Below are 57,671 nucleotides of genomic sequence, written 5' to 3'. Positions count from 1 at the left end.
GGGCGTCGCGTTCTCCCAGACGAGCAGCATCGAGCGCTTCTGCGAATAACCCTTGTGGCGGATGTCGGCGGGCATCGCGGCGATATCGCCGGCGTTCATCGTGATGCGCGCGCGCGGCTCGCCGGTGTCCTTGTCGGCGACGTCCCAGATGATCTGATCCGACAGTTGCAGAAACCACTCGACGCGGTCGTTGCCGTGAAAGACCGGCAGCACGAATTCCTCGGTCGTCGGGCAAAAGAGGCTTTGCTTGCAGACGGATGTGACCGAAGGATTCCACGTCACGTCCGAACGCGACAGGTACTTGAAGAGACTGAACGCGTGCAACTGCCCTTCGAATCCCGGCTCGGCGTGAATCTCCGGCTCCTCCTGCGATACATCCGCGAACTGTCGATTCACCGGGAAGTCGTCGCGCAGCGGGGAATCGCCTTCGATGCCGGGCATGCGCTTCGTCGCGATGCGCGTGCGGTCGATCGCCGCGATGTTGTCGCCATGCTTCGCGCCGAACGCCGAGCCGGTTTCCTCGGGCGCGGCGAATGGGTCGAAACCTTCGTTGACCCAGTCCTTCAGGATCGCCTTGAAGGTCGCCATGATGATCGGCGTTTCGAACTGCTGCGTGTAATCGACGCCCGCCTCGCGGAAGCTCGCGTTGTACGCACCGGCGTACATGTCCACCTTGCCGTAGTGATTGCGCGTGCCGATCACTTCGTCGAAGTTGACCCAGCCGTAGAAGAAACCCCACGCGACATCGCGCATCATCGCGCGCAGGAAGTCGTCGGCGTGCATCTGATGCGAGCGCGTCTGTCCTTGCGCCGGCCATTTCAAGGTGACGAAGTAGGCGTCGCGGCTGAATTCGAAGTCGCCGAGCCGGAACGTGCGATAGCCGGTGGTCGCATCGGGGTCGGTCGCTACGACGCTTTGCAGAAACGTGGCTTGATTCATGATGTCTTGCTCCGAAGGTTGAGAGTGGGTGGCGTTCATTGAATGCAGATATCGGCCCATTTCTCGACGGATTCCGCGCCGAGAATGGTCTGCACGAGCAGCACGCCGGTCTTTCTCGCCTCGAAGCGATACGCCGCGCCCGCGGGCAACAGCGCCTGATGACCGCGCCGCAGACGCACGAAACCCATCTTCTGGCCCGAGGGTTCGCCTTCGAGCTTCACCGTGCCTTCGATGCTCTCGCCAACGAGCGCGCCATCGGACGGCTTGATGAAATGCACGTCGATTTCGCCGTCGAGCGCAACCGCGAATTCATCGTGCGATGCCGTGAACCACGGCGACACGCCTTCGGCCCGCAGCGTTTCGATCACGTATTTGAGGTTCTTGCCGACGACCACTTTTTCATACGGCGCCGCATGGCTCGCGACTTCGAACACGTTCGACATCACGTAATGCGCGGCCTTTCCCTTGATGATTTCGATGGAGCCTTTGCGATAGTTTTCGAGGCTGCCGAGTTGCGTCTGTTGCATGTCTGTCTCCATGTCTGCGTTCACGTTCGCGGTGTCGCGCTGGAATCAAGATTAGGGCTGCGAGCGTCGCGAGGCAACGAATCGAGGTTCGCGTTTGCCGAACGTCGCGTGCTCGATCGCAACCCTAGGGAAACTACTTACTTCTGCGCTGGTTTGTCCGCCAGCCACGGATAGCGCTGCGTGTCCGCGCCTTCGTAGTCGGGGTCGAGGTAGATGAAACAGCGCTGGATTTTGGAGTCGCGAATTTCGAAGACATCGATCCAGCGGCCCGCGTGCGTGACGCCCGCGCGCCACTCGGCGCCGCTCTTCGTCGTGCCGTAGCTCGTGCCTTCGACGACCACCGTATCGCCTTGCTGGATCACGTTCAGATACGCGAGATCGTGCTTGAATTTCTCGACGATCGAGCCGAGATCCGCGAAGAGTTTCTCGAAGGCCGCGCGGCCCGTCGCGATGCCCCACTTCGGGAAATAGACTTCGGCGTTGTCGTCGAACAGATCGAAGAATGGTGCGCCGCGATCCAGCCTGCGCAGGTATTCGAGCGCGATGGTCTTGCGCTGTTCGTCGGTCATGATGAGGGTGTTCATGCTTTCGTCTCCTGTGGTTGAGTTCAATGCAGCGTGCGCAAATACGCGATGATCTTTTGCCGCCTCGCTTCATCGCCTTCGAAATAGGTCATCGCGTTGCCGGGCGCGACGGATTGCGTGTCGGTGAGCCACGCATCGAGCAGCTTGTCGTCCCAGACCTTGCCCGGCGCGGCCGCCTTCATGCCCGCCGAATACTTGAAGCCCGAATCCGATGCGAGCGGCCGGCCGACGATCCCGAAGAGATTCGGCCCCTGCCCGTTCGGCTCGCCCTTGCCGAACGTGTGGCACACGGCGCAGTTGTTCGTCGTGAGTTTCTTGCCGAGTGCGACGGGATCCTGTTGCGCCTGCGCCGCAGTGCTGACGAGCACGAGCATCGTCAATAGATTAGCGATCCGAATCATGATTGACCTCCGTTGGCCGATTGCGCGGCACGATAAGCAAACGCGATGATCGGTCCGAGCGTGCCGCCGCCCGCCCAGTAAGCGCGCGCCGAAGCCGACGCGACGCAATTTCCGACGCCGTACAGGCCCTTGATCGGCGCGCCGCGCGTATCGAGCACCTGTGCGTGCGAATTGGTTTTCGGACCGCCCTTGGTATCGAGATTGCCCGCGACGATGAGCGCCGCGTAATACGGCCCTTTCGCGCTGAGCGGATACATCGTCTCGTTCTTCTGATCCGGCTTCTTCGATATCGGCCCGTTGAACAGTTTTTCGACGATGCGCTCGCCGCGATGAAAGTCGCCATCGACGCCCGTCTTCGCGAAGCCGTTGAAGCGTTTGATCGTCGCGTCGAGGTTGCGCAGGAAGTCGTCGGAGAGATCGGCGTTGCCGAGCGCGCTCCGGTACTTCGCCATGCGTTCGCGAATCGCGCTCGCCAGTTCCGCGAGGGTGTTGCCGCGCAGAACGTGCCGGTCGTTCGAACCCTTCGGCACGATGAGACTGCCGTAGTCATCACTCGCGCAATGGTCCTGCGCCTGCTGATCCCAGATCGAAATCAGCGTGAGGTTCGGATACTCGCCCTTCGCGCCGTCCCATTCGGAGAACGTCGCGCAGACTTCGTTGTAGGCGAGCTTCTCGTTGACGACGCGCTTGCCGTACTTGTTCACGTAGAGCATCGAATCGCCCGTGGGCGTGAAGATGCCGGACAGCGAGCCGTCTTTCGCGATCGCCTTGTCGAGCGAGATCGGCGCCATCCACGAATAGTTCATGTTGCGCAACTGCACGTCGAGCGCGCTGGAGATCCGCACGAAGTCGCCTTCGTTGGTCGGCGCGGCGCAGCCGCCGTACACCGCACCGTGGAGGAAGTTCTTGCGCAACTCGGGATCGTGCGTGAAGCCGCCCGTCGCGAAGATCACCGCTTTTTTCGCGCGGACGCGGAACAACGTGTCTTCTTCCGTCAGCGCTTCGACGCCGATCACCGCGCCCGACTCGTCGACGAGCACTTTCTGCACGCGGTACCCCGTCTTGATGTCGATGCCGTCGCGCCGTGCCGCCGCGCTCATCGTGCGAATCGCGACGCGCCCGCCATCGGACATGCTCGGCAGGCCGTCTTTCGGGAACAGCACGCGGCCACGCGGCGCCTTGTCTTCCGGCAGCTCGGCCCAGTAATCCGGCACGGCCGCTTCATGCCGATACGGCAGCGCGCCCTTGCTCGCCAGTAGTTCCGCCGCGGGCGATGCGCTGTCGTAGATGGCCTCGCACATCTCGTACTCCCAGTCGGAGAGGCCGAGCTTCGGCAGCGACGGATCGTATTGCTCGGGCCGCGACAGACGCGCGACGTAGCGCATGTAATCGGGCTTCGGATCGGCGATGCCCGCGCGGCGCATCGGCTCGTTGTTCGGCACCCAGTACCAGAACGCGGCCTTCGCGGCCGTCCCGCCGACGCTGCCCGCCTTCTCCAGAATCGCGACGCGGTTGCCAAGCCAGCGCGAAAAGAGCGCGGCAGGCAAGCCGCCGCCACCGCCGCCGCATACGACGACGTCGTACTCCGCGTCGAATCTGAGTTCGCTCGCGGCGCGCGCGGTCAGCGATACCGCGCCGAATGCCGCCGCTGCCGTGCCCGCGCCCGCGGCCTTGATGAAATTGCGCCGCGAGGCGGCTGCAGGTTTGTTCGTCTCACTCATGTCCGTCTCCATCGTTTGAATGTGCTCACCAGTAGTGCCACGCCTGCACGAGAATTCCGTTGGTGAGCGTCGTGTTGCGCCCCGAAACCGAGTGCTGGTACTGGATGGAAAGCTGGTCGTACATCTTCTGGTGCAGAAACGGCAGGCTGTTCGGCTTGAACTGGAACAGCACGCCGATACCGACAGTCGTTTCGCGGCTCGCGCTGTTCGAGACCGGTATCGATGCGGTCTGATTGAACGTGCCGCCGCTCGTCTGGTAATCGAGACCGACGAACGGAATCGCGAAGGGGTTATCGGGCGGCGAGATGCTGTAGCCGACGCGCAGGTTCAGATGAAACGTGTTGCCCGGGCTCAGGTCGTCGTGACCCGAGCGCAGCGTGCGTCCGCGCAGAATGCCGCCGAGCAGCAAGTCCACGTTCAGGTGTCCGTACCAGTCGTCGTAGAAGACGGACGGCCAGAACGACCATGTATTCGTCGATACCGCGTCCTGCCCGATCGGCACCTGCATGTAGGCCTGAAAGCCGAGCGTCGTCGCGGGCGCGGGGTTGTACCATACGAGTCCGCCGATGAGCGGGTCCCCGATGCCGCTTGCCGAGAACTGCGAGCCCTGCGTGCGGATCGCGGGCAGCGTGATGCTCGCGTTGAAGCCGACGTGCGGCAGCGACGGAATTTTCCAGTAGTGAATGAACGTCGAGAGGCCGACGAAGGTGTTCGTGCCCGGACCCGCGATCTGATTGCCGTGCGAATCGAACGCGCGGCTGTCGTGATTCCATTCGATGTTCTGGCCGAAGGAATCGTACGTGCCTTCGAAGTCGCTGCTGAACTGCCAGGTTTGCGGGCGATCCGTTGCGAACGGGATGCCCGATGCGTGCGCCGTCATCGAGCAAACCGCGCCAAGCAGCGCGAGCGCGCATGTTCTCCGTCTTCGAGTCGTCTGTCGTATGTGCTGCGCCTGCATCGTCGTCTCCGGTCGTTCGTGTTGTGTGAGCGAACGTTACGAAGACGCGGCGCGCCGGTCTTTCAAGTTTTGCGGATTACAGATTCCGGGGGCATCGCGAGCGCATGCGGGTTTACACCCGGGCGCAAAGCGCGCACGCTGCGTTCGCGAACGCCGACCCATCGCGCGTGCATGCGCAAGCCCCGCGCATCTATACTCGCGTGAACAGCGGCGACCCTCGCAAGCCGCGATGAAAACGGAGACACGATCATGAGCGCCCCTGCCGCGGCCGCCCGCATCGATCGCTTCAGCACGATCGCGGGCGTGCCGGGACTCGAATACTGCATCTCGGGCCCGCGCCCTTATTCGCTGGCGTTGAGCAATTCGTCGGACATGATCTGCCTGCTGCTCGGCACGATCGTCTCCGATACGCGCTACGACGACGGCCCCGCCGCGCGGTTCACCTTTCGCGCGGAAACGGCGGCATATCATCCACGCGGCGAGAGCATGCGGATCGATGCGCACGACGTGCGGCACGGTTTCATCGCGTTTCGTTATGCAGATGCCTTCGTGAACCGCATCGCCGAGCGCAGCGCGGAGCCGTTGCGGCGTGCGGGCAGCCGCAGCAACCTCGGCGCGGATTCGATCCGGCATCTCGTGCGTTATGCGCGTCAGAAAGCGCACGGCGAGCGGGCCAAGGTCGATCCGTGGGAGATGCAATGCGTCGCCACGCTCGCGTGGATCGAAACGACGCGCCATCTCGAACGCGCGGCGCGCGAGCGCAAATCGGCACTGACGGACGCCGGATTCGCGACGCTCGAAACGTATGTCGCGGACAACATCGACCAGAGTCTTTCCTGCGCCGATATCGCAGCCGTTCTCGATCTGCCCGTGCGCGCCGTGTTCGACGGCGTGAAGGCGCGCACCGGTCATTCGCTCTATCGCTACGTGCTGGAAAAGCGCATCGACGCGGCCGCGCGGATGCTGCGCTCGGGTAGCGCGCCGCTCGTCGAGGTCGCGGCGGCGTGCGGGTTTTCATCGCAGCAGCATATGACAGCGCTCTTTTCCGGACGGCTCGGCACGACGCCGTTGCGCTACAGAAAAGACGCGGCATAACGCGGCGAAACAGGAGGAAGCATGGACCTCTTCATGTCGATGGAGGCCTTCGTTCGCGCAGCCGAAGCGCAGAGTTTCGCGAGCGCGGCACGGCAACTCGGCGTGGCGAAATCGGTCGTCACGTCGCGCGTCAAGCAGCTCGAAGAGCATTTCGGCGTCGCGCTGTTTCATCGTTCGACGCGTGCGGTGCGTTTGTCGGAAGTCGGCGAATCGTACTATCGCGATTGCCTGCTGCTCGTCTCCAAGGTACGCGAACTATCGGGACGCGCGAGCGAACAAACGCAATCGCTCTCGGGCACGCTCAACGTGCATGTGCTGCCGGGCTTCGCGCTCGGGCATTTTTCGCAGGCGCTGATCGCGTTTCGCGAGGCGCATCCGCGCATCGAGTTCGTCGTGACGGTGAACGATCGCGTGATCGATCCCGTGCAGGAAGGCTTCGATCTCGCGCTGCAGATCTATCCGCCTGCATCGAACCTGCTCGTCGAACGCAAGCTCTTTCCGGTGCGCGGCGTGTTGTGCGCGACGCCCGCGTATCTCAAGGAAGAGCCTGTGATCGAGACGCCGCTCGATCTTTTGCGTCACGATTTCGCACGATACGCGCATTATCCGTGGGGCGACAACTGGCCGCTCATGAAGGGCAACGAGTGTTATGAGATCGCCCTGAATGCCGTGTTGAAGACCAACAGCGTGCATCTGCTGCTCGAATTCGCGCGCGCGGGCGCGGGCGTCGTCTATCTGCCGACGATGGTCGCCGCGAGCGACCTGCTCGAACGCCGCCTCGTGCGCGTGCTGCCCGATTACGCCGCGCCGCCGTTGTGGCTCTCCGCGGTGTATCCGACTTCGCATCGATCGACGACCAAGGTCAAAGCCTTCGTCGATTTCCTGCGCGAGCGCTATCTGAGCGAGCCGCAATGGGACAAGGCGCTCGGTATTGCGCCGCCCGACGACGAAGAGCGCAATGTCGATGAAGAACTCGGCGATCCCTGAAACGCGCTAGAGCACGTAGAGCCATGCGAGCAAGGTGACGATGGAAAGAAGCGTGGTCATCGAAATGGCCGCACCCACGACGGTCTTCTCGATGTCGTATTCGGACGCGAGCACGTACGCGCTCTTGGCCGTCGGCACGGCGGCGCAGACGACCGCCGCGATGGTTGCGGTGCGACTGAGTCCCGTCGCCAGGCACAGCGCGTACACGACGAGCGGCACGACCGCGAGCTTCAGCGCCGTGAGCAGCGCATACAGGCTCACGCGTCCGCGCAATTCGCTGAAGGTCAGATCGAGTCCGATCGCGAAGAGCGCGCACGGGGTCAGCGCTTCGCCGAGTATCGTGAGAAAGGACGCGACCGGTCCGGGCAGCGTCAATCCGGCGACGGACCACAACAGTCCGCAGATCGTCGCGAGAATCACGGGATTGGTCCCGATCTGACGCAACAGCGCCACCGCGCTGATCTTGCGCGATGCATCGTACCGGCTGATTTCCAGCAGCACGACGAGCACAGGAAACATGATCGCGCCGACGAACACCGTCGCGACCGCCGCCGCGAGCACGCCGGGTTTGCCGTAGAGCGTTTTCAAAATCGGCAGCGCGACGAAACCGGTGTTGGTCATCGCGACGGCGGCGGCGAGCATGGCGCTCGTGCCGAGGCTTGCGCCGCGCGCGAATCGCAAGGCCAGCAACATCAGCACGAAGCAGAGCATCGAGCCGCCGCCGAACGCGGCGAGAAAGCCCCATTCGAGCAGCGCGCGCAGCGATTCATCGGCGATGGTGAGAAAGACCAGCGCGGGCATCGCGACGTAATACGCGAACTGCATCAGCGACGGCGCCAGCGCGTGCGGCATGTAGCCCGAGACGCGCGCCGCCCATCCCGCCACGATGATGGCGAAGATCGGAAGAATCATGCCGGCGAGATGCATGGGGCACTCCGATATCGATGAAATGCACGGGCGAACGTGCATCATTATCGGAGAAAAGTGCCGCGCGACGCGTGGTTCTGCGCAGTCGCGCGACGTTGGCGTTCAATGCGAAGCCAGCAGCGCGCGCGCTTCATCGCTCGACAGCACGCCACGTCCTGTGCGATTCGCGGCGCTCGCGGCGTAGACATCCTGGCGCGCATGCGTGATGCCGAGCGGCGCGAAGCCGTGGGCCGGATTGAAGGCGAGCTGGTCGATGCGCGCCTCGTCCTCGCGCGAAGGCGGCGCAGCGATTTCGAGCTCGCCGATCATCACGACATCCGACTTCCACGCGACGGAGGCGTCGTTGACGGGCGTGGTTGCTTCATCGGCGAAGCATTGCAGGCCGAGTTGCCATTTCACCGGACCCTGCTCCAGGCGGTTGAAAACGTCGGCGCGCAGATAGTTGTCGCCGTGGCGTTCCGCGTTCGTTCCGGCGGGCGTCGAAGGATGCGGATGAAGCGAGTACTTGATCGCCGCGCGGCCCAGTTGCACGACCGATCCCCAGTAGTGCTCCGTCGCGACGCTGTCGACGTGATGCGCCTTCGTCTCCTTGAAGAGAATCGCGATGATGCGCGCGGCTTCGACAGGTCCGAGCTTGGCCATCATCATTTCGCGCAAGCCCTGCGCGATGCCGCTCACCGGTCCCTCGGAAAGCAGCGCGACGATGATATCCGCGACGGCCATGAACTGCACCGCGTTGCGCGCGTGTGAACGGCCGCCTTCGTTCGTCATCAGCAGATCAGTCTCGACGCCCTCTTGCGTGAAGAACTTGACCGCGATGCCGCGCACATCGGAAGCGGTGTCGGACTGCGGGCACGGCTGGCCGTTGGAGATGCGGCAGGCGACGCGATACGTCATCGGCGCTGACGAGGCGAACGGTCCGAAACGAAGTGCACCGGGAATATCATCTGCAATCCGAAGCGTTCCGAAAGCACCGAGCAACTGCTTCTGATGCTGCGCGCGATCGACCTGCCCGTTCAGGCCCGTGTGGCTGCTAGTCGCAAGTTTGCTCTGCTGCTCGCCGATCGCCCTGACGAGCATCGCGAGCGTGGTCGCGTCATCGAGTTTGTCGGTCCAGCCGGTTCCATCGCTGGATGATTGAGTGGAGCTCATGTTTAACCTCCGGATTGAAGTCCTGATTCGTTACGTCACTCGCGGCCGGGCGTCGCGCTCGCGGCGATGCTGCCGTCGGCGCGTCCGGCGAAGTAGCGATAGATCGCGTCGATATGATTCTCGATCAGCGCGTTGCCGCGGTAGGCAGGCATGCCCATCGGCGGATTGCCATCGAGGATCGCCGCGATGAAGCGCTCGCGGCTCTGCGTGCGCGCAAAGCCGACGATCGATGGCGCGGCGAGTCCCTCGTAATCCTTGCCGTGACAGCGCGCGCAGTCGGCAATGCGGAGCGCGCGCCAGGCGTCGGCGGTCTGCGTCTGCGTTTGCGTTTGCGCCCCGGCATCTGCGGCGAGCGAGACGCCGAGGATGCACGTCACGATCGATGCCCGCGTGTTCAACGCTTTCGCTCGGATAGCTTGCCGACGAATTTCCACCCCTGCTCGCGCATCCACACATATGTGAAACCCGTGGGACCGTCGATGAAAACGGTCATCGGCCGCTCGTCCTTTTGCGCTTCCGTCGATGCCGGTGTGATGCGCGCTTCCGTAGGTCTGAGCCGCGCGTCGCGATCGTCGAGCCGCCAGCCGTCGTCATCGGCGTAAGTCAGGCGCGATGTCGTGCCCGACGGCGTCTGAACGGTGAGCGTGAGTGGTCCGGCATCGCCGTTGTCCGCGCCGGTCGCGGCCAGGCTCGCCTCGCATGCGGCGCCGAGCGCCAGAATGGTGAACGCCAGGAACGTCGCGTGCCTGGTTTGACGGGATCTCATTTCGGGTACCTCCTTGCTGGCCGCGTGATCGCGGCTGTCCAGATGTGCTCATGCAGAAGAAGACGAACGTCGCCTCGACGAATGCGAGGTGAAGAGATCCGCGAGCGCCGGCGTTATGGTTGTCGCTGTTGAATCAGGAGCGTCGCGCATGTCGCGCGTTCTGGCCTGTTCGCCGCAGAGAGTTTGTCGTGTGGCGATGAGCGCCACGCGTGGCCGAAGAGGCCGTCTTGTTGATGAGCGTACTATCGACCGAACGATCGTCTGGGAAAACCACGCATTCGGAGGGATGTCGCCCCGCCATAAGGGGGCTGCGCGATGGAGAACCGCTGGCAGGAAGGAGGCGTGAAGTCGTCGTTCGAAGGCGTCCCCGCCGCCTTCGGTACATCGTGGCCGGCAGGGGCGCTCACTGGCCGCTATAGATATTGCAGCTCAGTCCCGGCGTGCAGAGCTGGCTCGTGCTCGTCCACGCATCGCGCGAGGCGCCGCTGGCCTTGGTCGTCGACATCGCTCCGCCGTAGCTGGAATCGTTCGTTGCTGAGCCCGCGCCTTGCGCGCTCTGCTGCGCGGCGCCGCCCTGCGCCGGCGACATCTGCATGTCTTGCGCCTGTGCCAGCGCGCTCATCGCGAAGACGCCGGCGGCCGTTGCTGCCAATAGAAAAGTTACTTTCATCGCCATCACCTCACTGATCGAATTGCGGAATGGAGGACACACCGAAAGCGCGTAGCGTGTAATACGCACTCCCACCGTATACCGCCGACCGGAAAAGTAAATTCCCATTCGACGCGGCCCAGTGCCCGCGCGCGTCACGCACATGTTGCGAACGCTCTTGCTTAAGCAGGCTGCGATATCGCGGATGTCCCGAGCGCGTTTCCGAAGCCGGCGGGCGGTTTTGCTATATTGGATTTCCCGCCCGTGAGTTTCCTGAAATGCGTGTCGGCCGACCCGTCAAACCTCTGCCTCATCCGAACTGCGATTACTGCGGCGCGCCCGCGACCCTGACGCGCGCAGGCGACGAAGCGTATCCGTATCGCGACGACCACGGCCCGCTGTGGATGTGCGCGGACTGTCAGGCGTGGATCGGCGTCTTTCCGCGCAGCACGCGCAAAGTTCCGCTCGGCCGTCTCGCCGATGCCCGCCTGCGCGATCTGAAAGTGAAGCTGCACGCGGCGCTCGAACCGCTCGTGCAGGCGAAGGTCCGGCGCGACGGCTGCAATGTGTTCGAGGCGCGCTCCAAGGGGATGAAGTGGCTTGCGCAGGCGATCGGCGTCGAGCCGGACAAGTGCAGCATCCACACGCTCGACGCCGACCATTGCGAGCGCGCGATCGCGGTCGTCGAACATTTCGAACAGGAACGCGGTCAGCACCCTTCAGATTCGGCGATCGATGAACGTTAACCTGAAAAGGTCAACCATCGATCCTCGCATGTCACGCACTCTTCCTTTCCAGCGCTCGCCCCAGGCGACGCGCGCGCGGTTCAGCAAGGCGCAGCTGCTTCCCATCCCGCGCGCGGTGGCGGACGAGCTCGCGCTCTCGGCGCATATGTCGCTGGCGGCGTTGCGCGCCGGCTCGCCGGATGCCGCGCCCGCGCAGCACATCACCGAAGCGATGTATCTCGCCAAATTCCTCGCGGAAGCGGGCCACGGCGACTTTTCGCACGAAGAGTTGCTGCGCGCGGATCAGACGATGGCCGCGGTGTTCGACGCTGGCCGCGCGTCCGGTTCCTTCGCGCTGCCGGCGGAGGACTTCGAACGCCTCGCCGCGATCGTGTCGCTCTACGATCATCAATTACGGCGCGCGTCGCTCGGCGCGCTTTCGGTCGCGAGCGAGCGGCTCGAACGCTTCAAGGCCGGCGAGCCTTATCAGCCGATGCATACGCGCAAGTCGGCACCGCTCTGACGCGACCGCCCGCTGTCAGAAGGCAGTACGCAAGCCGATCATCACGCTGCGTCCGCCTTCCGGCGCGATATCGCGCACGACCGAACTCGCGTAGCGCACTTCCTGATTCGTCAGGTTCTGGCCGCGCACGTACGCAAGCCAGTTCGTCGCGCCGAAACGGAATTTGTAGGTCAGGATGACGCCCAGCGTGGTGTAGCTGCCGGTCGGCAAGTCGTTTGCCGGCACGCGATTCTGCGCCCACGCGTGAACCAGTTCGGTTCTCGCGCCGTAGGGTCCGTATGCATAATCGAGCGCCAGCGTCGCGCGCAGCGGCGAAATGCGCGGCAGCGGCTCGCCGGTATCGACATTGCGCGCATGCGTATAGTCCGCGACGATTTCGACATCCAGCCGTTGCGCGCCCTTGTCGAAAACGCGCCACGTGCCGTCCAGTTCGATGCCGTAAAACTCCGCGCGCACGCCCCGATAGACTGCTTCATTGAGCGCGTCGTCGGTGCCGGGTGCGACGGGCTGGTCATCGTCGTCGACGAGACGGCCTGTATTGAACTCGGTCAGATAGTTGCGGAAGCGGCTGTAGAACACGCCCGCGCTCGCCTTGTTCGGGCCGCTCGCGAAACGCAGCGACAGATCGGTCGAGATCGCCTGTTCTTTCTGCGCGTCGGGATTGCCGATCAGATATTGACCGGTCGCGTCGTGCGGGCCGTTCGAGTAAAGCTCGTAATAAGTCGGCGCGCGCTCCGTGTACGCGACATTGCCGACCACGCTCCACGCCGGATTCAACTTGAACAACGCGCCAGCGGAAACGCTGCCGGCGTTGAAGTCGCGCTTGGGCGAAGCGGCGAACTTTTCGTTTCCGCCGGAGGTCGGGTCGATATTCACGTGTTCGTAACGCGCGCCGAGACTCAGCTTCAGCGCATCGGTGACGGACCATTCTTCGAGACCGAAAAGCGCGGCGCTGGTCGTCTGCGACGTGGGGACGAGCGCTTCGTCGCCCAGTGCGGAGAACGTGTTCTGGCTCACCTGCACGCCGATGGCGCCGTCGAGCGGGCCGATCTTCCTGTGCCGCGCCTCGATGCGCGCTTCGTAGCCGTGATTGCGGAAGGTCGTGCCGGTTTCGCCGTTATCGATTTCCTTGTGTTCGTAATCGGTGTAGCCGAAGTTGAACTTCAACTGACTGAAAGGCCCTTGCAGATTGCGTATCTCCGACGCCGCCGCGATGTGATCCTGATGCATGCGCAGACGGACGTCGTCCTCGGCGACCGAACCGTAGTTCGCCTCGTAGCCGTTGTAGCTGATGCCGGCGTAACCGTCCGCCCATGTGTAGGACGAGCCGACGGCGCCGCCGTGCCATCGACCGTCGCTGTTCGGGATGCTGCCGTAGGGCTGCGCAACGTCGGGACCGTCCAGCGCGCGTTGCCGGTCGGAGTGCGCGAAGCCGGGAATGCGTTCCTTGCTGGTTTCGCGATCGAACGCATCGACGTGAAACGCGAAGCGGCCGTTTCCGCCTTCGACTTGCGCCGCGCCCGCGCGGGCATCGTTGGCACCGCCGTAGCTGGCGTCGACCTGTCCCGATACGCCTTCGATCGGCTCGCGGGGGATGCGGTTGTCGATGGTGTTCACCACGCCGCCGATCGCATTGCCGCCGTAGAGCAAGGCCGCCGGGCCGCGCACGATTTCCACGCGTTCGACCGACAAGGTGTCTTGCGGCACGGCGTGATCGTACGACAGCGACGACGCGTCGTAAGCCGCGACGCCGTTTTGCAGCAAGCGGATGCGATCGCCATCCATGCCGCGGATGATAGGCCTTCCGACCATCGGGCCGTAGGTCGTCGTGGAGACGCCGGGCAGGCCGTTGAGGGTTTCGCCGATGGAGTCGGCGCGGCGTAGCGTGAGGGCGTTGCCGTCGATCGAACTCGATGGTGAGACCAGCGCGTTCGAGCCAAGTGGGTTTGCGGTGACGAAGATGGGTTGAATAGGGGTGTCTTCAATCGCGGGTGATTGGGCTTGGGCGAGGGTTGCGAATAGAAGCGTTGTCCAAGTGAACAACCTGGCGTTGCGGCTGGCGGAGAATGCAATGGAAGTGGTCACGTTTCTTTTGACGTAATGTTATAACGTTTCTTGTCTTCTTCGGTGATCAGAGAAGTGGCATCGCGATAATCGCGACTACGCGATGATATAACATATCATTCCACATTGAAGACAATTCGCTTACGCGTCGAGGATAAGCGTGTTCGACGCGCACGCTGCGTTCACGAGCGTCGCGTTACACGGATTTCGTATCGTTTGATACGAACGGCCTAATGAGCGCTCACTTGAACCGTTCGAAAAGGTAGTCTGATTGGCCGGTTACCGAGACCGGATGTAAAAACGTCAGTTTTTCGTGAAACAAGTCTATAAAGTTCGTCTAAGCGGTTGTTTTTAATATGTTTTATAGGACTAACTTTTTTTGGTCATTGTTTCACGGCGGCTAGTAGCGCTTCACGCGTCGAATTCTGGAGTTTGTGGGTCGGCGCGTGATCGGGGCAGACATTGATCGAGCGGACAATCCGCGACGCAGCATCGGTCACCGTTCAGGGTGATCAGGGCACCAGCTGTTCGCGCTGCGGTCGCTATCGAGGGAGCAAGCTGCCTGCGTCGGGGAAGTTTTTGATCGAGCCTTCAACCAAACCAAGTACGTGGTCATCGATCTGCGCGCGGCTTGGCCCTTCAATTCGCGTGTCATCGTGGGCCTTCTGCCTGAGTCCACTTCGAGTGCATGACGTCCTGATGTCGATGGCTTAGCGCGTTCCTTCGCGCCGCTAAGCGGGTCTCTACCGTTCCGACTTGCTGGACAATCGATGTTCAGGGCCTGCGAGGAAACAGCGCCTTATGGCTTTCATGGCTCAATGGTTTCGGAACCGGCAAGCTCGCCGGTGTACGTCCGTCGCTCGATATAGGAGCGCGAAGGGGCGAACGTATGTTGGATGACCTCGCCTTTGCGCCCGACGTAGTACAGGGCCGCGCGACGCTTGCTTGTTCGGCAAGGGGGCCATGACTATGCCGGCCTTTGGTGTGGGGTGTTCGGCTGTATGATGCGGACCGACGGTGTCCGAATTCGGACACCGCATCTAGGTCGCCCGGACCGTAAGTGGAAAGGTCATTTGGCTATTGGTCGGATGCTAGGCGTCACGCTGTCTGTGGCGTGTGTCCGAATTCGGACACCATCGCTGCTGGCCTGATAACCCGCCGGATGCATCTCGACTTGACTGTCCGAATTCGGACACCCGTGAGGCAAGCTGCTGACTTCGCGGTTGGAGGCGCCGTGGAGTCGAATTCGCCTGATGCTCCCAAAATCCTCCTTCCGAATTCGGGTAAGCATCCACGTCTGTGAATCAAGCTACATTCGGCAGGCCCACTGCATGGCTGTCTTTTACTGTCCGAATTCGGACACCGAGCCCTGCCGAGACAGCACCTCGATTCGCGGTTGCGCTGTCCACGAACCGCTCGCCAGTGTCCGAATTCGGACACCTCCAACGCAGACTATGTATGGATGTCCGTCCATTAGACGTAAAAAAACCCGCCGAAGCGGGTCTTATTGCGATCACTCAGACTGAATCGAGAACATCTTTCCTATATGCTCTCTGAGTTGATTCTCCTGCTCCTCCGTCATCACGCCGGCCTTGAACTTGAAAGTAAGGCCTTTGACGTCTTTCGTAATGCTCCCGGCTTGCACCTTACCGGCAAAAATCTTGAGTATGCTTCGGCCGCCCGCGTCAGTTGCGGATTCGCCTCGACTCGCCTGCGCACTCAAGCTCGCAGCAACTTTCGTCTGGACCAGATCGCCCGACAGAACTTGCGGCCAGAGTTCCTGAAGCGCCTTGAGCCCCTGTTCCCCACTCTTCTTGAGCGCGTTCGCGATATCCTGCGCCGACGAAGCTCCAAGTACTGAGGGGTTCAAATCCAGATCTCGTTTTACGAAGTCCGGCAGCGCGTCATAAGCAAGAAAGCGATAGAGATCGCTGCGCGAGATTCCCATTGCCTCCGCAAGTCTGGTCCGGTTCGGAAACTCGGACTCCGCACGACGAATGGCAATAGCGATTTCATAATCGGACAGATCGTCGCGCGTGACGTTTTCCATCAGCGCCAATGCCGCCATATCCTGGTCCGTGCACTCGATCACGACGGCACGCACGGTCGCCTTGTTGATGAGCTTGTGAGCACGCCACCGCCGCTCGCCAGCCACGAGCTGATACGACTCACCGACACGCCGCACCGTCACCGCCTGCAGCAAGCCGACCTCACCGATCGAACGCGCCAACTCCGACAGCTTGGCCTCGCTGAATTGACGACGCGGCTGCCACGGATTCGGCACGATGGAGTCGACGGGAATTTCCGTATCGACGCCCCTCGCCTCGAGTTCCTGAATGCGGAGTTGCGCTGCCGCCAATGCGCTCGTAATGCCCGGCATCGTCTGCGGACCGCGGTTCGTTCGATCCTTCTTGTTCTCTCCCTTGAAATCCGCAGGCTTTGGCAAGTTAGCCGTTTTGGCCATCAGCTGTTCTCTGATGTTATTGCTCATGCCGACTCCTTCCAGGATTTGACGAACATATCATCCAGCCATTTGGCATATTGCATCATGGGTTGCCGCACCCGCTGAAGCGACTTCGCAGTCGAGTGGGTACTGACGACATCCAGAGCCGTCGAGAATGAAAGTGCGCCGCCGCTCATCACCGAACTGGCCGGGATCTCAAACGGATCGAGCCAACGGCCGTACGCGCTCTGCGCCCATTGCCGGACGACCGGAGCCGAGGACGTCTTGCCATAATCCACCTTCGACAGCAGGATTGAAATAAAGTCGTAGACCTTGTCCTCTTCATACGGAAGAAAGTCTTCCGCGACATCCGAGAACAACCGCCAGAACGCCAGCGAACTAATGAAATCCAGATTCTCCGGAATCATCGGCATGACGAGCGCGTCGGCAGCGAGCAGCGCGTTCAAGTTCATGTACGAAAGCGAAGGGGATGTGTCGATCAATATATAGTCGTACTGCGATCGAAGCGGCTCGAGGCCTTCCCTCAACACGGCCCAAAAGCGGTAGCCCTGAATCGTCTTCTGACGAGCGGGCAAGAGAAATTCCGCACCATATAGAAAGGTGTGACCAGGGATAATGTCGAGGCCGTCCCAGTACGTCGACTGCACGCTTGCGCTCAGTCCGCCTTCCACGTTCTGATCGTAGATATAGGGCAGCACGGTGTCATCGCCGGAAATTTCCTTCTCGGCGTACAGGCCGCATAGTTCCGATGCAGAAGCCTGAGGATCGAGATCGATCAGCAACACCTTGCGGCCAAGAAGCGTCAGTGCCTGCGCGAGGCAAACGGTCGTCGTCGTCTTCGCCGATCCGCCCTTCAGTTGCGCGGTCGTCAGCACCTTGCCCCTGAACGTGCCACGGCCATCGTCGAGGGGGGTCTGGTAAATGTCGGACGCCATCTTCACCCACATTCTGACTTCAGGCAGAGTAAACGTCCGGCTGCGGCCGCTGCCGTTGAGCGTACCGGCTGGGAGTCCGCCTTCTCCTTTGGTCACTAGATATTGAATCTGCTGACGAGTCAGGTTGCACATATCAGCGAGTTCGCTGATCGTGTAAAAGGGTGCGAGCTTGCGCGGGCGAGGAGCGAGGATCTGCTCCCGAAGATTGTCCGAAAAGGGCTCAAGGTTATCCGCAAATTCCGCCACTTCGCGAAGCGTAACCTTCCGGTCTTCCATAGGTAGGGTGCCTACGTTTGCCATTCTGCGCTTTCTCCAAGTATTGACGCCGAAGCGCAGAATACACGAATACGCGTAAACAAGCTCCTATTGCGCGAAGATTTAACCATTCGGCAGCTCTTAGCGCGGCATTTCGTTGATTTTGAATCGATTTCCTTCTGCTTCGAAGTGCAGATGTATTGATTCGAACGACTTTGTTTGCCGAGTAAATCTAGGTGGCCGCGTCGCGCGCCATATCCTCTGCACAAAAACCACCCCAAGGGCGGTTTTTGTGCAGACGTGCCCTCTAAACTTTCCTCCATACATTCAATAGCTTAGATACAGCTCAAGGATTTCAGGAGGTAAACGCCCAGTATCGTTCGTTTGGTTTTTTGTAAACCTAGACCCGCACACCTACAAACAGCACTGCAATTTTCCTTTTGAATCAACGTCCGAGCCTGTGGATAGGGACGGTTTTTGTGACGCACGGGACGGTTTTTGTGCTGACCGGTGCGCAAGTTGGGCGCGCGGAGACGGAAATTGTGTCGAGCGGGGTGGAAATTGTGATCGACGTACAAACTCGGGGCGGTTTTTGTGCGGCTAAGATCGACGAAAAAGCGGGGTGGTTTTTGTGTTGACACCCCTGACTCGCCTGTTAGAGTGCCGGGGACCGAAGTGAATCGATGTATGGAAAACCAAGACCTCTCTGTAACCCCGCAGCAGCTCGCGCTGGACATCTACGAAGATATGTCCGGCCAAGGCTCGGCCATCTGCGAGTCGACGAGGGACATCGGTTTCCTGCGCAACAACATCTTCACGCGTGTCGGCGGCCTCGGCATCGCCGCGCGGCGCGTACTCGATGCAGCCTACTTCATCGTCGCGACCAAGTCCCCCGAAGAGCTCATCGACGACAAGGTCTACACCTTCACCGCCGACATCAACTACTTCAAATGGCTGATGCGGTACGACAGCCGCAACCATAGTCACCTCATCGCGCAGATGAGAGCCGCGGCCCGCGCGCGTGTCGAAATCATGACGGCGCCGTCCATCGAAGAACTCACTGAAAAAGACTCGTGGGGCACGATCAGTCTGCTGGGCGATTGCTATATCGAGCGCAATGTCGTTTGCATCCTGCTGGCGGGCCGCGTCATCAAGTATCTGATCAGTCCGTACAAGGCGCATTGGCTGAGTCTGCGCGCGTCGACGGCTTTTTCGCTTTCCCTCGCCCGCGCGATCTACGACCGCCTCATTCCATGCGAAGGTCACGGCGTGACGGAATGGTTCGCATACGAAGACGTGCTGGAGTGGCCGGGGAAGGTCGGCGAATCGCGCAAGGAAGTGAAGGAGTTCAAGAAGCGCTTTCTCGAGCCTGCCATCGACCAGCTCAACGAAGTCTCGGATTTCGATGTGAGCTGGGAGCCGAATGCCGACCGCGTCCCGGCCGAGAAGCTGAAAATCCGCTTTCGCTTCACCAAGAAGCAGGGCGCGGATGCCGCGCGCGCCGGCATTCAGGATTCGATGTACCTCCTGCTGCACAACGAATTCGCCTTCGATACGCCCGATTTCGAGCGTCTCGCGAAGCGCCGCGACGTCTGGACCGATGAGCGGCTCGAACAGGCCATCGAATACACGCGTTTCAAGCTCAACGAAGGCAAGGTGACGGTCAGTCCGCGCGGGTATCTCTTCAAGGCGCTGGAAGGCGGCTACCGGATCGGCGACGCGGACCGGAAAATGGCGTCCATCAAGACGAAGCAACTGGAGGACGACAAGAAAGAGCGTCGTTCACGAGACACGGCGCAGGCGCATCTCGAAGCCAGCATCCAGGCCCAGAACGATACCGCCAAGGCCAAGATGAGCGAAGAGATCAAGGCGGGTCGCGAGTACTTCGAGTCGGTCGATACGCCGGCGCGCAAGGAACTGTGTCAGTCGTTCGTCAGCCAGTTGATTCCGCAGCGGCTCATCGAAAAGCAGGGGTTGTCACGCGAGAGCCTGAGCGCCGACAACATTCTCACGGTCAATCGCGTGGTTGCCGATGCCTTCTGTGCTCATGTCTACGTCAAGATGAAGAAGGCGCGCGCAGGCAGCACGCTCTGATCGTCCGGACGTCACAAATTCATTCGGGATCCTGCTTATACAGAGGCTTCTGGCAACCCGCGAGCAACGCGCCCGCCGCGAGCACGAGCGCCGAATAGACGAGCCCGCGGGTCAGCCCCACGCTGTCCGAAACCCGGCCGATCACCACCGGTCCGACGATCTGTCCGAGCGCGAACACGATCGTGAAGGCGTTGATTCCTCGCGGCCATTGACTGGCCGGCAGGTTGTGCCGAACGAACGCCGTGGTCGATGCCACCGCGGACAAAAACGTCGCACCAAACAGCGTACCGGAAACGAACGCCGCCAGCGGATGCGCGAGCAGCGCGGGGATGACCGTCGCGGCCGCGAGCAGCGCGTTGAGGATCGCGAGCGCCTGTCCGCCGCGCATGCGATCGAGGAGCCCCGACCACATCCGCGCCGATACGACCGTCGCCACGCCCAGGAGAATATAAAAGCCGCTCACCACGCCGGCGCTCATGCCCGCGTTGCGAAGCAGGGCGACGATAAAGGTCATGTAGCCGATATAGCCGATCCCGAAGCAGCCATAACCGGCGAGCACGAGCGCGAAGCGCCGTCTTTGCACCACGACGCCCGATGAAGCGTGCGCGCCGTGACGCGCCGTCGGATGCGCGTGCGCGGTTTCGATCCGGCGCGCGGCCCAGACCGCGATGCCGGAAAACGCGGCACACGCCGCGGCGAGAGCGAGCCACGCGAAGCGCCAGCCGTGCGTGACGGGCAGCACCGCAAGCGGAACCACCAGCGACGAGATCACGATGCCCCAGCCGGTGCCGCCGTAATAGAGGCCGATCACGAGCCCCGCGTCGCGCGGCGACATCGATGCGAGCCGTGCCGCCAGCACGCCACCACTCACGAAGATCAACGCACTGCCGATGCCCGTCGCGACGCGCAGCGCGAGCAGGGCGTCAGTATCGACCGTTGCGCCGCTCGCCGCCATCAGCACGGCCGTCAGAACGCAACCGGCGACGAACAATGTTCGCGACGCCACGCGCGTCGACAGTCGGGAGAACGCGAGCGCGCCGAGCAGATAGCCGAACGCGTTGGCCGTGTTCATCGCGCCGGCTTGCGCGAAGTTCCACGCGAGGTCAAGGCGCATGGGCGGCAGCAGGAGCGCGTAGGAAAAGCGCGCGAGCCCGAGCGCGATGGCGCTGCCGAGCGACAGCGCCATCGCGAGCATGAGCGCTTGCCGGCGTTCGGAATCATCGGATCGGATATCTGCCGTGTGGTTCCTTGGAAGCTCTGCGCCTGCATCGTCACGCTGTATCACGCTCTTGTCGTCCTCTCGATGTCATGTCGCCCTATGGTATCGCGCTCCGGTCACATTGCTTACACAAGCCGTGGCTAAGCTTCGCAGCGCTGCGTTCATCTGCACGACTGAAGCCGGAGATTCCCGATGTCGATTGTTCCGAGCCGCCACGTCATCGTGGCGCGATTCATCGTCTGCGCCTGCGCAATCGTTTGCGCCTGTAGCAAGCCGGAACCGGAGTCGTCCTCATCAGTCGACGCGGCGCGCAGCGCGCCGTCCGTCGTACCCGCAACGAGCGAACTCCAGGACTGGGCCAGGCAAGCCACAAACGGCGCATCCGATCAACCCACGCGACCCGCCTTGGCACGGACTGCGTCGGAGCCGCTCGCGATACCCGTGATTCACACCGTCGACTGACCTTTCCTCTTCACTTTCCCCCCGCGAAACAAATGAAAAACAAGAACCGTCGTGACTTTCTGCGCGTGGCCGTCGAGGCCGCAGGCGCGAGCGCCGCGTTGAGCGTGATGCCGCTCGGCATCCGCCAGGCGCTCGCGATTCCCGCGAACAACCGGCATGGATCGATCGAGGACATCGAGCATATCGTCGTGCTCATGCAGGAGAATCGCTCGTTCGACCATTACTTCGGCAGCTTGCGCGGCGTGCGCGGCTTCGGCGACAAGAGCGCGGTGACGCTGCCGAACGGCAAGCCGGTCTTCAACCAGCCGATCGCGGCAGGCGCGGGCGAGGTGCTGCCGTTTCATCCGGGCGCGTCGAACCTCGGCCTGCAGTTCCTGCAGGACCTGCCGCACGACTGGGTGAGCGGGCAGGGCGCGTTTCACGGCGGACTGTATGACCAGTGGGTGCCGTTCAAGAGCACGACGACGATGGCGTACCTGAAGCGCGACGACATCCCGTTCCACTATCAGCTCGCCGACGCGTTCACGATTTGCGACGCCTACCACTGCTCGACCAACACATCGACCGATCCGAACCGCTACTACATGTGGACCGGCTATGTCGGCAATGACGGCGCGGGTGGCGGTCCGGTCGTCGACAATGCGGAAGCGGGCTACGGCTGGTCCACGTTTCCCGAAGTGCTGGAGCGCGCGGGCATTTCGTGGAAGATCTATCAGGACATCGGCACCGGGCTCGACGCGAAAAATTCGTGGGGCTGGACCAACGACGCCTACATCGGCAACTACGGCGACAACTCGCTGCTCTACTTCACGCAATATCAGAACGCGCAGCCCGGCAGCCCGCTCTACGAAAAGGCGCGGCGCGGCACCAACGCGGCCGCCGGCGACGACTACTTCGCGATCCTCAAGCGCGACGTTGCGAGCGGCACGCTGCCGCAAGTCTCGTGGATCGTCGCGCCCGAAGCGTTTTCCGAGCATCCCAACTGGCCGGCGAACTATGGCGCCTGGTACATCGATCAGGTCTTGCAGGTGCTGACATCGAATCCGGATGTGTGGAGCAAGACGGCGCTGCTCATCAATTACGACGAGAACGACGGCTTCTTCGATCACCTCGTGCCGCCGTTCCCGCCGACGTCGAGCGCCAACGGCCTTTCGACCGTCGATACGAGCGCCGAGATCTTCGCGGGCAGCGCGAAGTACGCGAGCGGCCCCTACGGCCTGGGCGCGCGCGTACCGATGCTCGTCGTGTCGCCGTGGTCGAAGGGCGGCTGGGTCTGCTCCGAGACCTTCGACCATACCTCGGTGATCCGCTTCATCCAGAAGCGCTTCGGCCGCGCGCACGATCTGGCCGAGCCGAACATCTCGCCGTGGCGTCGGGCGATCAGCGGCGATTTGACCTCCGCCTTCGATTTCCGCAATCCGAACAGCGCGATGCCCGAGTTGCCGGCAACGAGCGGCTACTTTCCGCCCGACAAGCTGCGGCATCAGGACTACGTGCCCGTGCCGCCCGTCGCGCAGACGATGCCGAAGCAGGAGTCCGGCGTGCGCCCCGCGCGCGCCTTGCCCTACGAACTTTTCGTGCGGACGCGCGCGGATGCGTCGAAAGAAACCGTTTCGTTCGATTTCGTCAATACGGGCAGCGCGGGCTCGGTCTTTCTGCTCTATCGCAACGCCAGCACGGAGGCGCCGCGCACTTACACGGTCGAAGCCCGCAAGCGTCTTGCGGACCGCGTCACGGCGAACGCGGACGGCAGCTTTGATTTCGTCGTACACGGTCCGAACGGTTTCCTCCGACAAATCGCGGGAAAGGCCGGCGCGCAGCAACATGGCTGGTGGTCGCGCGAACAGGCGGCACCGGAAGTCAGAGAGGGCTACGACGTCGCGAACGGCAATCTGCAATTGCGCCTCGAAAATCGCGGGACGGCCGCGTGCACCTTCAGCGTGACTAATGCCTACGATCCGTCGAAGACGATCACGCGGCGCGTGCGGGGCGGCGACACCGAGCAGGTCTATCTCGATCTGCGCGACGCGCACGGCTGGTACGACGTCGAAATCAGGGTCGACACCGATCGCGCGTTTCTGCGACGCCTCGCCGGTCACGTCGAGACGGGCCGCGACAGCATGAGCGATCCCGCGCTCGGTCGATGACGTCGCCATCGACCTGACTCTGGCCGCGCGTTCAAAGCAGCACGCGCGGCCGCAGCCCCTCCGCACCTCAGTCGAACGCACGCTACGTGTGGGACTACGCACTTACGTGGGCCCTCCACGGATTGCGCAGCGTGCCGAAGACTGTGAAGATCGTGTGTGCACACCGGTTCAAAGTTCCGATCCAATCGTCTGCGAAATGGAAAAAACGGCACATCGCAGCGCCGGATCGCGTCTTCGGTTCGATATCGAACTCGGGTGCATCACGGAGACGGGGATGAAAGATCGAGCGACAGTGCTGCTGGTACGTCACCAGTCAGTGCTTCTGGTTCGGGAGCGCGGCGGTCCGTGGCTGCTTCCGGGCGGGACAGTAGGACATGAAGAATTGACCATCGTTGCAGCGATCCGGGCGCTGCACGAAGACACCGGCGTCGCGGCGAGCGCTGCAGCCTTTCTGTTTCAGCAGCCTTCGGCGCATCATTTGCACCATGTGTTTCGCATCGCGATACCGGACGACGCGCAACCGCGACCGGAAGCGGGCGGTCGGTTTCGCGACCTGTCATGGGTCGAGGCGTCGCAACTGGCTCACCTCGGCACCACGCCGGGCACGCGGGCCATTCTGAATCGCGCGATCGGCGGCAGCGCGCGCGACACGCGGTCGGCGTGGAGTCACAGCGGCGCGCACCAGGATGTCTCGACGGGAACTGGCAGGCGCTGGCGCTGACATCAGCTGATATAGACGACCGGACCATCCACCTTCTCGTCTGCCGAAAAGGGGCGAGCGCGTATTTCGCTGCGAAATGAATACTTTTTCGGCGAAGTTGCGCCTATGCTACCGATGGAGCGGCCGCTGGCGCCCGTTGTACGATCCGACGAATCGCCGCGAAGCGTGAGCACGGCTGCATTCGCCCTTTCGGATGGCGGAGGAAACCATGAAGCTCGTCAGCATGTTCGCCGGCACGGTCGGGTTCGTCGCCGTGATCAGCCTTTCGCTGTTGGCGGTAGCGGACATTCTCTTGACGTCCTCGGACAAAGAGGCAGAGAGAGAACGGATCGCCTGAATCAGGGTGTTTCGAGTAGCAACTGAAACTCTTCGAGAAATGGGCTTGCGGCTGTCTAACATACGTCCATATCGGACGTAATTCATTCCGGTCGCGCAATCTCCCTTTCGAAAACCTGTAAGGGATTAAAAGCCCGTATCGGTTTCCGAGACCGGGCTGATCTCGCGGCATCGCGGAGTCATCGACGAAACCCCGACGCGATTGGCCACGGCCTCGTTCGGTCAGCGGAACAGAGGTACTTTCACCCTTCTGTTCAGGGCTTTGCACCGATGAGCGCCGTCTGAAAATCATCCTTGGTGACCACCGCACGGAAAATTGGCGGATTCGCTGTGTGATAGAATTAGTAATAAACAAAAAATTCTTTCCGTCAAAACTTTCAGCGGCGTGTTTTATCAAAAGCTTGATATAACACGGCAAGCGCGGAGGAAGCATGTCTGTGGTCGGTGTCATCGGCGCAATTGTCTTTTTCGCAATAATCGGTCTGGCATTGCTGGCCGTGCTCGAAATCATATTCGCGCCGTCCTCAAAACATAAGGCAGACGAAGAGGCGGGTCACAGGCGGCCCACGTGGTATCGCAAGTGGCGCGAGGTCGCCGTGCGCCGCGACGAAGCACCCTGATTCGTCGTATTTTCTTCGTCCGATCAAAAGCTTAGGCATTTCCCGATAGCGGCGACGAGCCACCCGGGCACGCCGTCTCCGGCACAGCCGTTCAAATCTCCTCGCATTAATTAGCTGTCGCAACTGTGTGCGATAGCGCACCGCACGCACTTTCCCCAGACTTTAGTCTTTCTTCGCCGGCACCATGTGAAAAGGACTTTTCATCACTTCAATAAACGCCGGCTCACAACACATATATAAAGGCAGTTAAGCATTTAGCTAAGGACGGCAAGTCGGTCGACTGGCAAAACTGCCGCTGTCTGAGGGACACAAAATGGCGCAACCCGCATATCCTCCCGTGCTGCAGTGGTGGACGCGCATCGAGAAGCGGCTCTACGACGAAGTCGACGACGCGTCGCGCGACAGCACGCCTGCGCGCGCTTCGCTCGTCGTGCTGTACGACGGACACGAGAACATCGAAGCGCTGTGGAAGACGTTGCTGCAATGCCGGACCCCGCATCTACAGATCGTCTGGAAGTCACCGGAGTCGGGCGAAATGCGCCTGCTCGCGGAATCGTATGTCGCGATTCCGGAGAAGCTGTTCTTCCTGAAGTCGCTTCAGACGAGTCTGCAGCGCGTCTCCGTTCTCATCGAGCGGGCGCAGCGGCGTCTCGATGCCGCCGCGTCGCCGTATGCGTTTCCGCTCGTGAGCGCCAAGGCGCAGCCGGCGCATCTGTCGGGACTTACGTCGGCATGGTTCGCTCTGCGGCATCTCGGCCGCAAGGTGCTGAACCAGCCGCTCAAGCTGCTCGTGCAGCGCGGCCACTGGGTTCTGGCTTACCGGCGCACCGACACGCCCGTCGAGATGCGCGCCGATAGCAGCGCCGATAACAGCGCCGACGACGACGCCAGCCGCAACTGGGTCACGCTGCCCGGCATGCCGACGCAGTTCCACGCCGATCCTTTTCTGTGGCGCGGCAAGAACGGCGACTATCACCTGTTCTTCGAAAGCCTGCCTTACGACACGAATCGCGGCGTGATCAGCCATATTGCGTTCGATCCGGCCACGCAGAAGTGGCAGGAAACGCCGCGCGTGGTGCTCGATCGCAACTATCACCTGTCGTATCCGTTTCTGTTCGAGCATGACGGCGAGATTTTCATGATTCCGGAGACGTGCGGCAACCGCACGATCGAGATGTATCGGGCAGCCTCGTTTCCGACCGAATGGGAATTGCACAAGGTGGTCATGCGCGATGTCGTCGCGGCGGATACCACGCTTCATTACGACGGCAAGACCTGGTGGATGTTCACGAGCATCACGGAAGAGGGCGGATCGAACTGGGACGAACTGTCGATCTTCCATTCCGACAGCCCGTTCGGGGAATGGACCGCTCATCCGATGAATCCGGTCGTCTCCGATTGCCGCCTTGCGCGCATGGCCGGCAACCTGTTCAAGGATGCGCAAAACCGCCTGATTCGCCCCGCGCAGAATTGCGAACGCGAATATGGCGCCGCGCTGACGTTCCGCGAGATCACCGAGCTCACGACGACGACTTACGCCGAGAAGACCTTGTCCGTGCGCAATCCGCCGCGCGGCCGTCAGGGGCTGCATACGTGGAATGCGGTCGGCGCGATCACGGTCATCGATATGAAAACTCAGCTTCGCAAATGGAATCCGTGGCGCGGCGCGATGAGGCGCGCCTGACGCGGAGCGCGCCCGACGCCCCGCGCGCGCGCCGGCAAGCAAGCCGGCGTGTGGGGCGTCGAACAGTGCGTGCCGGGGCGCCGGCATACATTGATGACTCGCCGGAAACCGCGACACCCCGATTCCTCCGGCGAGGCAGCCCATCAACATAAAAACACACCCGTCAGCACGAGCATTGCCGCCAGCGACGCGCGCGTCGGTTGCCTGGGGACGGGGCCTATCGCAGAAAACCGGCAGCCGGGACCATGAAGCTTCTCCATGTCATCGTTGCGCTCAATGCGGACGGCGCTGAACGCATGCTTCAGCGCCTGATCGAGTCGCATATCGAACACCCGCGATTTCGTCACGTCGTCTGCTCGCTCACGACGACGGGCAAGATCGGCGAAGAACTCGCCGCGCGCGGCATCGAGGTGCACAGCCTCGGCATGCGTTCGCCGCTCGGCTTTCCGCGCGCGTTGTGGCAGCTCGTGAAACTGATTCGCGAGGTGCGCCCCGACATCATCCAGACGTGGATGTATCACGCCGATTTTCTCGGCGGCCTGGCAGGCAGGCTCGCGGCGCACAAGCGCATCGTCTGGGGCGTGCGAACCACCGATGTCCGTTCGGGCGGCTCGCGCGTGACCGTGTTGCTGCGCAAGATCTGCGCGTGGCTTTCGTACTACGTGCCGCAGACCATCGTGTGCGCGGCGGAGGCGTCGCGCCGGGCGCATGTGTCCGTGGGTTATGACGCGAGCCGCATGATGGTGGTGCCGAACGGCTTCGACGTCGCGCGCCTGAGCGCCACGCCCGAGCAACGCAACGCGATCCGCGAGCAATGCGGATTCGACGACGGCTGGGTCGTCGTCGGCGTTCTGGGGCGCTTCCATCCGGTGAAGGATCATCAGAATTTCGTGCGCGCGGCGGGCATGCTGGCCGCGCGCCATCCCGACGTGCGTTTCATGCTGGTCGGACGCGATCTCGACGCGAACAATCGCGAACTCGCGGACTGGATCGCGCAGACGGGATTCGCGTCGCGCTTCGTGCTGCTCGGCGAGCGGCGCGACGTGCCCGCGTGTCTGTCAGCGATGGACGTGTTCTGCCTGTCCTCGCGCACCGAGGGATTCCCCAACGTCGTCGGAGAAGCGATGGCGATGGCCGTGCCGTGCGTCGTCACCGACGTAGGCGATGCGGCCATGCTCGTCGCGAATACGGGTGTCGTCGTCGCGAAGGAGAACGCCGATGCGCTCGCGGCCGGACTCGCGCGCGTCGTCGACATGCCGCACGACGAGCGCATCCGTCTCGGCCAGCTGGCGAAGGCGCGCATCCACGCCGAATTCACGATGATGCGCGCGCGCGAGCGTTTCGAAGATATCTACCTGCGGCTCGTCGAAGAAAAGTGAGCATCGCATAAGCGTGGCCTCTGGCCGATCTGAAGGAGAACGAACATGTGCGGTATCGTCGGCTTTCTGGGTGGGCGCGGCGTCAGGCCGGGCGACTCGAAGACAGTGGTCCGGAAGATGGCGCACGCCATCGCCTATCGCGGACCCGACGACGCGGGCGACTGGACCGATGATCTGCGCGGCATCGCGCTCGGACATCGCCGGCTGGCGATTCTCGATCTCTCGGCAGCTGGCCATCAGCCGATGTCGTCGGGCAGCGGGCGGTACGTCATCGTCTTCAATGGCGAGATCTACAACCATCTCGATCTGCGCGAAGAACTCGAGGATGCGCAACGCGCGCCCGTCTGGCGCGGCAGCTCCGACACCGAAACGCTGATGGCCGGCTTCGACGCGTGGGGCATTCAGGCGACGATCGAGCGCGCGGTCGGCATGTTCGCGTTCGCGGCGTGGGACCGGCAGGAATGCCAGCTCACGCTCGCCCGCGACCGGATCGGCGAAAAGCCGCTTTACTACGGCTGGCAGGGACAGGGCGAGGAAGCCGCGTTCGTGTTCGGCTCCGAGCTGAAGGCGCTGCGCGAGCATCCTTCGTTCGAAAACAACGTCGATCGCGGCGCGCTGACGTTGCAGATCCGCCACGGTTGCGTGCCCGCGCCGTATTCCATCTTCGAAGGCATCCACAAACTCGAACCGGGCAAGATGCTTTCGGTGTCGCTCGAACGGCGTGATCCGCGCATCTGGTCCTACTGGTCCGGCGTCGAGGCGGCGGTCAACGGCGCCGCGCGTGGCTTCGCGGGCAGCCCCGAGGATGCGGTCGAAGAACTGGAGCATTTGCTCAGCGATGCGATCCGCCAGCAGATGCTCGCCGACGTGCCGCTCGGCGCGTTCCTGTCGGGCGGCGTGGATTCATCGACGATCGTCGCGCTGATGCAGAAGCAGTCGTCGCGTCCGGTCAAGACGTTCACGATCGGCTTCAACGAGAGCGACTTCGACGAAGCCAAGCTCGCGAAGGCCGTCTCGACGCACCTCGGCACCGAACACACGGAACTGTACGTGACCGCGCGCGAAGCGCTCGACGTGATCCCGCGCCTGCCCGAACTCTACGACGAGCCGTTCGCCGATTCGTCGCAAGTGCCGACGTTTCTCGTCTCGCAACTGGCGAAGCAGCATGTGACCGTCTCGCTGTCCGGCGATGCCGGCGACGAACTCTTCTGCGGCTATCAGCGCTACCGCACCGCGCCGGACATGTGGGACAAGATGACGGTCCTGCCGGCGTCGTTGCGCAAGCTGGCGGCGTCGGGCATCGTCGGGATTTCGCCGAAGCGCTGGAACAGCATGGCGGGCCTCATGGAGCCGATCCTGCCGTTGTCGCTGCGCGGCGTGAAGGTCGGCGACAAGCTGCACAAGGGCGCGCAACTGCTGTCGTGCCGCTCGCGCGACGAGGTGTATCTGCATCTCATGTCGCAATGGAACGATCCGGCCGCGCTCGTGATCGGCGGCCACCAGCCGCCCACGCTGATGACCGGCAATGCGCCGGCCTTCACCGGTCTCGACGACGTGCAGCGCATGATGGCGCTCGACATGATCACCTATCTGCCCGACGACATCCTCACCAAGGTCGATCGCGCCGCGATGGGCGTCTCGCTCGAAACGCGCGTGCCGTTCCTCGATCATCGCGTCGTGGAATTCGCGTGGCGGCTGCCGCAATCGATGAAGGTGCGCGACGGACAGACCAAGTGGGCACTGCGTCAGGTGCTGTATCGCCATGTGCCGCGCGCGATGATCGAGCGGCCCAAGCAGGGCTTCGGCGTGCCGATCACGCACTGGCTGCGCGGCGAGTTGCGCGACTGGGCGGAAGCCTTGCTCGATGCGTCGCGGTTGCGTCGCGAAGGTTTCTTCGATGCGACGATCGTGCGCGCGAAGTGGCAGCAGCACCTGTCGGGCGAGCAGAACTGGCATCGTCAGTTGTGGAACGTGCTGATGTTCCAGCAGTGGCTGGAGCATCAGCAGGCGTCGTCGATTCCGCTCTTCACGTCACGCGCGGACGATCTCGCCGGCGTCGCAGGTTGACGCGCATCGGCTGATTGAGAACGCCCCGCGCGTTGTACGGCACCCCAAAAGTTGGACACCGATCCAACCTTTGGGGTGTTTTTCAACGCGCGTTGTACGGCACCCCAAAAGTTGGACACCGATCCAACCTTTGGGGTGTTTTTCATGGCGAAGTACAGCGAAAGCTGCACGCGATTCCCTACCGCGCGCTCGATGTCGCAATGTACGACAGGCAGTGAAGCGCGCAACGCGATGAGATCGGCTTCCGCTGTCACCGGGTAGCCATGAGCCTGATGCACGCGCTCGATAATGTTCAGTTGTGCGCTCATGCAGACTCCGGCCCGAAGTTGCGCACGCGCATGAGCAGATGAATCGCGCGTCGCGTCATTTCCGACATCGCTGTCTGTATTGCCTTCAAGTAGAAGCGCTGCGCATTCCGGCCGCTCTCCGCGAGCGCCGCGTCGATTTTCCCGATCAGGTCGTCGGCTGCGTCATAGAGTTTCTCTGCGCACTGGACGTAACCGCGTTGCGCAAGCTCTGCTTCCACTGCCGCAGTCTCTCTGGCCCGATGCCCTGATGTGATTTCGTGATACGCGGCCATTCGTGCGTCGACGATCGTGCGCAGTTCGCCAAGCGCGTTTCCGATCTGATCGGCGCTCGCGCCGGACGGATGGCGCATCTGATCTTCACGTTCGCGGATTACATCGACTGTTTGCTGAAGCGTTGCGAACAGAACCCGCATGGCTGCGCCACGCGCGGTGAGCGCCCAGGGCGCGGAGTGCGCGAGGTGAAGCCGCGTCGAGGAAACATCGGACGCGGCCGCTGTGTCTACATGAAATCGCATCGGTTCTCCTGTTCCTGGTGCGACACGACCTGCTCGCAAATCGTCCATATTCGCTGGAAAGAATAGGTAGGACTATGCGGATTGATGGCCGCCGTCCAAGGATCGTATTTCGATTCCTTCAAAACGCAATAATATGGAATCCATAATGATATCGATGTATCAGAGCAACCGGGTTGACCAATACAGAGCCCGCCGATACCGTCTCCCGAACCTGACGGCACGCTCGCCGTCAGCGCCTGGGCGCCCGTCGGTGGATCAGCCCCATCGTCGTCGTGTGGGGAATGAGCACGGCTCTGACCTTCTTTGCGCAAAACGTGACGCATTTGCCTTTTCGTCGGTCGTCGCCGGTCCGATGTCCGACTGGGTCGTCCAGCACGTGCATATCGCGGGCTTAGACGGCTGGGGGTGGCTCTTCGCGATCGAAGGCGTGCCGACCATCGCGCTCGGTTGCCTGTCCTTCGTCATCCTGGTCGATTCGCCTTCCGAGGCGAAATACGTATGGAACGTGAGGATACGTTACGTCGCCGCGTCGTTCTTTTAAGACCTATCCCATTTTCTATTGCCGCCCGTCAGCTCCTCTCGTGCGGCGTCTGAAAAGCAAAGGCCCCGATCGATCCGACCGGGGCCTTTTTCATGGTGCGAGTCTCCGGCGCGCGCGCCGAAAATACAACGCTTCGGATTACTTGTGATGCGTCTGCTCGGGGACCGCGGCGGTCACGATGCCCTGGCTGCTCACGAGCCAGCGCGGCGTCTTGAACCGGACGATCGCTGTATACAGCCAGACATAGGCGACGGCGAACACGACCGCGGTCACCGCGAGCGCCACCGGGTTATGCCAGAAAAGCGACGCCGGCACGATACCGATCATGCTCAGCACCCACAGATACGGCGACGTGCGCGCGTTCCGGCGCTGACGCTGGCGCGGGTCCGTGCCTTTGCGCACGACGCGCTTGAAGATCAGCGTATGCAGGTGAATGCCGTCCGGCGCGCCGACCGGACGGCCGCGCACGATCCGGCGACGGTAGATCGAGAACAGCGTTTCGAAGGCCGGATAGATCGCGACGACGATCGCGTACCACGCACAGACGTTCGGATGCCGCGCGACCAGCAGCACGAGCAGTTCAGCGATCGTGAAGCCGATGAAGTAAGCGCCGCCATCGCCGAGGAAAATCGACGCAGCCGGATAATTCCAGATCGCGAAGCCGCCGATTGCGCCGATCATCGTGAGCGCGGTGCTCATCACGAGCAGGTCGCCGACTTCATGCGCGACATAACCGATCGAACCGAAAATCAGAATTGCCACGACGGCGGCGAGTCCGTTGAAACCGTCGATGATGTTGACCGCGTTGGTGAGCCCCGCCACCGCAATGACCGTCAGTCCGATCGCAATGGGCGCGACGGCGAGAATCGGATCGACGAGCGGCAGATCCACCCGGCCGATCACGCCGTTGAGCAGGAACGCGCCCAGCAGCGCCGCCAGCATGGCGCTCAGCAGACGGGCCCGGACGCTCACGCGCTTGGTCAGATCCTCGATCACGCCGCTGCCGAACGCGGGCAGAGCGCAAAGCAGCAGCAGCAGCGACTCGCTGCGCGGATTGCCGCCGAAAAGCGCACCGATGGGGAAAGTCACGCAGGCCGCAACCATCAGTGCAATGCCGCCGATTCTGGGAACCGGATGAGAATGATTCTTTTGAACCCCGTTCAAATCATGATCCAGGGAGAGCGCCCCGTAGCGCCCCGCGAATCGAACAATCAATAGCGTCATGCAGAAAGAACTGATGAAGCCAAGCGCAAGGTTTAACATTTTTTTCACTCACGAAGAGGGCGCATCTCTTTTCGAATATCAAAACCCGAAAGCGTATGGTAGGTACAACCCCTGTCATTGTCCACGGATTTATGGCGGTTTAATGTGTGAAACCGAGCTAACTGCGATTATATTGGGACTTCCCCCGATTATTCATACAAACGGGGTTTTAAAATCTCATAAAGACGCGGTTCGTATTTAAACTTCTTCAAATACGACTTCTGAAGTTCGCGGGTGTCGGTGCGCAAACCCACCTTCGCACGCATTTTCCCGTTGGGGACGGTACTTTTCTGCCGCGGCTGAAGGGCCATCGGCCGCTCTCTGCCGCCAGGGGCGGCGGCGAGCGCCGGCGCGGCACGGCGACAATATGTCCGGAAACCGGTTGCCGGCGATACCGGCTTTCTTCATAGAATTAGCAATCCGATTAACAGCGATTATATGTGCGGTGCCGCGCATACAACAAGGGGCGCTGTGATATTTTGCGATTTGTTCAAATGGCCCGCATAGTCAATAAATTCTTAAAAGCGAGGTAGTGAACACTCGCCCGGGTTGAAAGGTTCGTTAAACAACAAAAATCGTCTGTTGGAATTTCTCTTTTTTTGAGTCGTGTGTTTCAATACGACTGCAATGCCGGGGCGGGATTTTAACGGCCCTGAATGCAGTCCGAAATTCATCAATAAAGTAATGGTGTTTGCGCTCCGTTCGGGGCGCACCGCTGGTGTTTCGATCCGCATCCGGTGCGCAGCGCGCTCCGGTCCCATAAGAGCCTGTAACGAGACGTTCCATGAAAGTTAAAAATCAGGCGTCAGCCGTAACGGCCGAGTCCGACAACGAGATCGAGCTCACCTCGATTCTCGAAACGCTGGGCCGTCACTGGAAGATGATCGCCACGACCGTTGCGGTCGTATTCAGCCTCGGGGTGGTGTACGCGTTCTTCTCTTCGCCGATCTACCAGGCCGGCATGCTCGTCAAGGTGGACGACACGAGCAACGCGCCGCCTACCGACGCGCGCGACATGGTGAGAAGTGCCGCAGCGATGTTCGATCAGCGCGCGACGGCCGAAGGCGAAATTCAGGTCATCGGCTCGAAGTTCGTGCTGGGTCCCGTCGTCGATGCGCTCAAGCTGTATATCCAGGCCGCGCCGCACCGCTTCCCGATCATCGGAGGCATGGTCGCGCGCATGAGCGACGAAACGTCCACGCCGGGCATCTTCGGCCGGGGCGGCTACGCGTGGGGTACCGAGTCGATCGACGTTTCGGCGTTCGACGTGCCGAAGAAGTTCGAAGGCAAGGAATACACGCTGCGCTATCTCGGCAACGGCCAGTATCAGGTGCGTGGCCCTGGCGTCGAAACCGGCGTCGGGGGGCAGATCGGCGCCGTGCAGCGCTTCGACACCGTCGATGGTCCGATCTCCCTGCTGGTGAGCTTCATCCACGGCGAAAAGGGTGTCGAGTTCGATCTGACGCGCAATTCGCGTACGTACGCCATCGACCGGCTGCAGAACTCGCTCCTGATCGCGGAGCAGGGCAACAAGTCGGGCGTGATCAGCACGTCGCTGGAAGGCAAGGATCCGGTGCTCGTGGCGGCGACGATCAACGAGCTTTCGCAGATGTATCTGCGCCAGAACGCCGATCGCCGCGGGATCAACGCTGCGAAGTCGCTCGAGTATCTCGAACAGCAGCTTCCCGACGCCAAGCGTCAGATGGAAACGGCGGAAGACAATTACAACGCGTATCGCAACAGTCGCACGCTGTTCAATCCGGACGAGGAAGGCCGCATCGTGATGCAGCAGGCTTCCCAGGCGGATGCCCAGTTGCTCGACCTGCGCCGTCGCCGTTCGGACCTGGCGAGCCACTTTTCGGCTGCGCATCCGAGCGTGGTCGTGATCGACCAGCAGATCGCGGCGACCGAGAAGTACATCGGCGACCTGGCGGCGCGCGTCAAGGCGATGCCGGCGGCCGAGCAGGGCGCGCTGCGCCTGCAACGCGACGTGCGCGTCAGCACCGATGTCTATTCGGCCCTGCGCAACAACATCGAAACGATGCGTCTGATCCGCGCCGGCCGCGTGCCGACCGTGGAACTACTCGACCGCGCCGAAGTGCCCGAGCGCGCGGTCAAGCCGGTCAAGGCGCTCGTGCTCGTGATCGCGGCTGGCCTGGGTCTGTTCATCGGCATCGTGCTGGCGTTCGCTCGCGACTTCCTGTTCAAGGGCGTGCTCGATCCGAAGGAACTGGAATCGAAGACGGGTCTTTCGGTGTTCGCGACCATTCCGGACAGCGAACGTCAGAAGGAACTGGCGAAGCGCATCGCCGACAAGAGGCCGGAACAGCTCGCGCTCGCCTCGCGTTACCCGACCGATCCGGCCGTGGAAGGGCTGCGCATGATGCGCTCGTCGCTGCACTACGCGCTGATGGACGCGCCGAATAACGTCGTGATGCTGGCCGGCCCGCTGCCGGGCATCGGCAAGTCGTTCGTATCGGCGAATCTGGCGACGCTGCTGGCCGCCGGCGGCAAGCGCGTGCTGCTCGTCGACTGCGACCTGCGCCGCGGCCACCTGAACCAGTACTTTGGCCTGCCGCGCGGCAAGGGGCTCGTGGATATCGTCAACGGCTCCAGCTCGCTCGATGACGCCGTGCATCGCTCGGTGCTGAACAACCTCGACTTCGTGCAGTGCGGCTTCTATCCGCCGGACCCGGCCGAACTGCTTCTGTCGAGCGCGTTCACGGATGCGGTGAGCCGCGCGTCGGCGGAATACGACATCGTGCTGCTCGATGCACCGGCGATCCTGGCGGTGTCGGACACGGCGATCATGGCGCCCGTCGCAGGCTCCATCTTCCTCGTGGCGCGTTATGGGGATACGCGCTCCGGTGAGATCTCGGAGTCGGTCAAGCGGCTGGAACAGTCGGGTGCGAGTGTCACCGGCGTGCTGCTGAACGGCTTCAAGGTTCACTACGGCAATTACGCCCAGGCACGCCAGTACGGCGGCTACGCCTACGCCGCCTACAAGGCCGACAAGGAATAACCAGAGACTGAATCATCCAGCGTGCAGCCACGCTGGAGCATTAATCAAAAAGTTCTACTAAACAAACGTCCTGAGTTGTATAACGAGGAGAATCACACATGTTCTCGCCGCAAGAGTTGAAAATCGGCATTGTGGGTCTGGGCTACGTCGGTCTGCCGCTCGCAGTGGAATTCGGCAAGCGTCATCCGGTGGTCGGATTCGACATCAACCGCGCGCGCATCAACGCGTTGAAGGAAGGCCGCGACGTCACGCTCGAAGTCGACGACGCCGAGCTGGCCTCCGCCACGCTCATGCAGTACAGCGCGGAAGTCGAAGATCTGAAGAACTGCACCGTCTTCATCGCCACCGTGCCGACGCCGATCGATCACTACAAGCGTCCGGACCTTTCGCCGCTGATCGGCGCGTCGACGACCATCGGCAGCGTGCTCAAGAAGGGCGACGTCGTCATTTATGAATCGACCGTTTATCCCGGCGCGACCGAAGAAGAGTGCGTGCCGGTGCTCGAGAAGATGTCGGGTCTGAAGTTCAACGAGGACTTCTTCGTGGGCTACAGCCCGGAGCGGATCAATCCAGGCGACAAGTCGCACCGTCTGCCGGACATCAAGAAGGTCACGTCCGGCTCGACGCCTGAAGTGGCCGATTTCGTCGACGGGCTGTATCGCGGGATCATCACGGCGGGCACGCACAAGGCGAGCAGCATTCGTGTGGCCGAGGCGGCCAAGGTGATCGAGAACACGCAGCGCGACGTCAACATCGCGCTGATCAACGAGCTTTCGATCATCTTCAACAAGATGAACATCGATACCGAATCCGTGCTGCTCGCGGCCGGCACGAAGTGGAACTTCATCCCGTTCCGTCCGGGCCTCGTCGGCGGCCACTGCATCGGCGTGGACCCGTACTACCTGACGCACAAGGCGCAGGCGATCGGCTATCACCCGGAGATCATCCTCGCAGGGCGGCGTCTGAACGACAGCATGGGCAACTACGTCGTCTCGCAGCTCGTGAAGACCATGACCAAGCGCGATATCTCCATCTCGGGGGCGCGCGTGCTGATCATGGGCCTCACCTTCAAGGAGAACTGCCCGGACCTGCGCAACACGCGCGTGGTCGACATCATCGCCGACCTCAAGGAATACGGCGTCCAGGTGGACGTGTACGACCCGTGGGTGTCGAAGGAAGAGGCGCATCACGAGTACGGCATCGATCCGATCGATCAGCCCGCCAAGGGCGCCTACGACGCGATCGTGCTGGCCGTGGCGCACCGCCAGTTCGCCGATGAAGGCGCGGACGGGATTCACGCCTACGGCAAGACGAAGCACGTGCTGTGCGACCTCAAGTACATCCTGCCGGCCGAGGCAAGCGACATGCGTCTCTGAGGCCCGGTGGCATCGGCGGGATGGGCTGCCGATGCAACCGTCGCACAACATCGCCGCGGTTCGGCTCCCGGGATTCGGGGGCTGCCCGCGGCGATGCCAACCGGACGTTCGGAGTTCGCAATGAAGATGCCCAAGGTAGTTCTGTACGCCAACACCGATTGGTATCTATTTAATTTTCGGCTTTCGTTCGCTCGCAAACTGCGCGACGCGGGTTTCGAGGTCATTCTGTTGTCACCCGACGGCGAATACGGCCCGAAGCTGCGCGATCTCGGTTTTCGCTGGCACGCGGTGCCGATGAACCGTCGCAGCCTGAATCCGCTCCGCGAACTGGCGCTGGTGCTGTGGCTCGCGCGCTTCTTCCGGCGCGAAAAACCGCAGCTCGTGCACGGTTTCACGATCAAGAGCGCGGTGTACGGCTCGTTCGCGAGCAAGCTCGCGGGCGTGCCCGCGCGCGTGAACGCGGTCGCGGGCATGGGTTACGTCTTCACGAGCCGCGACCTCAAGGCGCGTATCCTGAAGCCGGTCGTGCGGCAGGTAATGCGCTCGGCGCTGAATGGCCGCGACAGCCTTCTCGTCCTGCAGAATCCGGACGACATCAAGCTGTTCGAAGCCGCGCGCATCGTCGAGAAGAAGGCGATCCGGCTCATCAAGGGATCGGGTGTCGATCTGACGCGCTTCAAGGTGCGCGAAGAATCGGCCGACGATGCGACCAGGCCGCTGCGCATCCTGCTGGCGGCGCGGCTCGTGTGGGACAAGGGCATCCAGGAATACGTGGAGGCGGCGCGCATGCTGCGCAAAGAGAATCGCACCGTGCGCTTCCTCCTCGCGGGCTCGCCCGATGACGGCAATCCGGCGTCGGTGAGCACCGCGATGGTGCAGGGATGGGTGAAGGAAGGGCTGGTCGAATGGCTCGGCCATGTGAGCGACATGCCGAAGCTGTTCACGGAAGTGGACGTGATGGTGCTGCCGAGCTATCGCGAGGGCTTGCCCAAAGCGCTGATCGAAGCCGCTGGCTGCGCGCTGCCGCTGATCACGACGGATGCGCCGGGCTGCCGCGAAGTGGTGAGCGAATCGGGCGTGGATGGCTTGCAGGTGCCGGTGCGCGATTCCCGCGCGCTCGCGGATGCGATCCGCCAGCTCGACGACGACCGCGCGCTCGCGAGAACGCTCGGCCTCGCCGCGCGGGACAAGGCGCTGAAGAATTTCGACGAACGCATCGTCATCGAGAAGACGCTCGCCGTGTATCGCGAGCTGGTGCCCTCGATCGCGATCGAAGGCGAGCGCCGCGAGCATGCCGCGCCCGTCGGTAATCTTGGAGACTTTCATGTCTGACCGTTACGAATCGATCCGTCAGCAACTGACGCGCACGCCGCGCAAGTGGCTGATCACCGGTGTCGCCGGGTTCATCGGCTCGAATCTGCTCGAAGCGCTCCTGAAGCTCGACCAGGAAGTCGTCGGGCTCGATAACTTCGCGACCGGCCATCAGCGCAATCTGGACGAAGTGCGCTCGCTCGTGACGCCCGCGCAATGGAACCGCTTCAGCTTCATCGAAGGCGATATCCGCAATCTCGACGATTGCCGCGCCGCGGTGAAGGGCGCCGCGCACGTGCTGCACGAAGCCGCGCTCGGCTCGGTGCCGCGCTCGGTGAACGACCCGATCACGACGCACGAAGTCAATATCAGCGGCTTTCTGAACATGCTGGTCGCCGCGCGCGACGCGAAAGTGGAAAGCTTCACCTACGCCGCGTCCAGTTCAACCTATGGCGACCATCCCGGCCTGCCGAAAGTCGAGGATCGTATCGGCCAGCCGCTGTCGCCGTATGCGGTGACGAAGTACGCGAACGAGCTGTACGCCTCGGTGTTCGCGCGCACGTATGGCCTGAACGCGATCGGCCTGCGCTACTTCAACGTGTTCGGCAAGCGTCAGGACCCGGACGGCGCGTATGCGGCGGTGATCCCGAAGTGGACGGCCGCGCTGATCGACGACGAACAGGTGACCATTAACGGCGATGGCGAGACGAGCCGCGATTTCTGCTTCATCGACAACGTCGTGCAGATGAACATCCTCGCTGCGATGTCCGATGAAGCGGCCCGCAATCAGGTCTACAACGTCGCGGTCGGCGACCGCACGACGCTCAATCAGCTTTATGACGGCCTGAAGCGCGTGCTCGCCGAAAACGGCGTGCCGAACGACGGCAGCCCGGTGTACGCGCCATTCCGCGCCGGCGACGTGCGCCATTCGCAGGCCAACGTCGACAAGGCCGCGCAACTGCTCGGCTACGCGCACGCGATTCCGCTCGCCGATGGCCTCGCGATCGCGATGCCGTGGTACATCCGCTTCCTGTCGGGGCGGCGCGTACCGGCCGAAGCCGAAATGGCGACGAGGACCGCATGAAAATCGTCGTTTTCATCTACTCGATGCACGGCGGCGGCGCGGAGCGCGTCACCGCCAATCTCGCGAACGAGTGGGCGGCGCTCGGCTGGGAGGTGACCGTCGTCACGCTGACGGCAGGTGTGGGCGACGTCTATCCGTTCCATCCGGGCGTGAAGCGCATCGAGCTGGGTCTCGCGGGCGGCGTCGAGGGCGGCGGCATCGTGCGCACGGCGCTGTCGAACCTGAAGCGCGTGATGGCGTTCCGCAAGGTGTTGCGCGAGGTCAAGCCGACGGTCGCGCTGGGCGTCATGGCGACTGCCAACGTGCTCGCGGTGCTCGCGGGCATCGGCCTGCCGTACAAGATCATCGCGAGCGAGCACACGCATCCGCCGCGCGCGCCGCTCACGCCGTTCTGGGAGCGCCTGCGGCTGCTGACGTATCGCTTCGCGGACAAGGTCGTCGCGCTCACCGACGAAACCCGCGAATGGATCGAAACGCATTGCCGCTGCACCGACGTGAAAGTGATTCCGCCGCCGTTCACGCTGCCGATCGCGCGCACGAATCCGGTCATCGAACCGCGCAGCGTCGTCGGCGACGAGCGGCGCGTGCTGCTCGCGGTCGGCCGGCTGTCGCCCGAGAAGGGCTTCGACAGCCTGATCGACGCGTTCAGGAAGATCGCCGGCGCGCTGCCGCAATGGGATCTCGTGATCGTCGGCGAAGGCCAGGCGCGTCCGAGCCTCGAACGCCGTGTCGACGAGGCGAAGCTGCATGGCCGCGTGTTCCTGCCGGGCCGCGCCGGCAACGTCGCGGACTGGTACGAGCGTGCGGACCTCTACGTGCTGAGCTCGCACTTCGAAGGCTTTTCGATGACGCTCGTCGAAGCGATGGCGAGCGGCTGCGCGGCCGTCAGCTACGACTGCGATTCCGGCCCGCGCGTGATCGTCACGCACGGCACGAACGGTCTGCTGGTGAATCCGGTCGGCGATGCGAGCGCGCTCGCGAAGTCGCTCGAAGCGCTGATGAAGGACGACGCCGAGCGCCATCGCATGGCGCTGTGCGCGACCTCCGTCAACGAGACTTTCGCGTTGCCGAAAACCATCGCGCTCTGGCAGGAAGTGTTCGAGGAGTCCGGTGTGACGATGCCGCGCCGCGCAGACCTGCGCGTGCCCGCGGTCGAGCGATAAGGAGCCGACGATGAAAATCATGCTCGTCGTCAGTTCGATGGGAAGCGGCGGCGCGGAGCGCGTGGCGGCATCGCTCGTCAATGCGTGGGCGCAGCGCGGCGACACCGTCACGCTCGTCATCACGTACAGCGGCCGCGGTGCGTGCTTCTATCCGCTCGCGGAGAACGTGCGCTGCATCTTTCTCGCCGATCGCGTGAAGGCCGGCGCGCGCATGCTGCAATATCCCGCGCGGTTTCGCGCGCTGCGTGCCCTGATTCGCGAGAGCGAACCGGATGTCGTCGTGTCGTTTCTGTCGAACGTGAATATCACGACGCTGCTCGCCACGCGCGGAATGGGCATTCCGGTCATCGCATGCGAGCACATCGATCCTTCCGCCGATGGCCGCTCCGCGCTGGTGCGCCAGATGTGCCGCTTCGTCTATCCGAGCGCCGATCTGCTCACGCTTCTGACGGACAACATGGAAGCGTCGTTCAGGAAGATGGTGCCGCGCGTGAAGCGCATCGAAGTGGTGCCCAATCCGCTGCCGGACGAGTTGCTGCTGTTGCAGCCCGAGACGGTGGCAAAGAGCGCGCGCAGGCGGCTCGTCGCGGTGGGGCGTCTGAATACGCAAAAGCAGTTCGATTTGCTGATCGACGTCTTCGCCACACTGGCGCCCGAGTTTCCGGACTGGGACTTGTGGATCTGGGGCGAAGGCCCGGAGCGCGCGGTGCTCGAAGCGCAGATCGCGCAGTCGAAGATGGGCGAGCGCGTGCTGATGCCCGGCAAGACGACGACGCCGTGGGAAGAGATGGCGCGCTCCGATGCGTTCGTGCTGTCGTCGCGCTACGAAGGCCTGCCGATGGCGATGCTCGAAGGCATGGCGCTCGGGCTCGCGACCGTCGCGTTCGACTGCAAGAGCGGCCCGCGCGAACTGACGCGCGACGGCCAGGACGGGCTGCTCGTGCCGCCCGGCGACAAGGCCGCGCTGATCGACGCCTTGCGGCGCGTGATGTCGGACGAAGCGCTGCGGGCCGAACTCGGACGCAAGGCGGCGGCCTCGGTGCGGCAACGCTACTCTTCGGCGGCGATCCTGCGCCAGTGGGACGGCATCTTCGCGCAACTCGGCGCGCGCACGCGCGGCGACGAAGGCAAGGGCACGGCTTATCGACGCACTGTCGCGGGGGAAAAAGCGTAATGGTCGGCCGCCGACGCGTGATCCACTCGCTGTTGATGGGCGCCGTGGCGGGCGGCGCGGGCGCGCTCGGCCTCGGCGCGCGCGCGGCCGAACGGCGCGATGTCGTGACCGACAAGTCGTTCGGCGTGAAGGGCGACGGCAAAACCAACGACCGCGTCGCGCTGCAGACCGCCATCGACCGGTCGGTCGATCAGACGCTCGTGATCACGGGCCAGTGCCGCATCGACGACAAGGGCCTCGATCTGCGCCGCAACAGCCATGTGCGTTTCGCGCCGGGCGCGTCGATCAAGCTGCTGGCGCACAACACGTCCTTCTATTCGATCTTTCGCCTCTGGGACGTGAGCAACGTGATCGTCGAGAACGCGGTGCTCGACGGCAGCAAGGAACTGAACGCCGCCAAGCCGGAGCTGCGCGAGAACGGCCACGGCATGGGCTTTTCGATCGCGGGCAGCACCGAGGTGACGCTGATCGCGCCGAAGACGGTCGGATGCTGGGGCGACGGCATCTATATCGCCAACAGCTACAACGTGCCGTTCAAGTACAGCAGCGGCATTCGCGTGGTGAATCATCATGCAGACCGCTGCCGCCGGCAGGGCGTGTCGATCATCAGCGGGCGCAATATCGTGTTCGAGAATCCGCTGTGGGAGAACATCGGCGGGACGCAGCCGGAAGCGGGCCTCGACGCCGAGCCGAACAGCAACGCCGATATTCTGGAGAACATCCGCATCGTCAATCCGACGACCCGCAATTGCCGGTACGGCATCATCGTCTGGCTGGAGGAGATCGTGGGGCCGATGCCCAAGCACATCGATATCGGCATCACGAATCATCGCGACGAAGGCGCGAGCGATGCCGCGTTCGCTGTTTCATCGCTCAAGCTGAACGGGCGCAAGGTGTCTGGGCAGATCGTCAGCCATTCGCCGACGTGGGTCGGCTCGCGGCTCGCTCATGTCGAGAGCATCGACTATGACAAGGCAGGACCGAAGATCGTCGTCAACAACCTGCGGCTCGTGCCATGAAGCCGCGCGTAACACACTATAACTAAAGCGACCAAGGCCAAGCGATGCAAGCAACGACAATGGACAACACCGCGCAGCAGAAGGCACCCGCGAGGCGCGTGACAGGATTCGCGTATTTCATGACGCCTTCGGGATGGGCGTTTCTGGTGCTCGCGACCGCCGCGATCTCGATCCTGGCGTTTCGCGAGCGCAGCGTCGGTCTGATTTTCGACCAGGAAGCGTACATCAATTATTTCCGCTCGACGGACTGGCACTGGCTCGTGCAGTTCTACCGGAACCGCGAGTCGGATATGGGCTTTCTCATCAGCCTCATCACCGAGGAGCTGGGCTGGCGCTCGTGGGTGATTTTGCTCAACGCGTTTGGCGTGTCGCCCGAAGGCGGCATCCGGACCACGGTGGTGCTGCTCAATCTGATCGTGATGTATGCGCTGTTGCAGACGCGCCGGCCGCTCATCGGGCTCGTGCTGTGGCTCGTCATTCCGTATGCGCTCGCCACGGTCGGGCTGTTCCAGATTCGCCAGGGCTTCGGGCTCGCGATCGCGATGCTGTTCGCCTGCCGCTTCAACCGGCCGACGCTCGGCATGGGCCTCGCGAGCTTCGTGCACACGACCTTCGCGGTGCCCACGGCGTTCCTTCTGACCGCTGGCCTCTTCGGCGAGAAGAAGGCGCGCGCGCTGGTCGCGGTCAGCGTGGTGGCGGTCGTGCTGGCGTCGGCGGCGCGCTTCCTGTTCGCGACTTACGGCGGACGGCGTATCGACGAATACACCGGCTATCAGGAAAACTTCACGATCAAGCTGCTGGCGCTCCTGCTGTTCTATACGATGGCCTCCGTCATGGTGCTGTACTCGACGTGGCGCTCGCCCGATACGGCCCGTCAGAACAGCCTCACGCGCGTGTCGATGATGCACGTCGGCCTGTTCGTGTACCTGGTCGTCGCGTTCTTCGTGTTTCCGTTCGCCAAGGGCCGCGTCTGGTATTGCGTGCCCTTGCTGCTGCCGTTCCTCGCGCCCGAGATCAAGCTCAAGAACGCAGCCGTTCTCGTCATCACCTTCGGCGTGTTCGTGGCCGTCGCCGCTGACGCAACGAAGAGTTATTTCGAAGGCGTCTACCACTACTTCCTGATGCTCTGACGACGATGTCCTACTTCCTGATTTCGCTCGATTTCGAACTGATGTGGGGCGTGCGCGACCATCGCACGATCGCGACCTACGGCAAGAACATCCTCGGCGTGCGCGAGGCGATTCCGGCCATGCTCGCGATGTTTTCGAAGTATCGCGTGAAGTCGACCTGGGCGACGGTCGGCATGCTGCTCTACGACAACAAGAAGGAACTGCTCGCGAATCTGCCCGACATCCGTCCGACTTATACCGATGCGAAGCTCAGCCCGTATGCGGACGGTTATCTGGATTCGATCGGCGCCGACGAGAAAAGCGATCCGTACCACTATGGGCTGTCGCTTGCGCGCCAGATCGTCGATACGGAAGGCAGCGAGCTGGCGAGCCATACGTTCTGCCATTACTACTGTCTCGAAGCGGGTCAGGACAAGGCGCAATTCGCCGCCGATATGGAAGCGTCAGTCGCATCGATCCGGCGTCTGGCCGATCCGCCCGCGAGCATCGTGTTTCCGCGCAATCAGGTGAATGGAGCGTATCTCTCCGTTTGCAGGGAGCAGGGGCTCGTCGCATATCGCGGCACCGAGCGTAGCTGGATGTATCGCGAGACATCGCGTGCGGACGAAGCAGCGGTGCGCCGCGCCGCGCGTCTCGCCGATGCGTACATCAATCTCTCGGGCGATCACGCGTTCGATCCGCGCCCGTCGCACGGTCTCGTCGATGTGCGTTCGAGCCGTTTCCTGCGTCCGTACGCGCGCAACAAGGCCGCGCTGGAATGGCTGCGCATCCACCGGATCAAGCAGTCGATGACCTCGGCGGCGCGCACGGGACGGTCCTTTCATCTGTGGTGGCATCCGCATAACTTCGGCGCGAATCTCGCCGAAAACCTCGCGGTGCTCGAGGCGATTCTGAAGCACCAGATGCATCTGAGAGAAACCTACGGCATGCAGCCCGCGACCATGGCAGAAGTTGCGCGGGCGACGCAGTCCGAAGATAGCCGGCTTGCGGAAATGGAGTTCGGGTTGTTCGTTTGATGTGACACGCATAGCAACAAGACGCTAGATAACGAGCGGTACGCTCGCGCGACGCAGTGGCGACATGCCATTGCGCCGCGCCTTTGCGTGCACGCCGTACAAGAAGAATGAGGGAAGCGCCATGAACTTTCGTAACGACATAAACGGCTTGCGCGCGTTTGCGGTACTCGCGGTCGTCCTGTTCCACTTCGACGTGCCCGGCTTCAAGGGCGGCTTTCTCGGCGTCGACGTCTTCTTCGTCATTTCAGGCTACCTGATGACGGACATCATCTTCAGGCGCATCGATAAGGGCAAGTTTTCCGTATGGGGCTTCTATGCCGATCGTGCCAGACGCATCATTCCGGCGTTGGCGTGTCTATGCTTCGTACTCCTCGTGTTCGGATGGATCGTGCTGTTGCCATCCGAGTTCCGCGCGTTCGGCAAGGCGGCGTCGTCGAGCCTCGGGTTCTTCTCCAATATCGTCTACTGGCGTGAAGCGGGTTACTTCGATGTCCGCTCGCATCTGAAGTGGCTTCTGCACACGTGGTCGCTGTCCGTCGAATGGCAGTTCTATCTGCTGTATCCGCTCGGCATTCTGCTCGTGCGCAAGCTGTTCGGACAGCGTGGGACCGTGATCGCGCTGATCGGCGTCGCGCTTGCGTCGTTCGCCTTGTGCGCCTATCTCTCCGATCCCACGAAATGGCCGACGGCCGCGTTCTTCCTGCTGCCGACGCGCGCGTGGGAGATGCTCGCGGGCGGCCTCGTCTGCCTGTTCCCGATCCAGGCCGGCAGGCCCGCCCGCCGCGCGATGGAGCTGGTCGGGCTCGCGATGCTCCTGTACGGTACGCTCACCTTCAACGAGAACGATGCGTGGCCGGGTTTCCTCGCGCTCGTGCCAGTGCTGGGCACGGCGCTCGTCATCCTCGCGGCGCGCAGGAATTCGTTCCTCACGGGCAACCGGGTCGCGCAGTTCATCGGCAGGATTTCGTATTCGGTCTATCTGTGGCATTGGCCGTTCGTCGTTGCGCTCACGTACTTCGAGAAGGACGGCTCGCTTGCGTGGCGCGCGGGCGCCATCGCGGGCGGCTTCGTGATGGGTTATCTGTCGTATGCGCTGGTCGAATCGAAGACGAGAAAGCCCACGGCGGGCGACGAAGCACGCGCCTTCCCGAGGTTTTTCACGTTGCGTCCGGTGCTCGTTTTCACCGTGCTGCTCGCGATAGGCGGCGGCAGCATCTACGCGAGCCAGGGCGTGCCGGCTCGTTTCGACCGCTCGGTGTTCATCGCCGATAGCGAGACCTACGACACGAATCCGCACACGACGAAGTGCCACATGATGATCGATCCGTGCGATGTCGCGGGCCGGCAGAAGGTGAGCCGAGTGGTGGTCATCGGCGACAGTCACGCGGAGGCGATCGCTGAAGCCGTGGTCGCGGCGGTGCCCAGCGGCAACGCGAACGATGTCCTGCTGATCACGATCGAAGGGTGCCCGACGATCTACGGCATCCGCCGCGGCAACGGGGACTGCTTCGATCAGGACCGGAAGTACATCGATATCCTGAGCCGGGACCAGACCGCGAAGTCGCCGGTGATCATCGCGAATCACTGGTCGCAATACTGGTCGGGGCCGACCATGGATGACTTCTCGTTCGTCAATCCCGAGCGGCCTGGGCAGATGCCTACGCCGTTCTCGACGGCGCAGTATCGCGAGCACTTTCTCTCGACGGTTTGTCGGATCGCGCAGATTCGCCCGGTGTATCTGGTCGAGCCGATTCCCGAGTTCGACTTCAATGTGCCGCTGACGCTTGCGCACGAGAAGATGAAGGATCCGAGGGCGCCGGATTTGTCGATTACGCTGTCGGACTATGTCGAGCGTAACGGCGCGTTGTTGCAGGCGATGCGGCAGGCGCATGATCAATGCGGTATCCATCTGCTGGATCCGCGGCCTTATCTGTGTCCGGATGGCAAGTGCATGGGTTCGCATGAAGGTCGGCCGCTTTATTCGGACTACCATCATATGAGCGAGTATGGCAATCGCTTCCTCGTGCCGATGTTCAAGCGCGTGTTTGAGCAGGGCTGAGCTGAATGCGGGCTTTCGTCGCCGGATCCCGTTAGGGTGTTGGTCTATTGGCGCTGCCCCTGTGCGGGGCGGCAGTCACTTTCTTTGCTGCTGCAAAGAAAGTAACCAAAGAAAGCAGCTCGAGACGCCCGCGGTCACACGCAATTTGGGTGTTCTTCTCCTTCTTCTTGACCTCAGTAGCGAGTGCCCTCAAAGGTCTAATCGGGCTTGGACCGCGCACGGTCTGACTAGCTAGTTGTTTAAGCGCGCAGGTTCAGCACGAAATAGCTTCGGCACAGCGCTACGCGCTGCCGTCGGGTCTGCAAGGGAAACCAACGAGAAAGAAGATACGCAGAAGCACGCGCCGACCCGATTGACCGTTCGGCCGCGAAGCGGGCCGGAGCTAATTTGTGCTGAACCAGCCACGCACTGGGCGCGATGTGACAGACCGTGCGCGGTCCACGCCCGATTGGGCCTGTGAGGGCACTCGCTACCGAGCCCACGATCAACGAGAAGAACACCCAAATTGCGTGTGACCACGGGCGTTTCGAGCTGCTTTCTTTGGTTACTTTCTTTGCAGCAGCAAAGAAAGTGACTGCCGCCCCGCACAGGGGCAACGCCAATAAACCGACACGAAAACGGGATCCAGCGAAAACCCCGAAGCGAGTCAGGCGTCGTCACCAATCAACTTTGCATTCCATAACAAAAAAGCCTGCTCCAGAAGGACCACGCGATTCCGCGCGTCCAACGGAACAGGCAGCAATCGCGTCACTCAGAAGCAGCCACATCCTTACCCACGAACGGCGGCGCAAACCGCGTCCAGAAGATATAACAAATGAGCACAGCAATCGCACCGATGCCCGTAGCGAGCAACACCCCCTGCGCACCAAAGATGCGAACAAGGACGATATTGCCGATGATCTTGGTCCCAAAGCCGATGAGCGAAATAACCGAAATCGCCCGATAGCGCGTCTCGCTAGCAAACAACTGCACCAGCACGCACATGCCGAAGTAAAACGGCACCTGCAGCAACCCAAAGCGAAACAGCGTGGTGACAGCAAGCGTGTCCTCGGCCGTGAACGCACCCTTCTGAAACAGCAGCTTGACCACGTAAGGCGCGAGCGCATACGCGATGCAGCCGCCGGCGAGGCCGAGCGCCGTCATGATCCCCGACCATTTCAGCGCAGTGCTGCGCGCCCGCGCGTGATCGCCGCGATGCAGAATCTCCGCAAGGATCGGCAGGGTCGCGCGCGTGATCGCAAGCGCGCCCATGCTGAGCACGAGCGAGAGCAGCCGGTTCGCGTAGCCAAGCGTCGCAATCGCGCCGTCGCCCTGCTGCGCCATGAAGTACTGGTCGACGGGAATCCACAGACTCGCGACGACCGAGCCGATCGTGAGCGTGCCCATCGAGCGGATCGCGGCCGGCCACTGCTTCGCGCGCATCGAGACGCGCGGCAGCGCGGGCATCGAATCGGCGCGTTTGGCGAGCACGCGCAGCCACGCGGCCTGAACCACGAAGCCGAGCGACGTGCCCACGACGAGCGGAAAAATCGACGTGTTGTTGCGCGCGGCAAGCACGAAGACGAGCAGGCCGATCGCCGGCACGCATTCCAGCAAGGTGTTGATGTGCTTGCCCGACGCCTGCAAGCGCGACGACGAGATGCAGATCGAGAACGTCAGCACGCCCACCGGCAGCATGCTGATGATCATTTCCCGGCACATGTCGCGCGTCGATTCGGCGAGACTGCCGGCGATGACCTCGGCCAGATACGGCCAGACCGACCAGAGCAGAAGACAGGACGCGAGGCCGATGACGAGCCCGACGCCTTCCAGTTCGCCGAGAAAGCCGTTGCGCTGCGACTTGTCTTCCTTGAGCGAGACGAGCGCAGGGACCAGCAGCACGCTCAGCACGTTCGTGACCATCGTCGGCAGCCAGGTGACGAGCGTGAGCGCGAACTGATAGGCGTCGACGGTCCCGCTGATCCCGTATCGATACGCGATCGCCATTTCCTTCGACGCGCCTATGCACTTCCCGGCGATCACGAATATCAGCAGGACGACCGCGCTTCTGGCGATTCGCTTGTGATCCTGATGCACTCCGCCGAGGCGTCGTCTTACCGATTGCACCGCTGCGCTCAGCACTGTAGTACCCCTCCTGCGTGGGAGCATGTCGTCGCGCGGCCCGACGCCAGGACGAATTCGTCATGCAATTGAAAATCGCGAAGGCTGGCCGCTCCTCTGCGCAAGTGAAGGAGCGTGCACCAGAATGCGCGGCGCGACTGTTCGTTACGGCACCCGGCGGCACCGATGCCGGCGCGCTCCGATCCGGAATGCGCTGGCACTGCGTCCGTCATGACGCGGTTCCGGTCCAGGGACGCAGGATGTAGCGCGCCGCGCGGTCGAGCGTCTCATCGTCCGACAGAATGCGCGCGGGGCAACCGGCCACCGTCACGTTCGGCGGAATGCTTCGCGTCACGACGCTGCCCGCGCCGATCGTCACGTTGTCGCCGATGGTGACATCCTCGACGATGCAAACGTTCGGCCCGATATACACGTTGTCGCCGATCGTCGCCGCCTTGCCGTGGTTCGACCCGATCGTCACGCCCTGCGAGATGTTGCAGTTGGCGCCGATGACGGTCGTCGGATTCACGGCGAGCGTGCCGATATGACTGATATAGAAGCCCGGCCCGATCTTGGTGCGCGGGCTGATCACGAACCCGTACCTGCGCTGCTTCAGCCGGATGATGTGGTTGAGCACGAGGCGCACGGGCCGGCTCGATGCCGCGCCCGCCAGCCGTAGCCAGAACATGTAGTTGAACCCCTCGTTCAACATCAGTTGCTCCATGAGGATCATGAAGCTGTACTCACCCGTGTAGCGATAGAGATCGCTTTTGATCAGATCGAAGGTTTTCATTGCCGCGCGTCTTGTTGGTTTGCATTCGACTTTTCTATGACTCGGCCAGACGAGCCCGCGCTTCGTCCCGAAGCACAGCGAAGCGGCGCCAACCCTAAGACTATTACCTGGAGCTGACGCATTCGGTGCGTAATGGAACATATGACCGGTTCCGGTCCGCATTTGTCTGCGGATTATCTGAATATTTTGATCAGATTATTAGAAGCGGGGAGGAACGCCCGTCGCATAAGGCGTTCAAGCTCAATGAAAGGTCAGAAGGTATAAACCCTATAGGGGTATCCCCTGTAGGGTTTTTACTTCATCGAATAAAAAAAGTTTTGCGGTGGCGCTTACAAAATTGATTTGGTCTGGCGAAATGCATCAAAAAAACCAGTGTCGCCTTTTAAAGGTGCATGCACGGCCGTGCAAATTCCGGAGGAGGTCGGAGCCGTAATAGGAATTAGATGCGTTAAAGCCGGAGCGAAAAGCGAAACAATCGGTTCGTTTGTGCCGTTCCTACATACGAAAGCCATGCCGCTCAAGCCTTTGCGGGGCGGAGGGTGGCGATCCGTCACGATATCGAGGCCTGAACGTTCGTATTGCAATTCACGATTCGTCATAAGAATGATTAATCGTCGTATCGAATGCGGAATCGCGGAGCATTCGTAAAACCATATTAACAATAACAAAGCCGTAGATTAAATTCACTCCCGGATGATTAAAACGGAAAATGCGCCGCATTAAAGCGCGCAAAAGGCAAAATAAAAAGTTACAAGCGTACATTCTGTAACAAGTAGCGGGTAGAAACGCCCCGTAACAATCTGTAGTATTAATAAAAGACGGTAATTACTTCCGTCAGACTTCAGCGCTCTGGTGAGTCCGTTTGCGGGCAAATCGGGTGCGGGGGTGGATGAGTTTTCCGGTGTGCCGGTTTCCCATTCCCGAAGTCGTCTGTATTTCGCCGAGATGCCTTTCGGAGTCGCCGCGTGCGGCTGTCGAGCGCTGAGCGGCGCAATCGTTTGCGTCTGCTCAATATGCGTTGGTCATCTCTTTGCCCATCAAGAAACGTCGCGTGCGGCCGATGTCGCAGGAACGGGTTCGCCCGTCGATAACGCACGACCCAATGGAAAGAACAATGCTTCCGAACAACACTCAGGCAGACACCCAGGCAGACAACCTCGTCGTCGACAACCGTATTGCAACCCGTCGCAAGCTGCTGACGTCGCTCTTCGCGGGCGGCGGCGCGCTCGTCCTCGCCGCTTGCGGCGGCGGCGGCGACGGTGCAACGCCTGATTCCGTGGCCGATCGCTGGAGACGGCGCAACAACGGCGCGTCGTCGTCGGATCCCGCGAGTTCCGCGACGCCGGCTTCGTCGGCCAGCACCACGACGTCCGCCAGCGCGCCTGCTGCGGCCAGCTCGACGTCCGCCGCCGCTGACAACACCGCGGGCACCATCGCCGCTTCGTCGTTCGGCGTGAAGGCCGACGGCAAGACCAACGACCGCGCCGCGCTGCAGGCCGCCATCGACGGCTCTGTCGGCCAGATCCTGCTGATCTCGGGCCAGGTCCGTATCGACACGACGGGTCTCACGCTGCGCACGAACAGCCACATCCGTTTCGCGTCGGGCGCTTCCATCAAGCTGCTCGCGCACAACGCCGACATCTACCAGATGATGCGTATCGTCGACGTGAGCAACGTCATCGTCGAAAACGCATACCTCGACGGCAGCAAGGAACTGAACTCGGCGTCGGGCGGCGAGCACGGCATGGGCTTCACGATCATGGGCGCGACGAACGTGCACCTGATCGCGCCGACCACGATCAACACCTGGGGCGACGGCATCTACATCAACGATAGCCAGACCAAGAAGAACACCCCGACGTACAAGCTCGTGGTCGACAACCACAAGGCCGACGGCTGCCGCCGTCAGGGCGTGTCGATCATCTCGGGCGACACGATCACGTTCAACAGCCCGGTGTGGCAGAACATCAACGGCACGGCGCCGGCGTGCGGTCTCGACTTCGAACCGAACGACAACTCGGCCGTGTTCAAGACCATCACGATCAACAGCCCGACGACCGCGAACTGCAAGGGCGGCGGCATCAACGTGTGGTTCGGCTCGCTGCCGGGTCCGATCAGCAAGACGGTCACCATCGCGATCAACAACCACGTCGACACGACCAGCCCGGGCGGTTCGTTCGCGGTTCAGGGTCTGTCGCTCGACGGCTATATCGTGAACGGCCAGATCAGCAGCACGAATCCGAAGTGGAAGTACCCGCTGATCGTCGAGCAGTGGGACAACAGCGGTCCGCGCATCAACGTGACCAACCCGACGATCGTCAAGTCGTAATCGGCGACGCAAGAAAAAACGCCATGCGGGAAGTATTTCCGCATGGCGTTTTTTTGCGTGGCGCGGCGCTTACTTGAACCAGTCCAGGTTCACCGAATTGGCGATGGCCTGCAGCCCCGCCTGATTCGGGTGCAGGTGGTCGCCGCTGTCGTAGGTGGCGAGTATCGCGGCCGGGTTGGCGGGATCGCCGATCGCCGCGGCCTGATTGAGCACGGCGTCGCATCCGCTCTCGGGCGTCGCGACGAACGCGTTGACCGCCTGGCGCGTCGCCTCGATGTCCGGCGTCCACGACGACACGCCCTGGAACGGCGTGAGCGTCGAGCACATCACCTTGACGCCCGCAGCGTGCGCGCGCTGGGTGAGGTCGGTGAACGCGGCGTTCAGACGCGCCGCCGTGGGCGGCGAGCCGCCGATCAGGTTGTTGACCGCGTCGTCGGAGATGATGACCCACTTCACGTTCCACTGGTCGAGCACGTCGCGCTGGAAGCGTGACAGGCCGGCCTCGCCCGAATCGTTCGTGAAGAAGTCGTTGCCCGAGATGCCCTTGTTCAGCACACCGACCGTCATGCCCGCCTGCTGCAGACGCTTCGCCAAGAGGTTGGGCCAGCGGCCGTTCACGTTCGGCGCCGATGCGAGGCCGTCCGTGATGGACGCGCCGAACGCGACCACCGCGCCCGTCGCACTGGCGTTCTGCACGACGACGTCGGTGAGGAAGTAATACGACTGCGCGCCGAGCGCGTTGGCGACGCCGCCCGTGAACTCCGTGTCGAGGCTGACGTCGCCGGCGGCGATATAGACGTCCTGCAGGCCTTCGGCGTGGCCGGTCGTCTCCATCGGCGTCTGTTGCGGCAGATAGACGCTGACGGCGATGTCCGAGAACGCCGGCACCTGAAACGCGATCGGATCGCTCATCTCGATGTGGCCCGGATCGATGGTGACGAAGGTCTGCCCGTTGAAGGTGACGGGCCGGTCGCTGCCGGGCACGGTGCGCTGGCCGCTCGCGCGCAGCGCGATGTGCACGTCGCCGATCACGAGCGGCTCGGAGCCGTACAGGTTCGAAATCTGCACGCCGGCGGCCGTGCCGCCGATGCTCGTGTGCACGATTTGCCGGATCGTCTGATTATTGAAGCCGTGGTCGCCTGTGCTCATCGGCCCGGTGGACCATGTGCCGGTCCATGGCAGGGTGGAGCTGATGGTTTGTGCAAATCCGGGCGACGACAGGGGCAGTATCAGCGCGGCGGCCACGACCGCGCGTTCGATGCGAGGGAATCGCGTATTCACTTCGTTCTCCGATACCAGCCGGGTATCTAACGGGCGTCACGCATCAGGTCGCGTACGTCCTTGGGTGGGGAAGCTCGGAAGGACGAGTGTTCGTCCGTTTGACAGGCGTCTGTGGCCACAGCGCGCCAGTGTGTGCAGCGAAATCTTTGTAAGCCCGTTTCGCCTAAGGTGAATCGAAGCACCCTTTTGGCGCTCGATATGTGCGCTTGCGCGCATTCGATCGGCAAGCCGGAAATAGGATGATCGTGCGCGGCCTCTTTTGATGCAACTAACTGTCTATTTGGGGAGCGTCCGTACGTACACACGGACGCGACCGTCGCGATTTACTGCGCAGCAGAACCCGGCTCGGCAACGGCTGACGGCGGCGGCGCAACTTCGCTCGCGCCGTCGGCTGGCGCTGGCAGGATCGGCGGCATCGTCGTGAAAACCGGCGGGGCGGGCGGCGCTTCGGTCACTTCGGCCTGCGGCTCCGAAGGCGCGCGTTTGGCGCGCGCCGGAGGTTGTGCCGCCGTCTGCGCGGTTTTCGGCTTGCCCGGCTTCGGCGCGCTCGAGAACGTCTCGTCGAACCACGTGCGTGCGCGCGTGATCATCGCTTGCCATACGCCCGGCGTTTCCTGAGTATCGAAGCGCGCGCGGGCGTCGATCAGATGCGAACGCAGCGAGCGCTGCATGAAGTCGCCGACGATCGGCAGCGCACTGTGCGCGCCTTGTCCCCAGTAATCGCTGCGCAGCGTCACGCGGCTGTCGTTGAAGCCGACCCACGCGCCCGCGACGAGTTGCGGATGCATCAGGATGAACCAGCCGTCCGCGTTGTCCTGCGTCGTGCCGGTCTTGCCCGCCACGTCCGCGCGGATGCCGAAGCGCGTGCGGATCGCCGTGCCCGTGCCGCGATTGATCACGTCGCGCATCACGTCGACGAGCTTGCGGGTCGCATCGACGGACAACGCGCGCTCGGGCGCGCTCTCGAACTGCGCGAGCACCTCGCCCTCTCTGTTCTCGATGCGCGTGACAAGCAGCGGCTCTATATAACTGCCGTCATTTGCGATGGTGCCGTACGACGACACCATCTCCTTGAGCGTCACCGGGCTCGTGCCGAGCGCGAGCGACGGCACCACGTCGAGATGGCTTTCGCGCACGCCCATGTCGCGCGCGAGCCGCGCGACGCGCGCGGGCCCGACCTGTTCCATCACCTGCGCGGTGATGCGGTTTTTCGAATACGCGATGCCGTCGCGCAGACTCACGGGGCGGCCCGAGGGCGGCGCGTCGTCGGTCGGGCGCCAGGTTTCGGCGCCGCGCACCGGAATTTCGACGGCCTGATCGACGAACGTGTCGGTCGGCTTCGCGCCGCGATCGAACGCCGCGCCGTAGACGAAAGGCTTGAACGTCGAACCAGGCTGACGACGCGCCTGCGCGACGTGATCGAACGGATCCTGCGTGAAATCGCGGCTGCCGACCCACGCCTTGATCTGGCCATTGCGCGGATCGAGCGCGACGAATGCCGCCTGCACGCGCGTCTTGTTCTCGCACAGCGCCTGCATGAATGCGCGGTCCGAGCCGAACTTCCTGATGGCGTCGGCATCGCTCGCGCCGCCGTCGCGCGCCGCGCGATAGTCGCTCGTCTCGCGGATGAACGCGTGCGCGAGATCCGCGTTCGTGTTCGCGCAGCCGCCGCGGCCGCCCCACGCCGCATTCGCGATCGACTGCAACTGATTGCCCTGAAGCGCGAGCGCGTTCGTCGCCATGGTCTGCAGACGCGAGTCGATGGTCGTGCGTACGACGAGACCATCGGAATAGATGTTGTAATCGTTGTCGTCGGCCCAGCCGATCAGCCACTTGCGCAGCTGCTGCGCGAAGTGCGGCGCGCGGCCGGGCTCTTCCGTCTGCCGCTCGAAGTCGATGCGCAGCGGGCGCTTTTTGAGCGCATCGAGCTTCGCGGCCTGCAGATGGCCGTACTTCACCATCTGCCCGAGCACGATGTTGCGCCGGTCGAGCGCGCGCTCTGGGTTGATCACCGGGTTGTAATAGCTGTTGCCCTTCAACATGCCGATGAGCGTCGCGCTTTCGAGCACGTCGAGCTGGCCCGCGGATTTGTCGAAGTAGGTGCGCGCGGCCATCTCGATGCCGTACGCGTTGTAGAGAAACGGCACCGTGTTCAGATAGGTTTCGAGGATCTCGTCCTTCGAATAGACCGCTTCGATCTTGAATGCGGTGATCGCTTCCTTCAGCTTGCGCGTGAGCGTCTGCGAGCGGCCGATTTCCTCGGGATACAGATTGCGCGCGAGCTGCTGCGTGAGCGTCGAGCCGCCTTGCCGGTCGCCCGAAAACGTGCGCAGCGCCGCGCCCGCCGTGCGCCTGAAATCGATCCCGTGATGCTGATAGAAACGCCGGTCTTCCGTCGAGATGAGCGCGTCGATCACCTGCGGCGAGACTTGCTTCAGGCTCACCCATTCACGATGCGTCGGCTTGAACTCGGCGAGCAGCTTGCCGTCGGCGGAATAGATCTGCGCGGGCTGGTCGACCTTGGCACGGCGGATATCGCGGATGCCGGGCGTAAACGGAATCAGCACCAGCACGTAAAGCAGAAAGAGCGCGGGCACGAGCAGCAGCGAGCGGGGCCGCAGATGCGGGCGCAGCCGCGGCGCGAGGCGAGCCAGAATCGCCTTGGTCAGGGCTTTGAAATCAGACGCGGTCACAACGAATCAGGTGCCCAGACATGGAAAACCCTGAATCGTAGCGTAATTTTTCAGCAGGTCTTTCGCAAATTTGTCATCGAGGTTACGTCGTGCGCGCGCCGGCGGATTCGCCGATCGGGAATGCCGTCGTCGAGAGCACCTCGCGCAGCACGACGAAGGTACGGATCTGCCGCACGCCGGGCAGATACAGCAGCTTCTCGGCGTGCAGACGGTTGAAGCTCTCGCTGTCGCGCGTGCGGATCAGCATGAAGAAGTCGAATTCGCCCGTCACGACATGGCATTCCATGCAGCCGGGCACCTTTTGGGCGGCCTTTTCGAATGCGTCGAAGGAATCGGGCGTCGAGCGGTCGAGGATCACGCCGATCAGCACGAGCATGCCGGCATCGAGCGCTTTCGGATTGAGCAAGGCGACCGTCGCGCGGATCAGCCCCGCTTCGCGCAGCCGCTCGACGCGCCGCAGACACGCGGGCGGGCTCAGATTGACCTTCTCCGCGAGCGCGACGTTCGAGATGGATGCATCGCGCTGAAGCTGACGCAGGATTGCGCGATCGACGCGATCGGTCTGGACGTCCGCGTGGCGCGCGTTCTGGACGGATGCGGTTTTTTTCATTGCTTTAGCAGGTCACAAAGGGAAATAAAAGTTGGTTCGAATGCTTTGACGTGTGAAAACGTTAGGCCGAACAGATTTTTTTCGCAACCCGACCCAACGCCGAAATCTCTACGATGGGGTCCATGCAGTCCCACCCTCACGAGGATGCCGATCATGAACCTGCAACGTTTTCCCCGTTATCCGCTCACCTTCGGACCGACGCCCATCCAGCCGCTCAAGCGCCTCTCCGCGCATCTCGGCGGCAAAGTCGAGCTCTACGCGAAACGCGAGGACTGCAACAGCGGCCTCGCGTTCGGCGGCAACAAGACGCGCAAGCTCGAATATCTGATTCCCGAAGCGATCGCCGAAGGCTGCGACACGCTCGTGTCGATCGGCGGCGTGCAGTCGAACCAGACGCGCCAGGTCGCGGCGGTGGCGGCGCATCTCGGCATGAAGTGCGTGCTCGTGCAGGAAAACTGGGTCAATTACGCCGATGCCGTCTAT

The 57,671-nt window shown here is 62.4% G+C and carries 48 protein-coding genes (2 of these 48 running past the window's edge); 25 read left to right on the top strand and 23 right to left on the bottom strand.

The window, feature by feature from the left end; all coding sequences use genetic code 11:
• From BTHE68_RS27250 to BTHE68_RS27225, 6 genes are all read right to left on the bottom strand, one after another.
• Positions 1–939, bottom strand: partial view of a hydroxyquinol 1,2-dioxygenase gene (locus tag BTHE68_RS27250; protein ID WP_162069427.1) — the 5' portion only. Its footprint begins 57 nt before the window's first position; the window shows 939 of its 996 coding nt (coding positions 1–939); it begins with the start codon at positions 937–939; its stop codon lies off the left edge, out of view.
• A gap of 35 nt (positions 940–974) precedes the next feature.
• Complete coding sequence (locus tag BTHE68_RS27245; protein WP_162069426.1) at positions 975–1,466, bottom strand: cupin domain-containing protein; 492 nt, start codon at positions 1,464–1,466, stop codon at positions 975–977.
• A gap of 137 nt (positions 1,467–1,603) precedes the next feature.
• The gene (locus tag BTHE68_RS27240) at positions 1,604–2,050 is read right to left on the bottom strand and encodes a nuclear transport factor 2 family protein (protein WP_162069425.1); all 447 of its coding nucleotides are present in this window, start codon (positions 2,048–2,050) and stop codon (positions 1,604–1,606) included.
• Between the two features lie 23 nt (positions 2,051–2,073).
• Entirely contained in the window at positions 2,074–2,451 is a 378-nt protein-coding gene (locus BTHE68_RS27235) for a c-type cytochrome (protein WP_162069424.1), read from the bottom strand.
• On the bottom strand, positions 2,448–4,172 hold the full coding sequence (locus tag BTHE68_RS27230; RefSeq protein WP_162069423.1) for an FAD-dependent oxidoreductase: 1,725 nt from the start codon (positions 4,170–4,172) through the stop codon (positions 2,448–2,450). The genes BTHE68_RS27235 and BTHE68_RS27230 overlap by 4 nt, the downstream gene beginning before the upstream one ends.
• Before the next feature lie 25 nt (positions 4,173–4,197).
• Entirely contained in the window at positions 4,198–5,052 is an 855-nt protein-coding gene (locus BTHE68_RS27225; RefSeq protein ID WP_232078143.1) for a transporter, read from the bottom strand.
• Positions 5,053–5,379: 327 nt separating this feature from the next.
• Here BTHE68_RS27225 and BTHE68_RS27220 point away from each other — a divergent pair, with 327 nt between their 5' ends.
• Both BTHE68_RS27220 and BTHE68_RS27215 read left to right on the top strand, forming a co-directional pair.
• A complete protein-coding gene (locus BTHE68_RS27220; RefSeq protein WP_162069422.1) occupies positions 5,380–6,225 on the top strand; it encodes an AraC family transcriptional regulator in 846 nt (281 codons plus the stop codon).
• Between the two features lie 21 nt (positions 6,226–6,246).
• On the top strand, positions 6,247–7,212 hold the full coding sequence (locus BTHE68_RS27215) for a LysR family transcriptional regulator (RefSeq protein WP_162069421.1): 966 nt from the start codon (positions 6,247–6,249) through the stop codon (positions 7,210–7,212).
• Between the two features lie 6 nt (positions 7,213–7,218).
• On the opposite strand, the gene BTHE68_RS27210 is transcribed toward BTHE68_RS27215, so the two are convergent.
• From BTHE68_RS27210 to BTHE68_RS27190, 5 genes are all read right to left on the bottom strand, one after another.
• A complete protein-coding gene (locus BTHE68_RS27210) occupies positions 7,219–8,139 on the bottom strand; it encodes an AEC family transporter (RefSeq protein ID WP_162069420.1) in 921 nt (306 codons plus the stop codon).
• Between the two features lie 102 nt (positions 8,140–8,241).
• Positions 8,242–9,291 carry a catalase gene (locus BTHE68_RS27205; protein WP_162069419.1) on the bottom strand — a complete coding sequence of 350 codons (1,050 nt, stop codon included), beginning with the start codon at positions 9,289–9,291 and terminating at the stop codon, positions 8,242–8,244.
• Between the two features lie 35 nt (positions 9,292–9,326).
• On the bottom strand, positions 9,327–9,689 hold the full coding sequence (locus tag BTHE68_RS27200) for a c-type cytochrome (RefSeq protein WP_232078141.1): 363 nt from the start codon (positions 9,687–9,689) through the stop codon (positions 9,327–9,329).
• The gene (locus BTHE68_RS27195; protein ID WP_162069417.1) at positions 9,686–10,057 is read right to left on the bottom strand and encodes a hypothetical protein; all 372 of its coding nucleotides are present in this window, start codon (positions 10,055–10,057) and stop codon (positions 9,686–9,688) included. Before BTHE68_RS27195 ends, BTHE68_RS27200 begins: the two co-directional genes overlap by 4 nt.
• 403 nt (positions 10,058–10,460) lie before the next feature.
• On the bottom strand, positions 10,461–10,727 hold the full coding sequence (locus BTHE68_RS27190; protein WP_232078139.1) for a hypothetical protein: 267 nt from the start codon (positions 10,725–10,727) through the stop codon (positions 10,461–10,463).
• Between the two features lie 257 nt (positions 10,728–10,984).
• On the opposite strand from BTHE68_RS27190, the gene BTHE68_RS27185 reads away from it, so the two are divergent.
• Positions 10,985–11,452 carry a zinc-finger-containing protein gene (locus BTHE68_RS27185; RefSeq protein WP_162069415.1) on the top strand — a complete coding sequence of 156 codons (468 nt, stop codon included), beginning with the start codon at positions 10,985–10,987 and terminating at the stop codon, positions 11,450–11,452.
• 28 nt (positions 11,453–11,480) lie between these two features.
• Positions 11,481–11,954 (top strand): hypothetical protein, encoded by a 474-nt coding sequence (locus BTHE68_RS27180; RefSeq protein ID WP_162069414.1) that lies wholly within the window; start codon positions 11,481–11,483, stop codon positions 11,952–11,954.
• A 15-nt stretch (positions 11,955–11,969) separates the two neighbouring features.
• On the opposite strand, the gene BTHE68_RS27175 is transcribed toward BTHE68_RS27180, so the two are convergent.
• From BTHE68_RS27175 to BTHE68_RS27165, 3 genes are all read right to left on the bottom strand, one after another.
• Positions 11,970–13,997 (bottom strand): TonB-dependent receptor, encoded by a 2,028-nt coding sequence (locus BTHE68_RS27175; RefSeq protein WP_502710612.1) that lies wholly within the window; start codon positions 13,995–13,997, stop codon positions 11,970–11,972.
• Positions 13,998–15,531: 1,534 nt separating this feature from the next.
• Entirely contained in the window at positions 15,532–16,509 is a 978-nt protein-coding gene (locus BTHE68_RS27170) for a ParB/RepB/Spo0J family partition protein (RefSeq protein WP_162069413.1), read from the bottom strand.
• The gene (locus tag BTHE68_RS27165; RefSeq protein WP_162069412.1) at positions 16,506–17,717 is read right to left on the bottom strand and encodes a ParA family protein; all 1,212 of its coding nucleotides are present in this window, start codon (positions 17,715–17,717) and stop codon (positions 16,506–16,508) included. The genes BTHE68_RS27170 and BTHE68_RS27165 overlap by 4 nt, the downstream gene beginning before the upstream one ends.
• A 642-nt stretch (positions 17,718–18,359) precedes the next feature.
• Here BTHE68_RS27165 and BTHE68_RS27160 point away from each other — a divergent pair.
• Positions 18,360–19,766: a replication initiation protein gene (locus tag BTHE68_RS27160; RefSeq protein WP_162069411.1), complete on the top strand. Its 1,407-nt coding sequence runs from the start codon at positions 18,360–18,362 to the stop codon at positions 19,764–19,766.
• Between the two features lie 19 nt (positions 19,767–19,785).
• Here BTHE68_RS27160 and BTHE68_RS27155 read toward each other — a convergent pair whose 3' ends face one another.
• Complete coding sequence (locus BTHE68_RS27155; RefSeq protein WP_232078137.1) at positions 19,786–20,961, bottom strand: YbfB/YjiJ family MFS transporter; 1,176 nt, start codon at positions 20,959–20,961, stop codon at positions 19,786–19,788.
• A gap of 518 nt (positions 20,962–21,479) precedes the next feature.
• On the opposite strand from BTHE68_RS27155, the gene BTHE68_RS27150 reads away from it, so the two are divergent.
• From BTHE68_RS27150 to asnB, 7 genes are all read left to right on the top strand, one after another.
• Positions 21,480–23,594: a phosphocholine-specific phospholipase C gene (locus BTHE68_RS27150; protein ID WP_162069410.1), complete on the top strand. Its 2,115-nt coding sequence runs from the start codon at positions 21,480–21,482 to the stop codon at positions 23,592–23,594.
• 274 nt (positions 23,595–23,868) lie between these two features.
• Entirely contained in the window at positions 23,869–24,315 is a 447-nt protein-coding gene (locus BTHE68_RS27145) for an NUDIX domain-containing protein (RefSeq protein WP_162069409.1), read from the top strand.
• Positions 24,316–24,523: 208 nt separating this feature from the next.
• Positions 24,524–24,652, top strand: a complete 129-nt coding sequence (locus BTHE68_RS37200) for a hypothetical protein (RefSeq protein WP_286202801.1) — start codon at positions 24,524–24,526, stop codon at positions 24,650–24,652.
• 430 nt (positions 24,653–25,082) lie between these two features.
• Complete coding sequence (locus BTHE68_RS27140; RefSeq protein ID WP_162069408.1) at positions 25,083–25,271, top strand: hypothetical protein; 189 nt, start codon at positions 25,083–25,085, stop codon at positions 25,269–25,271.
• 313 nt (positions 25,272–25,584) lie between these two features.
• The gene (locus BTHE68_RS27135) at positions 25,585–26,955 is read left to right on the top strand and encodes a glucosamine inositolphosphorylceramide transferase family protein (protein WP_162069407.1); all 1,371 of its coding nucleotides are present in this window, start codon (positions 25,585–25,587) and stop codon (positions 26,953–26,955) included.
• A 245-nt stretch (positions 26,956–27,200) separates the two neighbouring features.
• Positions 27,201–28,334 carry a glycosyltransferase family 4 protein gene (locus BTHE68_RS27130; RefSeq protein ID WP_162069406.1) on the top strand — a complete coding sequence of 378 codons (1,134 nt, stop codon included), beginning with the start codon at positions 27,201–27,203 and terminating at the stop codon, positions 28,332–28,334.
• A gap of 45 nt (positions 28,335–28,379) precedes the next feature.
• The gene (asnB, locus tag BTHE68_RS27125) at positions 28,380–30,401 is read left to right on the top strand and encodes an asparagine synthase (glutamine-hydrolyzing) (protein ID WP_162069405.1); all 2,022 of its coding nucleotides are present in this window, start codon (positions 28,380–28,382) and stop codon (positions 30,399–30,401) included.
• On the opposite strand, the gene BTHE68_RS27120 is transcribed toward asnB, so the two are convergent.
• A complete protein-coding gene (locus BTHE68_RS27120) occupies positions 30,335–30,709 on the bottom strand; it encodes a hypothetical protein (RefSeq protein ID WP_162069404.1) in 375 nt (124 codons plus the stop codon). The two genes, asnB and BTHE68_RS27120, sit on opposite strands and share 67 nt — an antisense overlap.
• Positions 30,706–31,224, bottom strand: a complete 519-nt coding sequence (locus tag BTHE68_RS27115) for a hypothetical protein (protein WP_162069403.1) — start codon at positions 31,222–31,224, stop codon at positions 30,706–30,708. Before BTHE68_RS27115 ends, BTHE68_RS27120 begins: the two co-directional genes overlap by 4 nt.
• 352 nt (positions 31,225–31,576) lie before the next feature.
• Here BTHE68_RS27115 and BTHE68_RS27110 point away from each other — a divergent pair, with 352 nt between their 5' ends.
• Entirely contained in the window at positions 31,577–31,765 is a 189-nt protein-coding gene (locus tag BTHE68_RS27110; RefSeq protein WP_162069402.1) for a hypothetical protein, read from the top strand.
• Positions 31,766–31,903: 138 nt separating this feature from the next.
• Here BTHE68_RS27110 and BTHE68_RS27105 read toward each other — a convergent pair whose 3' ends face one another.
• Positions 31,904–33,028 (bottom strand): MraY family glycosyltransferase, encoded by a 1,125-nt coding sequence (locus BTHE68_RS27105; RefSeq protein WP_162069401.1) that lies wholly within the window; start codon positions 33,026–33,028, stop codon positions 31,904–31,906.
• Between the two features lie 784 nt (positions 33,029–33,812).
• On the opposite strand from BTHE68_RS27105, the gene BTHE68_RS27100 reads away from it, so the two are divergent.
• The 10 genes from BTHE68_RS27100 to BTHE68_RS27055 all read left to right on the top strand — a co-directional run bounded on the left by BTHE68_RS27100 (position 33,813) and on the right by BTHE68_RS27055 (position 47,382).
• Entirely contained in the window at positions 33,813–36,050 is a 2,238-nt protein-coding gene (locus BTHE68_RS27100; RefSeq protein ID WP_162069400.1) for a polysaccharide biosynthesis tyrosine autokinase, read from the top strand.
• Between the two features lie 98 nt (positions 36,051–36,148).
• Positions 36,149–37,426 carry a Vi polysaccharide biosynthesis UDP-N-acetylglucosamine C-6 dehydrogenase TviB gene (tviB, locus tag BTHE68_RS27095; RefSeq protein WP_162069399.1) on the top strand — a complete coding sequence of 426 codons (1,278 nt, stop codon included), beginning with the start codon at positions 36,149–36,151 and terminating at the stop codon, positions 37,424–37,426.
• Positions 37,427–37,546: 120 nt separating this feature from the next.
• Entirely contained in the window at positions 37,547–38,758 is a 1,212-nt protein-coding gene (locus BTHE68_RS27090; protein WP_162069398.1) for a glycosyltransferase family 4 protein, read from the top strand.
• On the top strand, positions 38,751–39,821 hold the full coding sequence (locus BTHE68_RS27085; RefSeq protein WP_162069397.1) for an SDR family oxidoreductase: 1,071 nt from the start codon (positions 38,751–38,753) through the stop codon (positions 39,819–39,821). Before BTHE68_RS27090 ends, BTHE68_RS27085 begins: the two co-directional genes overlap by 8 nt.
• A complete protein-coding gene (locus tag BTHE68_RS27080; protein ID WP_162069396.1) occupies positions 39,818–40,984 on the top strand; it encodes a glycosyltransferase family 4 protein in 1,167 nt (388 codons plus the stop codon). The genes BTHE68_RS27085 and BTHE68_RS27080 overlap by 4 nt, the downstream gene beginning before the upstream one ends.
• Before the next feature lie 10 nt (positions 40,985–40,994).
• Complete coding sequence (locus tag BTHE68_RS27075; protein ID WP_162069395.1) at positions 40,995–42,158, top strand: glycosyltransferase family 4 protein; 1,164 nt, start codon at positions 40,995–40,997, stop codon at positions 42,156–42,158.
• Positions 42,158–43,177 (top strand): hypothetical protein, encoded by a 1,020-nt coding sequence (locus BTHE68_RS27070; RefSeq protein ID WP_162069394.1) that lies wholly within the window; start codon positions 42,158–42,160, stop codon positions 43,175–43,177. The genes BTHE68_RS27075 and BTHE68_RS27070 overlap by 1 nt, the downstream gene beginning before the upstream one ends.
• Positions 43,178–43,221: 44 nt before the next feature.
• Entirely contained in the window at positions 43,222–44,307 is a 1,086-nt protein-coding gene (locus BTHE68_RS27065) for an EpsG family protein (RefSeq protein WP_225936660.1), read from the top strand.
• Positions 44,308–44,312: 5 nt separating this feature from the next.
• The gene (locus tag BTHE68_RS27060; RefSeq protein WP_162069393.1) at positions 44,313–45,323 is read left to right on the top strand and encodes a polysaccharide deacetylase family protein; all 1,011 of its coding nucleotides are present in this window, start codon (positions 44,313–44,315) and stop codon (positions 45,321–45,323) included.
• Positions 45,324–45,444: 121 nt separating this feature from the next.
• Entirely contained in the window at positions 45,445–47,382 is a 1,938-nt protein-coding gene (locus BTHE68_RS27055; protein ID WP_162069392.1) for an acyltransferase family protein, read from the top strand.
• Between the two features lie 747 nt (positions 47,383–48,129).
• Here BTHE68_RS27055 and murJ read toward each other — a convergent pair.
• Both murJ and BTHE68_RS27045 read right to left on the bottom strand, forming a co-directional pair.
• A complete protein-coding gene (murJ, locus tag BTHE68_RS27050) occupies positions 48,130–49,503 on the bottom strand; it encodes a murein biosynthesis integral membrane protein MurJ (RefSeq protein WP_162069391.1) in 1,374 nt (457 codons plus the stop codon).
• 208 nt (positions 49,504–49,711) lie between these two features.
• Positions 49,712–50,275, bottom strand: coding sequence for a serine O-acetyltransferase (locus tag BTHE68_RS27045; protein WP_162069390.1), 564 nt, complete (start codon positions 50,273–50,275; stop codon positions 49,712–49,714).
• 1,114 nt (positions 50,276–51,389) lie between these two features.
• Between BTHE68_RS27045 and BTHE68_RS27040 the strand changes: the two genes are divergently transcribed.
• Entirely contained in the window at positions 51,390–52,604 is a 1,215-nt protein-coding gene (locus tag BTHE68_RS27040; RefSeq protein ID WP_162069389.1) for a hypothetical protein, read from the top strand.
• A gap of 69 nt (positions 52,605–52,673) precedes the next feature.
• On the opposite strand, the gene BTHE68_RS27035 is transcribed toward BTHE68_RS27040, so the two are convergent.
• From BTHE68_RS27035 to BTHE68_RS27025, 3 genes are all read right to left on the bottom strand, one after another.
• Positions 52,674–53,885 carry a GDSL-type esterase/lipase family protein gene (locus BTHE68_RS27035; RefSeq protein ID WP_232078135.1) on the bottom strand — a complete coding sequence of 404 codons (1,212 nt, stop codon included), beginning with the start codon at positions 53,883–53,885 and terminating at the stop codon, positions 52,674–52,676.
• A gap of 323 nt (positions 53,886–54,208) precedes the next feature.
• On the bottom strand, positions 54,209–56,578 hold the full coding sequence (locus BTHE68_RS27030) for a penicillin-binding protein 1A (RefSeq protein ID WP_162069388.1): 2,370 nt from the start codon (positions 56,576–56,578) through the stop codon (positions 54,209–54,211).
• Between the two features lie 82 nt (positions 56,579–56,660).
• Complete coding sequence (locus BTHE68_RS27025) at positions 56,661–57,188, bottom strand: Lrp/AsnC family transcriptional regulator (protein WP_162069387.1); 528 nt, start codon at positions 57,186–57,188, stop codon at positions 56,661–56,663.
• 153 nt (positions 57,189–57,341) lie between these two features.
• Between BTHE68_RS27025 and BTHE68_RS27020 the strand changes: the two genes are divergently transcribed.
• On the top strand, positions 57,342–57,671 hold the beginning of the coding sequence (locus BTHE68_RS27020) for a 1-aminocyclopropane-1-carboxylate deaminase (protein WP_162069386.1). It continues 687 nt past the right edge of the window; 330 of the gene's 1,017 nt are visible here — the first part of the coding sequence; its start codon is at positions 57,342–57,344; its stop codon lies off the right edge, out of view.

Source organism: Burkholderia sp. THE68 (genome assembly GCF_009938265.1).
Taxonomy (GTDB): Bacteria; Pseudomonadota; Gammaproteobacteria; order Burkholderiales; family Burkholderiaceae; genus Caballeronia.
The sequence above is the reverse complement of the archived record's forward strand: the minus strand, read 5'-3'. Positions and strand labels throughout refer to the sequence as shown.

Coding starts and splice junctions, on each gene's coding strand:
- BTHE68_RS27185 (WP_162069415.1), top strand. CDS start 10,985: ATGCGTGTCGGCCGACCCGTCAAACCTCTGCCTCATCCGAACTGCGAT.
- asnB (WP_162069405.1), top strand. CDS start 28,380: ATGTGCGGTATCGTCGGCTTTCTGGGTGGGCGCGGCGTCAGGCCGGGC.
- BTHE68_RS27070 (WP_162069394.1), top strand. CDS start 42,158: ATGGTCGGCCGCCGACGCGTGATCCACTCGCTGTTGATGGGCGCCGTG.
- BTHE68_RS27080 (WP_162069396.1), top strand. CDS start 39,818: ATGAAAATCGTCGTTTTCATCTACTCGATGCACGGCGGCGGCGCGGAG.
- BTHE68_RS27115 (WP_162069403.1), bottom strand. CDS start 31,224: ATGCGATTTCATGTAGACACAGCGGCCGCGTCCGATGTTTCCTCGACG.
- BTHE68_RS27100 (WP_162069400.1), top strand. CDS start 33,813: ATGAAAGTTAAAAATCAGGCGTCAGCCGTAACGGCCGAGTCCGACAAC.
- BTHE68_RS27120 (WP_162069404.1), bottom strand. CDS start 30,709: ATGAGCGCACAACTGAACATTATCGAGCGCGTGCATCAGGCTCATGGC.
- BTHE68_RS27105 (WP_162069401.1), bottom strand. CDS start 33,028: ATGTTAAACCTTGCGCTTGGCTTCATCAGTTCTTTCTGCATGACGCTA.
- BTHE68_RS27065 (WP_225936660.1), top strand. CDS start 43,222: ATGCAAGCAACGACAATGGACAACACCGCGCAGCAGAAGGCACCCGCG.
- BTHE68_RS27055 (WP_162069392.1), top strand. CDS start 45,445: ATGAACTTTCGTAACGACATAAACGGCTTGCGCGCGTTTGCGGTACTC.
- BTHE68_RS27145 (WP_162069409.1), top strand. CDS start 23,869: ATGAAAGATCGAGCGACAGTGCTGCTGGTACGTCACCAGTCAGTGCTT.
- BTHE68_RS27075 (WP_162069395.1), top strand. CDS start 40,995: ATGAAAATCATGCTCGTCGTCAGTTCGATGGGAAGCGGCGGCGCGGAG.
- BTHE68_RS27240 (WP_162069425.1), bottom strand. CDS start 2,050: ATGAACACCCTCATCATGACCGACGAACAGCGCAAGACCATCGCGCTC.
- BTHE68_RS27130 (WP_162069406.1), top strand. CDS start 27,201: ATGAAGCTTCTCCATGTCATCGTTGCGCTCAATGCGGACGGCGCTGAA.
- BTHE68_RS27235 (WP_162069424.1), bottom strand. CDS start 2,451: ATGATTCGGATCGCTAATCTATTGACGATGCTCGTGCTCGTCAGCACT.
- BTHE68_RS27045 (WP_162069390.1), bottom strand. CDS start 50,275: ATGAAAACCTTCGATCTGATCAAAAGCGATCTCTATCGCTACACGGGT.
- BTHE68_RS27190 (WP_232078139.1), bottom strand. CDS start 10,727: ATGAAAGTAACTTTTCTATTGGCAGCAACGGCCGCCGGCGTCTTCGCG.
- BTHE68_RS37200 (WP_286202801.1), top strand. CDS start 24,524: ATGAAGCTCGTCAGCATGTTCGCCGGCACGGTCGGGTTCGTCGCCGTG.
- BTHE68_RS27225 (WP_232078143.1), bottom strand. CDS start 5,052: ATGACGGCGCACGCATCGGGCATCCCGTTCGCAACGGATCGCCCGCAA.
- BTHE68_RS27150 (WP_162069410.1), top strand. CDS start 21,480: ATGAAAAACAAGAACCGTCGTGACTTTCTGCGCGTGGCCGTCGAGGCC.
- BTHE68_RS27180 (WP_162069414.1), top strand. CDS start 11,481: ATGTCACGCACTCTTCCTTTCCAGCGCTCGCCCCAGGCGACGCGCGCG.
- BTHE68_RS27245 (WP_162069426.1), bottom strand. CDS start 1,466: ATGCAACAGACGCAACTCGGCAGCCTCGAAAACTATCGCAAAGGCTCC.
- BTHE68_RS27195 (WP_162069417.1), bottom strand. CDS start 10,057: ATGAGATCCCGTCAAACCAGGCACGCGACGTTCCTGGCGTTCACCATT.
- BTHE68_RS27205 (WP_162069419.1), bottom strand. CDS start 9,291: ATGAGCTCCACTCAATCATCCAGCGATGGAACCGGCTGGACCGACAAA.
- BTHE68_RS27060 (WP_162069393.1), top strand. CDS start 44,313: ATGTCCTACTTCCTGATTTCGCTCGATTTCGAACTGATGTGGGGCGTG.
- BTHE68_RS27155 (WP_232078137.1), bottom strand. CDS start 20,961: ATGCTCGCGATGGCGCTGTCGCTCGGCAGCGCCATCGCGCTCGGGCTC.
- BTHE68_RS27025 (WP_162069387.1), bottom strand. CDS start 57,188: ATGAAAAAAACCGCATCCGTCCAGAACGCGCGCCACGCGGACGTCCAG.
- BTHE68_RS27110 (WP_162069402.1), top strand. CDS start 31,577: ATGTCCGACTGGGTCGTCCAGCACGTGCATATCGCGGGCTTAGACGGC.
- BTHE68_RS27210 (WP_162069420.1), bottom strand. CDS start 8,139: ATGCATCTCGCCGGCATGATTCTTCCGATCTTCGCCATCATCGTGGCG.
- BTHE68_RS27165 (WP_162069412.1), bottom strand. CDS start 17,717: ATGGCAAACGTAGGCACCCTACCTATGGAAGACCGGAAGGTTACGCTT.
- tviB (WP_162069399.1), top strand. CDS start 36,149: ATGTTCTCGCCGCAAGAGTTGAAAATCGGCATTGTGGGTCTGGGCTAC.
- BTHE68_RS27090 (WP_162069398.1), top strand. CDS start 37,547: ATGAAGATGCCCAAGGTAGTTCTGTACGCCAACACCGATTGGTATCTA.
- BTHE68_RS27230 (WP_162069423.1), bottom strand. CDS start 4,172: ATGAGTGAGACGAACAAACCTGCAGCCGCCTCGCGGCGCAATTTCATC.
- BTHE68_RS27085 (WP_162069397.1), top strand. CDS start 38,751: ATGTCTGACCGTTACGAATCGATCCGTCAGCAACTGACGCGCACGCCG.
- BTHE68_RS27135 (WP_162069407.1), top strand. CDS start 25,585: ATGGCGCAACCCGCATATCCTCCCGTGCTGCAGTGGTGGACGCGCATC.
- BTHE68_RS27220 (WP_162069422.1), top strand. CDS start 5,380: ATGAGCGCCCCTGCCGCGGCCGCCCGCATCGATCGCTTCAGCACGATC.
- BTHE68_RS27160 (WP_162069411.1), top strand. CDS start 18,360: ATGGAAAACCAAGACCTCTCTGTAACCCCGCAGCAGCTCGCGCTGGAC.
- BTHE68_RS27040 (WP_162069389.1), top strand. CDS start 51,390: ATGCTTCCGAACAACACTCAGGCAGACACCCAGGCAGACAACCTCGTC.
- BTHE68_RS27170 (WP_162069413.1), bottom strand. CDS start 16,509: ATGAGCAATAACATCAGAGAACAGCTGATGGCCAAAACGGCTAACTTG.
- BTHE68_RS27140 (WP_162069408.1), top strand. CDS start 25,083: ATGTCTGTGGTCGGTGTCATCGGCGCAATTGTCTTTTTCGCAATAATC.
- BTHE68_RS27215 (WP_162069421.1), top strand. CDS start 6,247: ATGGACCTCTTCATGTCGATGGAGGCCTTCGTTCGCGCAGCCGAAGCG.